50 protein-coding genes and 1 other RNA gene (1 of these 51 only partly in view) are annotated in these 49,829 nt (G+C 43.9%); 42 read left to right on the top strand and 9 right to left on the bottom strand.

Annotated features, from left to right (window positions below):
- Positions 1–113 precede the first annotated feature (113 nt).
- The gene (locus V8G47_RS13685) at positions 114–983 is read right to left on the bottom strand and encodes a YitT family protein (protein WP_336200603.1); all 870 of its coding nucleotides are present in this window, start codon (positions 981–983) and stop codon (positions 114–116) included.
- Positions 984–1,083: 100 nt separating this feature from the next.
- Between V8G47_RS13685 and V8G47_RS13680 the strand changes: the two genes are divergently transcribed.
- The 19 genes from V8G47_RS13680 to V8G47_RS13590 all read left to right on the top strand — a co-directional run bounded on the left by V8G47_RS13680 (position 1,084) and on the right by V8G47_RS13590 (position 18,707).
- On the top strand, positions 1,084–1,497 hold the full coding sequence (locus V8G47_RS13680) for a nucleotide pyrophosphohydrolase (RefSeq protein ID WP_336200602.1): 414 nt from the start codon (positions 1,084–1,086) through the stop codon (positions 1,495–1,497).
- Positions 1,484–2,254 carry a 4-hydroxy-tetrahydrodipicolinate reductase gene (gene dapB, locus V8G47_RS13675; RefSeq protein ID WP_336200601.1) on the top strand — a complete coding sequence of 257 codons (771 nt, stop codon included), beginning with the start codon at positions 1,484–1,486 and terminating at the stop codon, positions 2,252–2,254. The genes V8G47_RS13680 and dapB overlap by 14 nt, the downstream gene beginning before the upstream one ends.
- Positions 2,255–2,266: 12 nt before the next feature.
- Positions 2,267–2,674: a methylglyoxal synthase gene (mgsA, locus tag V8G47_RS13670; protein WP_336200600.1), complete on the top strand. Its 408-nt coding sequence runs from the start codon at positions 2,267–2,269 to the stop codon at positions 2,672–2,674.
- Between the two features lies 1 nt (position 2,675).
- Positions 2,676–3,377, top strand: coding sequence for a bacillithiol biosynthesis deacetylase BshB1 (bshB1, locus tag V8G47_RS13665; protein ID WP_336200599.1), 702 nt, complete (start codon positions 2,676–2,678; stop codon positions 3,375–3,377).
- A 4-nt stretch (positions 3,378–3,381) separates the two neighbouring features.
- Complete coding sequence (bshA, locus tag V8G47_RS13660) at positions 3,382–4,506, top strand: N-acetyl-alpha-D-glucosaminyl L-malate synthase BshA (protein WP_336200598.1); 1,125 nt, start codon at positions 3,382–3,384, stop codon at positions 4,504–4,506.
- A 47-nt stretch (positions 4,507–4,553) separates the two neighbouring features.
- Positions 4,554–5,747: a CCA tRNA nucleotidyltransferase gene (locus V8G47_RS13655; RefSeq protein ID WP_336200597.1), complete on the top strand. Its 1,194-nt coding sequence runs from the start codon at positions 4,554–4,556 to the stop codon at positions 5,745–5,747.
- Positions 5,732–6,715, top strand: a complete 984-nt coding sequence (locus V8G47_RS13650) for a biotin--[acetyl-CoA-carboxylase] ligase (protein WP_336200596.1) — start codon at positions 5,732–5,734, stop codon at positions 6,713–6,715. Before V8G47_RS13655 ends, V8G47_RS13650 begins: the two co-directional genes overlap by 16 nt.
- A 275-nt stretch (positions 6,716–6,990) precedes the next feature.
- On the top strand, positions 6,991–7,830 hold the full coding sequence (gene panB / locus V8G47_RS13645; protein WP_336200595.1) for a 3-methyl-2-oxobutanoate hydroxymethyltransferase: 840 nt from the start codon (positions 6,991–6,993) through the stop codon (positions 7,828–7,830).
- The gene (gene panC / locus V8G47_RS13640) at positions 7,827–8,696 is read left to right on the top strand and encodes a pantoate--beta-alanine ligase (RefSeq protein WP_336200594.1); all 870 of its coding nucleotides are present in this window, start codon (positions 7,827–7,829) and stop codon (positions 8,694–8,696) included. The genes panB and panC overlap by 4 nt, the downstream gene beginning before the upstream one ends.
- Positions 8,689–9,072, top strand: coding sequence for an aspartate 1-decarboxylase (gene panD / locus V8G47_RS13635; protein WP_224519640.1), 384 nt, complete (start codon positions 8,689–8,691; stop codon positions 9,070–9,072). The genes panC and panD overlap by 8 nt, the downstream gene beginning before the upstream one ends.
- A gap of 108 nt (positions 9,073–9,180) precedes the next feature.
- Positions 9,181–11,970 carry an ATP-dependent DNA helicase DinG gene (dinG, locus tag V8G47_RS13630; RefSeq protein WP_336200593.1) on the top strand — a complete coding sequence of 930 codons (2,790 nt, stop codon included), beginning with the start codon at positions 9,181–9,183 and terminating at the stop codon, positions 11,968–11,970.
- A 79-nt stretch (positions 11,971–12,049) separates the two neighbouring features.
- Entirely contained in the window at positions 12,050–12,886 is an 837-nt protein-coding gene (locus V8G47_RS13625; protein ID WP_336200592.1) for a hypothetical protein, read from the top strand.
- Between the two features lie 133 nt (positions 12,887–13,019).
- Positions 13,020–13,190: a YpmA family protein gene (locus V8G47_RS13620; RefSeq protein ID WP_079533122.1), complete on the top strand. Its 171-nt coding sequence runs from the start codon at positions 13,020–13,022 to the stop codon at positions 13,188–13,190.
- Positions 13,191–13,202: 12 nt separating this feature from the next.
- Positions 13,203–13,679 carry a cell wall elongation regulator TseB-like domain-containing protein gene (locus V8G47_RS13615; RefSeq protein WP_336200591.1) on the top strand — a complete coding sequence of 159 codons (477 nt, stop codon included), beginning with the start codon at positions 13,203–13,205 and terminating at the stop codon, positions 13,677–13,679.
- 18 nt (positions 13,680–13,697) lie between these two features.
- A complete protein-coding gene (locus V8G47_RS13610; RefSeq protein ID WP_336200590.1) occupies positions 13,698–14,888 on the top strand; it encodes a pyridoxal phosphate-dependent aminotransferase in 1,191 nt (396 codons plus the stop codon).
- A 142-nt stretch (positions 14,889–15,030) separates the two neighbouring features.
- Positions 15,031–16,323 (top strand): asparagine--tRNA ligase, encoded by a 1,293-nt coding sequence (gene asnS, locus V8G47_RS13605; protein WP_336200589.1) that lies wholly within the window; start codon positions 15,031–15,033, stop codon positions 16,321–16,323.
- Between the two features lie 415 nt (positions 16,324–16,738).
- Complete coding sequence (locus V8G47_RS13600) at positions 16,739–17,449, top strand: DnaD domain-containing protein (RefSeq protein ID WP_336200588.1); 711 nt, start codon at positions 16,739–16,741, stop codon at positions 17,447–17,449.
- An 89-nt stretch (positions 17,450–17,538) separates the two neighbouring features.
- Positions 17,539–18,195, top strand: a complete 657-nt coding sequence (nth, locus tag V8G47_RS13595; protein WP_336200587.1) for an endonuclease III — start codon at positions 17,539–17,541, stop codon at positions 18,193–18,195.
- Positions 18,192–18,707: a YpoC family protein gene (locus V8G47_RS13590; RefSeq protein WP_336200586.1), complete on the top strand. Its 516-nt coding sequence runs from the start codon at positions 18,192–18,194 to the stop codon at positions 18,705–18,707. Before nth ends, V8G47_RS13590 begins: the two co-directional genes overlap by 4 nt.
- Before the next feature lie 33 nt (positions 18,708–18,740).
- Here the strand turns inward: V8G47_RS13590 and V8G47_RS13585 are convergent, their stop codons facing one another.
- Together V8G47_RS13585 and recU are read right to left on the bottom strand one after the other, a co-directional pair.
- Complete coding sequence (locus V8G47_RS13585) at positions 18,741–21,473, bottom strand: transglycosylase domain-containing protein (RefSeq protein ID WP_336200585.1); 2,733 nt, start codon at positions 21,471–21,473, stop codon at positions 18,741–18,743.
- Between the two features lie 104 nt (positions 21,474–21,577).
- Complete coding sequence (gene recU, locus V8G47_RS13580) at positions 21,578–22,186, bottom strand: Holliday junction resolvase RecU (protein ID WP_336200584.1); 609 nt, start codon at positions 22,184–22,186, stop codon at positions 21,578–21,580.
- 115 nt (positions 22,187–22,301) lie between these two features.
- Here recU and V8G47_RS13575 point away from each other — a divergent pair, with 115 nt between their 5' ends.
- The 3 genes from V8G47_RS13575 (at position 22,302) to V8G47_RS13565 (ending at position 24,730) form a co-directional block, all read left to right on the top strand.
- A complete protein-coding gene (locus V8G47_RS13575; protein WP_336200583.1) occupies positions 22,302–23,339 on the top strand; it encodes a DUF2515 family protein in 1,038 nt (345 codons plus the stop codon).
- 730 nt (positions 23,340–24,069) lie between these two features.
- Positions 24,070–24,303 (top strand): hypothetical protein, encoded by a 234-nt coding sequence (locus tag V8G47_RS13570; protein ID WP_336200582.1) that lies wholly within the window; start codon positions 24,070–24,072, stop codon positions 24,301–24,303.
- Positions 24,304–24,373: 70 nt separating this feature from the next.
- Positions 24,374–24,730: a YppE family protein gene (locus V8G47_RS13565; protein WP_336200581.1), complete on the top strand. Its 357-nt coding sequence runs from the start codon at positions 24,374–24,376 to the stop codon at positions 24,728–24,730.
- Positions 24,731–24,757: 27 nt separating this feature from the next.
- On the opposite strand, the gene yppF is transcribed toward V8G47_RS13565, so the two are convergent.
- A complete protein-coding gene (yppF, locus tag V8G47_RS13560) occupies positions 24,758–24,940 on the bottom strand; it encodes a YppF family protein (protein ID WP_336200580.1) in 183 nt (60 codons plus the stop codon).
- 211 nt (positions 24,941–25,151) lie between these two features.
- On the opposite strand from yppF, the gene V8G47_RS13555 reads away from it, so the two are divergent.
- On the top strand, positions 25,152–25,649 hold the full coding sequence (locus V8G47_RS13555) for a YppG family protein (protein WP_336200579.1): 498 nt from the start codon (positions 25,152–25,154) through the stop codon (positions 25,647–25,649).
- 38 nt (positions 25,650–25,687) lie between these two features.
- Here V8G47_RS13555 and V8G47_RS13550 read toward each other — a convergent pair whose 3' ends face one another.
- Positions 25,688–26,137, bottom strand: a complete 450-nt coding sequence (locus V8G47_RS13550) for an Hsp20/alpha crystallin family protein (protein WP_336200578.1) — start codon at positions 26,135–26,137, stop codon at positions 25,688–25,690.
- A 211-nt stretch (positions 26,138–26,348) separates the two neighbouring features.
- Between V8G47_RS13550 and V8G47_RS13545 the strand changes: the two genes are divergently transcribed.
- From V8G47_RS13545 to V8G47_RS13495, 11 genes are all read left to right on the top strand, one after another.
- A complete protein-coding gene (locus tag V8G47_RS13545) occupies positions 26,349–28,613 on the top strand; it encodes a DEAD/DEAH box helicase (protein ID WP_336200577.1) in 2,265 nt (754 codons plus the stop codon).
- A 22-nt stretch (positions 28,614–28,635) separates the two neighbouring features.
- Positions 28,636–29,928, top strand: a complete 1,293-nt coding sequence (locus V8G47_RS13540) for a ribonuclease H-like domain-containing protein (RefSeq protein WP_336200576.1) — start codon at positions 28,636–28,638, stop codon at positions 29,926–29,928.
- Positions 29,929–30,237: 309 nt separating this feature from the next.
- The gene (locus V8G47_RS13535) at positions 30,238–30,549 is read left to right on the top strand and encodes a CotD family spore coat protein (RefSeq protein WP_079534565.1); all 312 of its coding nucleotides are present in this window, start codon (positions 30,238–30,240) and stop codon (positions 30,547–30,549) included.
- A 249-nt stretch (positions 30,550–30,798) separates the two neighbouring features.
- Positions 30,799–31,356, top strand: coding sequence for a DUF1273 domain-containing protein (locus tag V8G47_RS13530; protein WP_336200575.1), 558 nt, complete (start codon positions 30,799–30,801; stop codon positions 31,354–31,356).
- Positions 31,357–31,473: 117 nt separating this feature from the next.
- Positions 31,474–31,785 carry a cell division regulator GpsB gene (gene gpsB / locus V8G47_RS13525; RefSeq protein ID WP_034758475.1) on the top strand — a complete coding sequence of 104 codons (312 nt, stop codon included), beginning with the start codon at positions 31,474–31,476 and terminating at the stop codon, positions 31,783–31,785.
- A 60-nt stretch (positions 31,786–31,845) separates the two neighbouring features.
- Positions 31,846–32,230: RNase P RNA component class B (gene rnpB / locus V8G47_RS13520), an RNA gene on the top strand.
- A 152-nt stretch (positions 32,231–32,382) separates the two neighbouring features.
- The gene (locus V8G47_RS13515) at positions 32,383–33,519 is read left to right on the top strand and encodes a THUMP domain-containing class I SAM-dependent RNA methyltransferase (RefSeq protein ID WP_336200574.1); all 1,137 of its coding nucleotides are present in this window, start codon (positions 32,383–32,385) and stop codon (positions 33,517–33,519) included.
- A 97-nt stretch (positions 33,520–33,616) separates the two neighbouring features.
- Positions 33,617–33,790 (top strand): hypothetical protein, encoded by a 174-nt coding sequence (locus tag V8G47_RS13510; RefSeq protein ID WP_336200573.1) that lies wholly within the window; start codon positions 33,617–33,619, stop codon positions 33,788–33,790.
- Positions 33,791–33,983: 193 nt separating this feature from the next.
- Positions 33,984–35,909, top strand: a complete 1,926-nt coding sequence (locus V8G47_RS13505) for an ATP-dependent DNA helicase (protein ID WP_336200572.1) — start codon at positions 33,984–33,986, stop codon at positions 35,907–35,909.
- Between the two features lie 112 nt (positions 35,910–36,021).
- Positions 36,022–37,536: a carboxypeptidase M32 gene (locus tag V8G47_RS13500; RefSeq protein WP_336200571.1), complete on the top strand. Its 1,515-nt coding sequence runs from the start codon at positions 36,022–36,024 to the stop codon at positions 37,534–37,536.
- 18 nt (positions 37,537–37,554) lie between these two features.
- A complete protein-coding gene (locus tag V8G47_RS13495) occupies positions 37,555–38,022 on the top strand; it encodes a GyrI-like domain-containing protein (protein ID WP_336200570.1) in 468 nt (155 codons plus the stop codon).
- A gap of 170 nt (positions 38,023–38,192) precedes the next feature.
- On the opposite strand, the gene V8G47_RS13490 is transcribed toward V8G47_RS13495, so the two are convergent.
- Together V8G47_RS13490 and V8G47_RS13485 are read right to left on the bottom strand one after the other, a co-directional pair.
- Positions 38,193–39,839 (bottom strand): b(o/a)3-type cytochrome-c oxidase subunit 1, encoded by a 1,647-nt coding sequence (locus tag V8G47_RS13490; RefSeq protein ID WP_336200569.1) that lies wholly within the window; start codon positions 39,837–39,839, stop codon positions 38,193–38,195.
- Positions 39,840–40,316, bottom strand: a complete 477-nt coding sequence (locus V8G47_RS13485) for a cytochrome c oxidase subunit II (RefSeq protein WP_159362151.1) — start codon at positions 40,314–40,316, stop codon at positions 39,840–39,842.
- Positions 40,317–40,688: 372 nt separating this feature from the next.
- Here V8G47_RS13485 and V8G47_RS13480 point away from each other — a divergent pair, with 372 nt between their 5' ends.
- Both V8G47_RS13480 and V8G47_RS13475 read left to right on the top strand, forming a co-directional pair.
- Positions 40,689–40,823, top strand: coding sequence for a hypothetical protein (locus V8G47_RS13480; RefSeq protein WP_336200568.1), 135 nt, complete (start codon positions 40,689–40,691; stop codon positions 40,821–40,823).
- A gap of 64 nt (positions 40,824–40,887) precedes the next feature.
- Positions 40,888–41,658, top strand: a complete 771-nt coding sequence (locus V8G47_RS13475) for an SDR family NAD(P)-dependent oxidoreductase (protein ID WP_336200607.1) — start codon at positions 40,888–40,890, stop codon at positions 41,656–41,658.
- A gap of 52 nt (positions 41,659–41,710) precedes the next feature.
- Here V8G47_RS13475 and V8G47_RS13470 read toward each other — a convergent pair whose 3' ends face one another.
- The gene (locus V8G47_RS13470; protein ID WP_336200567.1) at positions 41,711–42,160 is read right to left on the bottom strand and encodes a chemotaxis protein CheX; all 450 of its coding nucleotides are present in this window, start codon (positions 42,158–42,160) and stop codon (positions 41,711–41,713) included.
- 195 nt (positions 42,161–42,355) lie between these two features.
- Here V8G47_RS13470 and V8G47_RS13465 point away from each other — a divergent pair, with 195 nt between their 5' ends.
- Together V8G47_RS13465 and V8G47_RS13460 are read left to right on the top strand one after the other, a co-directional pair.
- On the top strand, positions 42,356–43,426 hold the full coding sequence (locus V8G47_RS13465) for a type III polyketide synthase (protein ID WP_336200566.1): 1,071 nt from the start codon (positions 42,356–42,358) through the stop codon (positions 43,424–43,426).
- Between the two features lie 32 nt (positions 43,427–43,458).
- Complete coding sequence (locus V8G47_RS13460; protein ID WP_336200565.1) at positions 43,459–43,992, top strand: isoprenylcysteine carboxyl methyltransferase family protein; 534 nt, start codon at positions 43,459–43,461, stop codon at positions 43,990–43,992.
- A 163-nt stretch (positions 43,993–44,155) separates the two neighbouring features.
- Here the strand turns inward: V8G47_RS13460 and V8G47_RS13455 are convergent, their stop codons facing one another.
- Complete coding sequence (locus tag V8G47_RS13455; RefSeq protein WP_336200564.1) at positions 44,156–44,341, bottom strand: hypothetical protein; 186 nt, start codon at positions 44,339–44,341, stop codon at positions 44,156–44,158.
- Positions 44,342–44,448: 107 nt separating this feature from the next.
- Here V8G47_RS13455 and V8G47_RS13450 point away from each other — a divergent pair, with 107 nt between their 5' ends.
- From V8G47_RS13450 to V8G47_RS13435, 4 genes are all read left to right on the top strand, one after another.
- Positions 44,449–48,060 (top strand): dynamin family protein, encoded by a 3,612-nt coding sequence (locus V8G47_RS13450; protein WP_336200563.1) that lies wholly within the window; start codon positions 44,449–44,451, stop codon positions 48,058–48,060.
- A 23-nt stretch (positions 48,061–48,083) separates the two neighbouring features.
- Complete coding sequence (locus V8G47_RS13445; protein WP_336200562.1) at positions 48,084–48,263, top strand: hypothetical protein; 180 nt, start codon at positions 48,084–48,086, stop codon at positions 48,261–48,263.
- On the top strand, positions 48,260–49,090 hold the full coding sequence (locus tag V8G47_RS13440) for a sulfurtransferase (protein ID WP_336200561.1): 831 nt from the start codon (positions 48,260–48,262) through the stop codon (positions 49,088–49,090). The genes V8G47_RS13445 and V8G47_RS13440 overlap by 4 nt, the downstream gene beginning before the upstream one ends.
- Positions 49,091–49,167: 77 nt before the next feature.
- Positions 49,168–49,829, top strand: the 5' portion of a protein-coding gene (locus V8G47_RS13435) for a 5'-3' exonuclease (RefSeq protein ID WP_336200606.1). It continues 271 nt past the right edge of the window; 662 of the gene's 933 nt are visible here — the first part of the coding sequence; it begins with the start codon at positions 49,168–49,170; its stop codon lies off the right edge, out of view.

Here is a 49,829-nt window from a genome sequence, read left to right as displayed (position 1 = left end):
TTTTCGAGCTAAAATACTATTAACACATAAGTATAAAAGATTGGGTTCACATATTGGATAAGGGTGAAGCAACATTCACTTCACCCCAACATTTGACGTTGAACCTTTTTTCTCTAGTCCAGTATAGGGTTTTTATCTGCATCGAGTGTGAATCCTTCGCCGAGAACGTCATGGACCACAGTGACGGATACGAAGGCGTGAGGATCAACGCTTGTGATGATGTTTTTCAGTCTCACGATTTCATTTTTCCCGACTACGCAGTACAGAACTTCCCGCTCTTGTTTCGTAAATGAGCCGTGGCCGCGTAATACGGTCACTCCCCGGTCCATTTTCTCATTAATGACATTGGCGATTTCTTCATGGCTTTCTGAAATGATCATGGCGCCCCTGGCAGAATAAGCCCCTTCCTGCATGAAATCGATGACCCTTGCAGCAACAAATACAGCGACCAGCGTGTACATCGCTTCCCGGTATTCCAAATAGGTAATGAGAGAGATGCCGATGACAACGGCATCAAACATGAACATCGTCTTTCCCATGCTCCAGCCTATGTACTTATGGGCTAGCCGGGCGATGATATCCACCCCACCTGTCGTACCTCCGTATCTGAAAATGATCCCCAGTCCAATTCCAATGAAAATACCCGCAAATAAAGCCGCGAGAAAAAGATCTCCTTCCAGGTTAATGGTCATTTGGTACCGTTGGAAGATCCATAGAAATACGGATAGAGCTACAGTTCCAATCACAGTATAATAGAAAGCTTTCTTCCCGAGGAGCTTCCATCCCAGGAAGAATAGGGGTATATTTAAGGCAAGGTTGGAGTACGACGGATCAATATCAAATAAGAAATAAAGGATGAGCGTTATTCCCGTGAATCCACCTTCAGCCAGTTTATTTTGGATATTAAAATGTACGAGTCCAAAAGCAAATATAGCCGAACCTAATAAGATAAACAATATATTTTTAATACGTAATCCCAACATCTGTGTTTCCCTCCTTTTATAGTATTATCCGGTTGACAGAGACATTATATAAGAAGAAAAACAAACTGGCAACGAAGACTTTGGAAATCAAACGTAATATTTGTCAAACGGGAAGGATTTAGCTAACATGATAGGAGATAATGAAGGAGTGATGCTTCTTATGGATAAAGATAAAACGATGAATCAATTACAAAAAGAAGTGGACCAATACATAAGTCAATTCAAAGAGGGTTATTTCAGTCCATTGGCGATGGTAGCTCGACTTACCGAGGAGCTTGGTGAATTAGCGAGAGAAGTGAATCATTACCATGGCGAAAAACCAAAGAAACATACAGAAAAAGAAAACACCATTGAGGAAGAGCTGGGGGATCTGTTGTTTGTTGTCATCTGTTTGGCCAACTCCCTGGATATAAGCCTTGAAGAAGCCCATAATACGGTGATGCATAAGTTTAATACAAGAGATAAGGATCGGTGGACCAGAATCGAAAGTGGGGATGAAGATGGAGCAAATTAATATTACGATTGCAGGACCCAGAGGAAGAATGGGGAAGGAAGCTGTTCAATTGGTGAAGGACACCGAGCATTTTACTCTTATCAGCGTAATCGATCATAAAAAGGAAGCGGATCTGGATGTACCGGTGTATACAGATATTGAGGCATGCTTTCAAGATGCAACGCCACATGTGTTGATTGATTTGACGACGCCTGAAGTCGGGTATCATCATACGAAAACGGCCCTGGAATATGGTGTCAGACCGGTTGTCGGTACAACGGGTTTTTCTCCGGACGAACTGGAAGAATTGAGGGAACTGGCAGAATCCAAGTCACTTGGATGCATCATTGCTCCCAATTTCGCGATTGGAGCCGTGCTTATGATGAAATTCTCTCAAATGGCTGCAAAATATTTCGATGATGTGGAAATCATTGAATTGCATCATGATCGGAAATTGGATGCACCATCGGGTACGGCTGTGAAAACAGCGGAAATGATAAGGGAAGTAAGGCAATCGAAAGAGCAGGGGCACCCTGATGAAAAGGAAACACATAGCGGTGCCAGGGGAGCGAATGTGGATGGGATGCATATTCACAGTGTCCGCCTGCCGGGACTTATTGCACATCAACAGGTAATGTTGGGAGCAGAGGGACAAACATTGACGATACGCCACGATTCATATAACAGAGGAAGTTTCATGTCTGGTGTGAAGGTTTCTGTGGACACGGTCATGAAACTGGACACATTAGTGTATGGACTTGAAAATATTTTAGACTAAAGGGTGAGTGTTATGAATATTGCGCTGATTGCTCATGATAAGAAAAAAGACGATCTTATTCGTTTCGTGCTCGCATACAAGTCAATCATAGAGAAACACACTCTCTTTGCCACTGGGACAACGGGAAAAAGGATCGGGGAAGAAACGGGTTTATCCGTCCATCGATTCCGCTCAGGTCCATTGGGTGGGGACCAGGAAATAGGTTCATACATTGCCAATAATAAAATGGACCTTATCCTCTTCTTCCGGGATCCCCTGACGGCACAGCCCCATGAACCTGACGTGTCTGCTTTGATCAGGCTCTGTGATGTATACTCAGTTCCCCTCGCGACCAATATGGGGACGGCTGAAGTGCTGGTAAGAGGTCTTGACAGAGGGGATATCGCGTGGCGAAGTGTAGTGAAGGAAAAGGAGGAGTAATGTGGACCGACAAATAGACATCCTCGCGTTCGGAGCACATGCCGACGATGTGGAGATCGGTATGGGAGGGACACTGGCGAAATATGCAGCTGAGGGAAAGAATATTATCATCTGCGATATAACAGAGGCAGAGCTGTCCTCCAATGGGACGGTTTCTTTGCGAAAAGAGGAAGCGCTCCGGGCAGCGGACATATTAGGTGCATATAAGAGAGTGACCCTTGATATACCCGATCGGGGAATATACATAACGGACGAAAACATCGAGAAAGTCGTCAACTTGATCAGAACGTATAAACCGAAAGCAATATTTGCTCCCTTTGACCAAGATCGCCATCCTGATCATGGAAATGCTTCCCGACTGGTGAAAGAGGCGTTTTTCTCTGCTGGGATCCGGAAGTTTCATTCCGAAACTCCGTCCCATAAAGCGGCTCACCTTTATTTCTATATGATCAACGGGTTTCATAAACCTCAATTTGTAGTGGATATCGAGCCGTATCTGCAAGCAAAGATTGCGAGTCTTCAAGCATATGGAAGCCAATTCTCAAAAGGATCCGACGGGGTGTCGACTCCTTTAACAGACGGTTACATCGAAGCGGTAGAAGCAAGGGAAAGAATGATGGGGAAAGATGCCGGACTCCGCTATGCAGAAGGATTCTTTTCCTATAACACCCTTATCTTGCATCATGATTTGTTAGGAGATTAATTGTATGAAGAAGTTGAAGATAGGAATCACCTGCTATCCGACAGTTGGAGGATCAGGGGTAGTGGCAACGGAGCTCGGGAAATTATTGGCTGAAAAAGGCCATGAAATCCATTTTATTACCTCAAGCATTCCGTTCAGATTGAACAAAATGTATCACAATATTTATTTTCATCAAGTGGAAGTGAGTCAATATTCAGTGTTTCAATATCCTCCTTATGATATTGCCCTGGCAAATAAGATGGCAGAAATCACGGAACGGGAAAACCTGGATATCCTTCATGTTCATTATGCGATCCCCCACGCTGTCTGTGCCATCTTGGGGAAACAAATGTCCGGGAAGGACGTGAAGATCGTCACCACATTACACGGAACGGATATTACGGTTCTTGGGTACGATCCATCTCTGACAGGAGCCATTCGTTTCGGTATTGAAAAGTCGGATGTCGTGACGGCGGTGTCCACCGCTTTAGTCAAACAGACCCATGATTTGATCCAGCCTGATAAAGAGATCCAGACGGTTTATAACTTCATTGATGAGAGGGTTTACAGGAAAGTCGATTCCCGTCATCTGAGAAGCCAATATGGAATCAAGGATGATGAAAGGGTCGTCATCCACGTATCAAACTTCCGAGGAGTGAAAAGGGTCACCGATGTAGTCGCTTCCTTCAACCTCATCCAGAAGGAAATCCCATCCAAGCTTCTCCTTGTAGGGGACGGACCTGAAATGACCCTCATATGCAAGCAGGTAACGGAGCTTGGATTAGAAGATCGGGTCTTATTCCTTGGGAAGCAGGATAATCTGGAAGAACTTTATTCGATCAGTGATATCAAACTATTACTTTCAGAAAAAGAGAGCTTCGGCTTAGTCGCACTCGAGGCGATGGCTTGTGGCGTTCCGAGCATCGGTACGAATGTAGGCGGAATCCCTGAAGTGATCGAGGATGGATACAACGGCTTTATTTGTGAAATCGGAAACGTCAGACAAATTGCCGACAGGGCGCTGCAATTGCTGAAGGACGATGGACTCCACAGTGAATTATCGAAGAATGCCCTTCATACGGCACGGTCGACCTTTCACTCGAGCAAAATAGTCGAACAGTATGAACAAATCTACAAGAATCTTTTGTGAACAGTCAGGTACCCACGAAGACGATTCAAGTAAAGCAGGTGTTAAGAATGTTGCCAACCATATTCCAACAGGCTGTTCCCGTGCTGAAAAAGCTTGAAAAGGCAGGGTTCGAAGCCTATTTCGTTGGAGGATCTGTCCGGGATTACCTCCTTCGCAGAACGATCAATGACGTAGACATCGCCACTTCTGCCTATCCGGAAGAGGTGAAAATGATTTTCCGTAAAACGATTGATATCGGTATTGAGCATGGAACGGTCCTCGTATTGGAAGAGGGCAGAGAATATGAAATCACCACGTTCAGGACCGAGTCTTCCTATACTGATTATAGAAGGCCCGATAAGGTAGAATTCATCCGTTCACTCGACGGGGACCTGAAGCGTCGGGATTTCACCATGAACAGCATGGCCATGGACGGGGATGGCACGATCATTGATCCTTATCATGGCAGGGAAGATATACAGAATAGGTTGATACGGACCGTGGGCTCACCAGAGATGAGGTTTACCGAGGATGCCTTGCGGATGATGAGGGCAGTCCGATTTGTCAGTCAGCTCGGCTTCAATCTCGAATCATCAACCTTAACCAGCTTAAGGGACCACTCGACACTGCTCGAGCATATAGCAGTTGAACGAAAAACAATGGAATTCGAGAAAATACTGGCCGGCCGATGGAAGCAAGAAGGGCTGAATCTCCTTGTGGATACCGATTTGTATAAGGAGCTTCCTTTTTTAAATGGATATGGCACACAGCTCAAAGCGTTCGCAGACCTCCCCGGTTTGAACTCATTAAATAAAGATCAGGCATGGCTGGTCTTATTGACTTATATAGGTGTGGAAGACGCGCAGGCCTTTCTAAAAGGGTGGAGACTTCCTACCAAAATGATCAGGATCCGTTCCAAGGAGCTTGATATTTTAAAGGAACGTCAATCAGGATGGACAAAGACATTACTATATCGTGCCGGGCTCGATGCAGCTGTCAATGTTGAAAAGGTATACGGATGCCTGGAGCCGTCATCAGACTTTTCGGTGGAAAGAGTGGTGGAGCAATATCGCAAGCTTGCAATCTCGTCCAGGCAAGAACTCGAGGTAACAGGTACGGACTTAATGACATGGGCCGATCAAAAGGGTGGTCCATGGGTGAAAGAACGATTATTGGAAATTGAATCAGCGATCATTAATGAGACGATACCCAATGATAAAGAAGAAATAAGGAGGTGGCTGGAATCATGCAATCGTCTATAAGGAAAAAAGTCCTGCAGGCATTATTCGAATCGGACCAGGAATTCTTATCCGGACAAGCCCTGGCTGATATTGCGGGTTGTTCACGCACTGCGATCTGGAAGCATATCGAAGAGCTTCGCAAAGAAGGTTTTGTATTGGAAGCTGTGAGGAAAAAGGGATATCGGATCATCGAGACGCCTGATAGTGTCACAGAAAGTAAAATACGTTTAGGCTTACAAACCCGGACGTTAGGAACCGTGATCCATTATGAAGAGTCTGTTCCAAGCACCCAGCGGATCGCTCACACCCTTGCAAGTGATGGAGCGGAAGAAGGGACATTGGTCATCGCAGACGAACAGACGGCCGGACGGGGCAGATTGATGAGGGAATGGCACTCCTCGAAAGGGACTGGGATTTGGATGAGCTTAATCTTAAAGCCGCACCTTCCGCCTCAAAAGGCTCCCCAATTCACACTCATTGCTGCCGTGGCCGTGGTACAGGCAATCGAGGAAGTTACCGGTCTCCATCCCCAGATCAAATGGCCAAACGATATACTTATCGATGGGAAAAAGGTGACGGGTATCCTGACGGAACTACAGGCTGAATCGGATAAAATCAATTCCATCATTATCGGGATCGGGATGAATGTCAACCAGACGAAAGATCATTTCCCCGACGAGATTCAAAAGATTGCAACCTCGCTATCCATCGAGGAAGGAAGTACCTTATCAAGATCTGTCATTGTTCAGAGGTTGCTGGAACGGATAGAGGCGTTGTATTCCCTTTATATGAAAGAAGGATTCACACCAATCAAGCTTTTATGGGAAAGCTACGCCATCAGTATCGGGAAGAAGATCCGGGCAAGAACCATTAATGGTACCATTGAAGGAAGAGCCCTCGGGATCACGGACGAAGGTGTGCTGAAGATCGAAGACTCAAGTGGGACGATCCATCAGATCTACTCCGCCGATATTGAAGTGAATGTTTGAACTTGCAGCGGGATGGAAATCTGTGTAGCCATCCCGTTTTTTTATGGTATAATCCTATTGGGCAGTATCCTCGGAACTGCACCTTTAAAGAACGTACATTTAATATCCAATACTATTTCTGCCTTGATCCATTGTGGACTGGGACAGAGGGTCGAAACAATGATATCAAACACTTATGATCCTTCTGTCATTTTTTACAGGAGGTTTTTTTATATTCATAATGAAAGTGCTTTCATTTCGTTTCGTCACCTCTGACTGAAAAGAAGGAGGATCACATGAAACAAACAACAGATTTTCTTAAGATGAAGAATGAAAAAGAAAAGATTGCCATGGTTACAGCGTATGATTATCCAAGTGCGAAAGTAGCCGAGGAAGCGGGAATCGATGTCATTCTGGTGGGAGACAGCCTTGGGATGGTCGTTTTAGGATATGACTCTACGGTACCTGTAACAGTATTCGATATGATTCATCATACGAAAGCCGTAAAAAGAGGGGCATCGAATACGTTTATCGTGACGGATATGCCGTTTATGTCATACCACCTATCTAGGGAAGAAACCCTTAAAACAGCTGCGGACATCCTTCAACAGGGAGGAGCCCATGCCGTCAAGGTCGAAGGAGGCGCCCACGTCATCGATCGAATAAGGGACCTTACAAGTGCGGGAATTCCCGTGGTGGCCCATTTAGGATTGACTCCTCAATCTGTTGGGGTCCTTGGAGGTTATAAAGTTCAGGGGAAGACGGCAGACACAGCAAAGAAGTTGATTGAAGATAGTATGAAATGTGAAGAAGCCGGTGCCTTTGCACTGGTCCTGGAATGCGTACCGAAACAGATCGCAAGGGAGATATCAGAAGCCTTGACGATTCCGACAATCGGCATCGGGGCCGGGGTTGATACCGACGGTCAGGTATTGGTATTCCATGACCTTGTGACGTATGGTGTGAACCGCGTACCTAAGTTTGTTAAACAATTTGGGAATGCGTCCGAGGTCATGCATGACAGCCTTAAAAACTATATTGATGAAGTAAAGGGCAGTAGCTTTCCCACAGATCAACATTCCTTCACTATGCGGGATGAAGAACTGCATTCTCTCTATGGCGGGTTGAAAAAATGAATGTCATAAGCAAAATAAGTGATTTGAGATTAAGTATAGATAATTTGAAAAATGCGGGGAAAACGATTGGATTTGTCCCTACAATGGGATTTCTTCATGAGGGGCATCTGACCTTGGCGAAGGAAGCAAGGGCCAACAATGAAGTCGTAGTGATGAGTATTTTTGTGAACCCCCTGCAATTCGGGCCGAATGAAGATTTTGACCGCTATCCCCGTGATGTGGAGAGGGATACGGAGTTAGCTAGGATGTCAGGGGTGGATATCCTTTTTATTCCTGATGTGGCTGACATGTACCGGGGGAAGCAGTCAATCACTATGAACGTGAAAGAGCGTGTGGATGTACTGTGCGGCCGGAAGCGGGAAGGTCATTTTGATGGAGTTGTCACCGTCCTGACTAAATTGTTTCATCTTGTGCAGCCTGAGAGGGCCTACTTTGGCGAGAAGGATGCGCAACAAGTTGCTGTGGTGGAAGGCTTGGTGAGGGATTATTTCTTTCCGGTTGAAATCATACGGGTCCCTACTGTCAGGGAAGAGGATGGACTGGCCAAGAGTTCAAGGAATGTCTATCTGTCACAGGAGGAAAGACAAGTTGCCCCTTTCCTTTATGGAAGTTTGAAAGAAGCGCGTAAAAGGATTGAAGACGGAGAGAGGATTCCTTCTGTCATTACGGGGAGGATCTCTAAAATCATACAAGAAAACACTTCTGGTACCATTGATTATGTAGAAGTGTATTCATATCCTGAGCTTGAGGAACTGAAACGGCTGGAAGGCGACATCATCTTAGCTGTAGCCGTTCAATTTCAACAGGCCAGATTAATAGATAATATAATCATCAGTGTACAACCGGAGGAGGATTCATATGTTTAGAACGATGATGAGTGGAAAAATTCATAGAGCGACTGTAACCGAAGCAAACCTTGAGTACGTCGGAAGCATTACCATCGATCAGGATATTCTCGATGCTGTGGGAATGATGGCAAATGAAAAGGTTCAGATCGTCAACAACAATAACGGGGCCCGCCTGGAGACCTATATCATACCGGGGGAAAGAGGAAGCGGCGTCATCTGTCTGAACGGTGCAGCTGCAAGGCTCGTGCAAAAAGGGGATATCGTCATCATCATATCGTATAAACTGGTTGCTGAGGAAATGGTTCATGACCATATTCCGAAAGTGGCGATCATGGGAGAAAATAACCGGGTGATCGATATGATCGGAACAGAACCGGAAGCGACAATACTATAAAAGATGGGCAAGTCTTCTAATTTGGGAATAGGAGACTTGCTTTTTTGTTTATGGTACACTTATTTAGAAAATCATAAGAGTAGGATCTATATAAAGGCAGTGAATAACATGTACCCATTTAAACTGGTTGTCATCGACTTGGAAACAACAGGAAATTCTCCTAAAAAGGGAGAAAAAATCATTCAACTATCAGCGGTAATAATAGAAGGCGGTAAAATCATCGATCAATTTACATCCTTCGTATCTCCGGGGAAACCGATTCCTGCATTTATAGAGGAGTTAACCGGGATCAATGATGACATGGTGAAGGACGCGCCTTCCTTTCATGAAATTGCCCCGAAAATCCTGGAATTATTGGATCATGGTATCTTTGTTGCCCACAACGTCCAATTTGATCTTTCCTTCCTTCAGGCAGAGTTGGAAGAAGCAGGGTATAACCCATTTAAGGGACCTGCCTTTGATACAGTGGAGCTCGCAAAGGTGGCTTTGCCATCTGCGGACAGCTTTAAACTGACGGAGCTATCCAATTCATTGAATTTGAGCCATGTCAGGCCCCATCAGGCGGACAGCGATGCTTATGTGACAGCTGAAATCCTTCTTTATTTTATCGAAGAACTTTCAAAGCTTCCCCTGGTCACCCTTGAAAAACTTCATAAACTCTCGAATCACTTAAAGAGTGATCTTGACTTGTTGTTTGACAGCATCGTGACAAATAAACAAAAACATGTAGAGAATCTCTCAGAAGAACTGGAGGTATACCGGGGCCTTGCCCTTCGTAAGAGGAATCAACCGGTGACAACCGATGAAGAGATCGATTTTGACATATCCGATATAGAAGGGCAACTGGCGCAGCATGTTCCTTTCTATGAAAAAAGAGAGCAGCAAATGGTAATGATGAAAGAAATAGGACATGCCTTTGATGAATCACAGCATGTGGTCATTGAAGCTGGTACCGGTGTTGGAAAATCACTGGGTTACTTATGGCCAGCGGTTCTGTTTGCCAAACGTACTCACGAAAAAGTGGTCATCAGTACATATACCATTCAATTGCAAGAGCAGCTGCTTCATAAAGAAATTAAATTACTGGAGAAAATCAGTCCTACCTCTTTCAGGACCGTTCTCTTGAAGGGGAAGAACCATTACATAAATCTGTTTAAATTCGAGCAGTCCCTAAGGGAAGATGAGTCCCAGTACGATGTGGTCCTGACAAAGATGCAGATTCTTGTATGGCTGACACGGACCGAGACCGGGGATATGGATGAATTGAACCTCACTTCCGGGGGGCAGTTGTTTTGGAATCGATTAAAACACGACGGCTGGCACCTCACCCATACAAAAGATCCCTGGATTGGAAAAGATTTCTATCTTGCTGCAAGAAAGAATGCCCAGGAAGCAGATATCATCATCACCAACCATTCGATGCTTTTAACCGATATGGTGAGGGAGAGCAGCATGCTTCCTCCCTATGATTATTTAGTAATCGATGAGGCCCACCATTTGGAAAAATCAGCACGACAGCATTTAGGGGTAATCATGGATTATCTCTCCATTAAGTTCAACACTTCACAACTGGGGATGTTGGATCATAAACAACTGTTCTACCGGTTGGATCAGCTTCTTTCCAGTCACTCTGTCGATTTGAAGACCCATACCTTTGTATTGGATAAAATCATCGGGCAGTTCTATCTGGATCTGGAAGAAGCGTTTTCCGTCTTGACAAGCGTATTCTATAAAAAGGCTAAAAAGAGAACCGGGATACAGAAGATCCAGCTGCGCATTACCGATGAAATGAAAAACAGCCGTTATTGGCAACCTGTCATCATGTCGATGGAACGTGTGATTTTAGGAATGAAGCATATTGAAAGGGAGTTTCAGCAGGTGCTGGATACCATTAAGGAGAAGAAAATCAAACTCCTTGATAAAGAGAAGGCACTAATTGAAGAATTCTATAGCTTTTTGGTGGATTTGACAGAATTGAGAACGAACTTTCAAACCGTGTTTCTAAAAGATATGAACAACCATGTTCTCTGGCTTGATGGAGATACAAGGTCGCTGCCGAATAGCCTGACCATCCAGGCTCAGCCTATCACGGTCGACGTGAATCTCCAGAGTGAGATTTTCTCCAAGAAGAAAAGTGTGGTGTTGACATCTGCCTCGTTGACCGTCAGCGGATCATTTCAATACTTCTTGAATGAAATCGGACTTGCAGACAATGTGAAAAAGTTGCAGCTAACTTCCCCCTTCGACTATCATGAGGTCTCAAGGCTTTTCGTTCCGACGGATGTACCTGAAATTCAACAGGTTCAAAGCGAGGAATATATTGAGGCCATCAGCTCCCATTTAATAGGGGTAGCCCAGGCGACAAAAGGACGGATGCTCATATTATTCACGTCCTACGATATGCTGAGGAAAACATACGAGCTCATGAAAGAAAGTGGCTTATTGGAAGAATATGTGTTGATGGCACAGGGTATCACATCAGGTAGCCGTACCCGGTTGACCAAGAACTTCCAACGGTTCGATAAGGCGATATTATTCGGGACGAGCAGTTTCTGGGAAGGGGTGGACATTCCGGGAGAGGACCTGTCCTGCCTTGCCATGGTGAGACTGCCGTTTTCACCGCCGGATGAACCGGTCAATCAGGCGAAATCGGATATCCTGAAAGCCCAGGGGAAGAACCCGTTTTCTTCCCATTCGTTACCTGAAGCCATCATCCGCTTCAAGCAAGGGGTAGGAAGGCTGATCAGAAGAAGCAGTGATCGGGGGATCGTGATCGTTTATGACCGGAGAATCAAGACAACCAGGTACGGTAAAGCTTTCTTGCAGTCGATCCCTTCAATGGAAGTCAAAGAAGGCGATCTATTTGATCTTGTTTCCTGGATAGAGGATTGGCTCTGAAATTTCCGTTTGAACTTCAGTGATAAAATCTCTCCTTTGACACAATCTAAAGGGTAGATGTGAAACTGGAGGATTGTAAATGAGAGTGATTCTACTGGCCATGCTGCCTTTTCTCCTGGTGACGTCAAATGCTTATGGAATGAAGGTCCCCAAGGTGGATTTACATGTTTCCCAAGAGGAGTATGCGATTAGTTTCCTCCCTGTCGAAAAAGGGGAGGTCGCTGTCCTTCACCTGGCATCTGGCAATCATTATTTGATCAATACAGGATCATTTAAGGACCGCAGGCAACTTTATTATTATTTCAATCAAATGCATATAGGCAGCATCAAGGGTTTGATCATTACGGAGAAGAATGAAGTCGATGGAAGAATGCTTGTTGAACTGGTTAAAAAGTTCGGTATTGAAGAAATCGTGGTAGGGAAATCCCTCAAAACACTTATGCCGAAAAGAGTTTCCCGATTCCTTCATACCATACAAGAGGACCAGACCTGGACATTCTCAGATGAATTAACCATGAGGGCTCTACACGATGGAAATGAAAAGAGAGAAGGGTTGGACTTTTCCTTCACCTTTTTTCAGCATCGATTTCTCTGGCTGAGTTCTCAATCTTCACATGCTGAAGGGGTACTGCTCAGTAAACCCCTGAAAAACGTCAACATCGTTAAACTGCCTGTCCATGCCAAATCAGAAGGCATGTCTCACAGGCTTCTTAATCATGTTGACCCACAGACCGCCATTCTTTACCGTTCTAAAGAAAGACTCTTGAATGGTGAAATGCTTGAAGCCATCAACGAAGCATGGATCGATCTTTACTTAACCGGTCAACATGGGCTGATAGCTGTAAAATTCAACAGGAGAAACTACGAGGTCCTCACGTTTGATCAGGAAGATGGAGTGTTCAAGGAGGGGGGCTGACAGTTCAGCCTTCCATGTGTGAATTCATTATCGTTTTTAAGATAACCCCCTACCAAGGTGGGCCCTTATGTTGTTATAATGTGTGTAGAGTTTTTTTACTCAAATTAGGGTAATAGTTAAAAGGAGGAGCAACATGGAAAGCCGAATCGAAGTTCTTTCCACCGTTCGTATCGAATATACGGATAACTTATATAAAGTGGTTGATACATTGAATAGAACGTTAAAAAAAGATGATTATATGTTTGGTTTAGCATTAGATCCGGAAGATCAGAATCAAGCAGTATTAACAATTTATCGTACATAAAGAGTGATTGAAATGAAAAAATGGATAACCATCATCGTACTATTGTTCCTCGTCATTGGAATATCAGCCTCAGTCCTGGTATACCAGATTTCCCGGAATCCTCTCGATCATCAGAGGGACCTGGCCCTGAAGCGGGTGAGAGATGAAACCGCCATCGTGAAAGTGGAGGATACGAGTTTTTATAATGGCTCGAAGTCCTATGTAGTTGTAACCGGCCAAAATGAACAGAGGGAAAAGCTGGTCGCATGGGTCCCTGATAAGAAGGGGAAAATTATTGAGAAAAAATGGGCCAATGGGATTACAAAAGATCAGGCAATCAATAAACTGAATGATGAAAAGAAACCAAAAGAATTATTATCGGTCCGTTTGGGGTATGAATCCGTCGGTCCGGTATGGGAAATGACCTACTTAGATCAACAAGACAATTTAAATTATTATTATCTGCTGTTTTCTACCGGGGAATGGTGGAGAAAAATTGAAAATTTATGATCAGGGGGAACAGGACAAATGAAATTCACGTTAGCTGATAGAGTCAGTGCATTAACACCATCCACGACGTTAGCGATCACGGCTAAAGCGAAGGAAATGAAGTCACAGGGAATCGATGTCATCGGTTTGGGTGCAGGAGAACCCGACTTCAATACTCCGGAACATATCATCAAGGCGGCCTATGAGTCCATGACGGAAGGTCATACGAAATATACTCCGTCCGGTGGAATGGCCAAACTGAAAGAAGCGATTATCCATAAGTTTGAAACCGATCAGCACCTGACCTACAAACCATCCGAGCTCATTGTGACAAGTGGTGCAAAGCATGCTCTATATACATTATTTCAAGTCTTATTAAATGAAGGGGATGAAGTCATCATCCCTACACCATACTGGGTAAGCTATCCTGAACAAGTGAAGCTGGCCGGTGGGACTCCTGTCATTGTTGAAGGAAAAGAAGAGAATGAGTACAAAATCACTCCCCAACAGCTGGAAGAGTCAGTCACTTCGAAAACGAAGGCAGTCATTCTCAACACACCAAGCAACCCTACAGGTATGCTGTATTCTCGTGAAGAGCTTCAGGCCATCGGGGAAGTTTGCTTGCAAAAGGACATCATGATCGTGTCAGATGAAATTTATGAGAAGCTGGTTTATGGTGGGAACACCCATACTTCCATAGCAGAATTGTCTCCGGAATTGAAAGAACAGACCATTGTGATCAATGGGGTCTCTAAATCACATTCCATGACGGGATGGAGAATCGGGTATGCGGCCGGGAACGAATCGGTCATCAAAGCGATGACCAATCTTGCCAGCCACTCAACTTCCAACCCCACTACGACCTCACAGTACGGGACCGTTGCAGCTTACATGGGGGATCAGAAGCCTGTAGAGGATATGAGAGAGGCATTCGAAGAGCGCCTAAACATTGTGTTTGATAAATTGAATCGCATCCCAGGGTTCCATTGTTTGAAGCCTCAGGGTGCTTTCTATCTATTCCCGAATGTGTTGGAAGCCGTAAAGAAAACAGGCTATAACACTGTTGATGAATTCACGAAGGCCTTGCTTGAAGAGGCGAAGGTAGCCGTCATCCCTGGTTCAGGTTTCGGCTCAGACAACAATATACGCCTTTCATATGCCACAAGCCTCGATGCACTCGAAGAAGCAATCGAGCGCATTCAGAAATTTGTTGTTGATAAAAGCAGATAATACAGGGAATCGCAGACCGTATGCCGGTCTGCTTTTTCCATAAAATCATCTCGTTTATCTCTATCTATTGCGAGGGGATAATGGGAAATGTATAATAAATAACGATACATATGCGTCTTAGTTTTTTTGGAGGGAAAAAATCGTGAAAACTACTATATCTCAAGTAAGTAAGTTCGTTGGAGAAGAAGTAACCATCGGAGCATGGCTTGCCAACAAACGTTCAAGTGGAAAAATTGCTTTTCTTCAGCTTCGTGACGGTACTGGATTCATTCAAGGTGTTGTCGTTAAAAGTGAAGTGGAAGAAGAAATCTTTCAAAAAGCAAAATCATTGACTCAAGAAACGTCTCTATATGTAACAGGAACGGTTTCAGAAGATTCTCGTTCACCGTTTGGATACGAGCTGCAGGTGAAGAGCGTGGAAGTGATCCACGAAGCCGTGGATTATCCAATCACACCGAAGGAGCATGGAACTGAATTCCTTATGGACCATCGTCACCTTTGGCTGCGTTCCCGTAAACAGCATGCCGTGATGAAAGTGCGGAACGAAATCATCCGTGCTACATACGAATTCTTCAATCAAGAAGGGTTCGTCAAGGTGGATCCACCGATCCTCACTGGAAGTGCACCGGAAGGAACGACTGAATTATTTGCCACTAAATATTTCGAAGAAGACGCATACCTTTCCCAAAGCGGTCAGCTTTATATGGAAGCTGCAGCCATGGCATTAGGAAAAGTATTCTCATTCGGCCCTACATTCAGGGCGGAGAAGTCTAAGACACGCCGTCATCTCATCGAATTCTGGATGATCGAGCCTGAAATGGCATTCTATGATTTTAAGGATAACCTTGAAGTACAGGAGCAGTATGTTTCTTATATCGTTCAATCCGTACTCGATAACTGCAAACTTGAATTGGACCGCCTTGGAAGAGATCTGTCTAAACTTGAGCAGATCAAAGCTCCTTTCCCGCGCATCACGTATGACGATGCCCTGAAATTATTGCATGAAAAAGGCTTTGATGATATCGAGTGGGGAGATGACTTTGGTGCTCCTCACGAGACAGCCATTGCTGAAAGTTATGATAAGCCTGTGTTCATCACACATTATCCGACTTCACTAAAACCTTTCTATATGCAGCCGGATCCGGATCGTGATGATGTGGTATTATGTGCTGACCTGATTGCTCCAGAAGGGTATGGGGAAATTATCGGTGGTTCAGAACGTATCCATGATGCAGAGCTGATGAAAGCGCGAATCGAAGAACATGAACTCGCTACAGACGCATACAAGTGGTACCTGGAATTAAGGGAATATGGATCTGTTCCTCACTCCGGCTTCGGTCTCGGACTTGAAAGAACAGTCGCCTGGATCAGCGGAGTAGAACACGTGAGGGAAACCATCCCATTCCCGCGTCTACTCAACCGTCTGTATCCTTAATTACACTGAACTTAGAGCTGGCTGGATTGCTTAAAAGCATTCCAGCCGGTTCTTTTCTTTTGTTACTGTCGTTTAGCATCTTAATTTAGAGCCTAAGGGCTTTGGCTAATGTGAGAACCCCTGCTCCATTTGATTTCAAATTCTTCTAACATCCTGGTTTTCGAATTTGAAATTCTGTGCAAATAGATCTTTTTTAGGTATGTTTATAATTTGACAGTCAGTATGTAGAAGCACAGAGTGGATTGAAGCGGAAGGCACTTGACTCCTGCGGGAAATTGAGGAACGGTCGATGTTTTACACTAAACTTGGAAATAAATGAATCATGAGATCTTTTGTTTTTCCAACTTTCTTCTAATCCATAACCATGTCCACATATATTGAATCATGATATACTAATGAGTGAGGTGTACTGAATATGGATTATAAACAATTAATGGTGTCCTGGATCGAAGAGGGGACACTGAACATCCCGCAATTATTATTATCAAATTACCATACACTCGGTTTAAATGAATCAGAGTTTGTACTGCTTTTGCATATTTACGGCCACTTGGAAAAGGGAAACTATTTTCCGACACCGGAAGAGCTTTCCAGGCCGATGAGCATTTCCAGTGAATTTTGTTCATCCCTATTACGAAAGCTCATTCAACAACGATTTTTATCGATTGAAGAAGGTTCATCAGCAGAAGGAATCCTATTTGAGAAGTATTCACTCAGTCCTCTATGGGAAAAGATGGCTGAATTCGTCATCCAGGATTCAAAAATGAAACAAATGCAGCAATCCATGGAAGAAGAAGCGGATATCTATACGACATTCGAACAAGAATTCGGCCGACCCCTTTCTCCATTAGAATGTGAGACTCTGGCCATGTGGCTGGATCAGGATGATCACAATGCCATTATCATTAAAGCGGCATTGAGGGAAGCGGTCATTTCCGGAAAGCTGAACTTCAGATACATCGATCGGATCCTTTTTGAATGGAAGAAAAATGGTGTGAAGACGATAGAAGATGCACGGAGTCAGAGCCAGCGCTTCAGGTCCCACCAAAAACCGGCTGCTTCGAATGAATCGGCTTCTTCTCCAAAGCGAAAATCAGTACCATTCTATAATTGGCTTGAGCAATAAAACAATGAAAGGGGACTGACTCACACATTTTTGGGGTTGGTCTCTTTTTTTGATACAATTCATTCCTTGGGTTGGAGGTAGCAGGATACATGTTAAATAAAAAACAAATTCACATTTGTCTCGATGAAATGAGAAAGATGTTCCCCGATGCACATTGTGAACTCCGTCATGACAATCCCTTTGAACTCGTCATAGCAGTCCTTCTATCGGCACAGTGTACGGATGTCCTTGTGAATAAAGTGACAAAAGGGTTATTTGAAAAATATAAAAAACCCGAGGACTATCTGGAAGTCTCATTGGAGGAACTCCAACAGGATATACGCTCTATCGGTCTGTATCGAAATAAAGCTAAAAATATCCGCAAATTATGTGAAATCCTCCTTACTGAGTACGGGGGAGAAGTTCCGAATAGACATGAAGAATTAGTGAAGCTTCCCGGCGTGGGCAGGAAGACGGCAAACGTCGTGGTTTCCGTTGCCTTTGGCGAACCGGCCTTAGCAGTTGACACCCATGTTGAACGTGTTAGTAAAAGATTGGGGATCTGCAGGTGGAAAGACAGCGTATTGGAAGTGGAAAAAACGTTAATGAAAAAGATCCCGCGAGAAGAGTGGTCCGAAACCCATCACCGGTTGATTTTTTTCGGAAGATATCACTGTAAGGCGCAATCCCCTCAATGCGAGGTTTGTCCCCTGGTAGACCTGTGCAGGGAAGGTCAGAAAAGACTGAAGAAAAAGGGCCGCATATGAGTGATACCTTCTTCCCAATCCCGCAAGAATTGAGAGATCCCTTTTTCTTTTCCGAGGATAGAGTAAAGATCGATGAGACTCACTTTCAACCTTGTGACCCATATTTCGCGTATGAACTCCTTTATTACAATGGGAGGGGTGCAGATTCCCTTCCCTGGCAGGTTCAAGGGTCATGGGTAAAAGACATCCTCATGGAGTGGAAAAAAGAAGAGGAGCACCTTAAAGCGCTATTCAAATGCCGCTCAAAAGGCATATTGGAGTCAATGAGAAAAAGTATCGCCAGGTTTTATGTGCTTTTGTATTGGAGCAATAAGCATCCGGTTAGCTTGGAGAATTGGCAGTCATCAATCGAACACTTTTCCATAAAGCCTGTTAATGTCATTGAACGTTTAACCTTCATCAGAAATAATCCTGCACTCTATCATTCGTTTATTCAGCTGTCCCAACTTTTTGAAGAACAACATAAGCAATATGCCAAGCATCAGGCTTTGAATCAATGGGCAAATAAATAAGGCAACGAGAGAAAATCTCTCGTTGCCTTATTTTTATTCTTGATTTCTTCTAGGTTCTGATTGAGTAGCAGGTGAACCAGTGCCATCACCGGTTCCGGTGCCGGCCCCGGTATCATCTCCGGTTCCAGTTCCGCCAGTGCCGTCATCGGTCGTTCCGCCATCACCGGTTCCAGTGTCACCGCCACCGCCTGTTCCTTCGTCTCCGGTCCCGTCTCCTTCAGGTGGGGGAGTGGTGCCATCCTCGTTACCTGGAGTACCGCCATCATTGCCGGAGTTATCATCATTTCCATTTCCTTGGCCGTTGCCATTTCCATTACCTTGGTCATTTCCGTTTCCTTGACCATTGCCATTGTTACCTTCGTTATCTTCTTCCGGTTTTCCTTCATCCTTTTTATCCGCTTTAACTTCTACGTTTACGGATGCAGGGTTACTTCGTTGATCACCTGAAATGGCTACAACTTCAAAGGTGAATGTACCTTCGGATTGTATGTTTTCGACATTTAATCCTTTTTTGTCTGTAGTCGTCAAGACTTGTTTCGCTTCACCATTAATGGATACGGAAACCTCAAACTGCACGTCTTTCTTTTTTCCGTAATCCCATGCAAGGGTGATGGTTTTATCCTTCTTATTAAATTTACCTTTCAATTTGGAAGGAGCATCGATTTTATCAAATTCCTTGGAAACCTTGGAAGGTTCCGTTCCCTTCACGAATAGCTCTGTGATGATTCTGTCATCAGGCGTATATTCGCTTGGCAGTCTCGCAGGATCGCTCCCCATTTCCACTTTCGATTCCACCACGCTGTCAGGCTTTTTGAAGTCAGCTGTATCAACGCCATCATGAACATAGCTCATCAAGTCACTTACGATATATTGAGCGACATGGCGATCGGTAGGGGACAGTGGAATGGATTGAGTCTTGTATCCGGTCCAAACGGCTGCCGTGTAATTTGTCGTGTATCCTACAAACCATGAATCAGGTGCTCCTGATTTATCGATACCATATTTATCCCGCTCTTCTTGAGAATAGTTGGTCGTACCGGATTTACCTGCCATCGGTAATCCTGGCACTTTAGCGAATTTACCGGTACCTTGCGGGTGATCGATGACGCTTTTCAGCATATCGGAAATCATATATGCCGTGTATTCCTTCATCGCAGGTTCTGGTTTGTTTTCATTCTTAATTTCTGTTTCGCCATCGCGCAGGACGATTTTCGTTACGGTGTGAGGCTTATTATAGACACCTTCATTACCGAATGCAGCATACGCGCCTGCCATTTGTACGGAGTTTACACCAGGTGAAACCCCTCCAATGGAGGCAGATTCATAATAATGGTCGAACTTCAGTCCCAGTCCATTGACGAAATCGGCCGCCTTCTCAGCTCCAACCGCCTGGAAGGCTTTTAAAGCTGTGATATTCCTGGAATCCCACAGTCCTTCACGGATGGTGATCGGTCCTTTGAATTGACCGTCGTAGTTGTTGATTTCCGTCCCGTTTGAATATTCATAAGGCTCATCTTTTAAAATATGGTAGGTTGACCATTTAAGATGTTCGATTGCAGGAGCGTAGTCAAGCAATGGCTTGATGGTCGATCCCGGCTGACGCTTGGAGTCGATTGCGTAGTTAAAACCACGCTTGACCTCGGGATCTTGTTCTCTTCCACCACCAATGGCCCTGATTTCACCGGTTTTAGTATCCATGAGAGTCACACCGGCCTGCATCGGCTCTTCGGCATTTTCCGGATAGCTGAAACTCGTATTTTCACCTGCCAGGATTTCTTCCAATCGTTTTTGTGCATCCGGGTCTACGGTTGTATAGACCTTTAAGCCATCGGAGAATAAGTTGTAATCTCCCATCTTCTGAACTTCATCTATCACCGCATCAACAAATGCAGGATACTTATTTCCGTTTTTCTTTTCCACATCTTCAGCCGATACCAGTCCTTTTGTAATCGGGATGGCTTGTGCGGCTTTCTTTTGTTTTTCTGTAATTTTACCGTGCTGAGCCATTAATGACAGTACGATATTTCGTCTTTTCTCCGCACTTTCAGGGTGCTTAAGAGGGTTATAATTGTTCGGGCTTTGAGGAAGTCCCGCAATCATAGCTGCTTCGTGCAGTTTGATATCCTTGATGTCTTTACCGTAATAATGATCGGCAGCTGTCGCCATACCATTAATGCCATCGGACATATATACCTTATTGAAGTACATTTCAAAGATTTCTTCTTTTGTATATTCCTGTTCAAGTTTCAGAGCAAGCCATGCTTCCTGAGCTTTTCTCTTCAAGGTTTTCTCAGGGCTTAAAAAAGAGCCCTTGATGACCTGCTGAGTGATCGTAGAAGCACCTTCTGAACCGAATCCTCCGGTCACATTGGCAATGACTGCACCGCCTAAACGGATCAAATCGATACCGTTATGTTTGTAGAATCGGTTATCCTCCGTAGCAATGACGGCATCCTGCATGACCTGAGGGATGTCGTCGAAGTTTGCGTACTCCCGTTTTTCTTTTCCTACAGTCGTGATCAGGTCTCCGTTCATATCATAAATTTCAGATGCGATCGGATCCTTCAGCAATTTTTCGTCAAGCTTTGGTGCGCTTGATGCGTAATAGGCAAATAACCCTGCACCCGCGAGCATCCCGATGATCCCGATAATAAATAATGATATAATGACGCGCTTAACCATAGAGCCTTTTTTCTTGCCCTTAGGGGATTTAGACTTCTGTTGGGCCAGGCGTTTTTCTTCCCTTGACTTATATTGACCAGCCATATTGTTTCCTCACTTTCAGGTCTTCTCTGTTTTTAGTATTGTCTAAGATTAAAAATATACTACTCATAATGAGATAAAATATAGATTAACTCATTTTTCATAAACTAAAAATATAACTGATGGACTATTTTTAAATAATCGACCCTCGGATGGAGTCCCAATGGAATGGAGAACCCTTTCTCTTCCATTTCCTCCCGCTTGATGGATTTTCTCCCGCCACCTGCCGTGCGGTCCCAGTATACACGCAGTGCCTCGTAGGGGAGCAGGAATACCTCTTCTGAGAGGGAGAACCTTATTAGTACAAAAGTGATGCCTTCCTGCTTATGAACCGACTCCATGTGAAGAATCTGGTGTTCATGAAAATTTTGAAGGGGGAAAGACGTCTTATTTTTCGTTTCCTTCGCTTCAAAGTCAATGTATCTTCCTTTGAAGACACCATTATAGTCTGTCGTTGACGGCTGTTTAAAGTACGCTTCCTTTATGACAGCGGCACTCCTTGAAGGATAGTGAACATCCACAATTTGAACCGGGGTGGGTTTTTTGTGAATCACCGCTTTTTGAAACGTTAAATAATATTGATTGGTTTCATTGATATCTTCTTCCAGTGTCATCCCTCTATTGCTGTACGATACTTGTTTCGGTTTGGCCTTTGGTTTTTTTGAGGGTAATGTTGCTTCCACATATTTCTTTCCATTGGGATAATGGAATTTCATGGTAATTCACCTCGCAGACTAATCTATATCATAACAGAAACCACTCCATTTTGTGTGAATAATTGTTTACAAATCTCCTCATTCTAGGACTAGATGGGGAGGTGGGATAGGAAAGATGAAAAAATTCAGCAATACTTATCGCTTTTTACCCTACTTACCTGAACCTAAACGTACCAAAGAATGGATTGACGATGTAAATTGTCTGGTGGATGAATACAATCAGGATAATATATCGCGCACAAAAGCTTATCAAGCATTTTTTCTCCTTCATCCCGAGATCAAATGGTCGTTCCTGGCCTCTATGGTATCAAGGAATGCAGGGTGGAATATGACCGATTTGAAGGGGGAGATTTTTCCCGCCCTCTTGAGTCATAAGACATGTGATCTTCTGTTCATGACATATGAAAGAGCGAATTGGAGCATCTTTCAGGATGCTTTTCCTCAACTCCTTCTCTATCATTATTCGACGTTATATAAGAAGAAAATGTTTCATTTCTTTCAAGAATTTCACATTTCGCATTTCATGGAAGAGGAATGGGACCGGTTCTGGGAGGAGAGGGATGAAAGGCGATTGGTGCAGTCACTCATCATAAATGAACAGCACCTCATCCAGGATCCTGTCATCGAGCATGGGCTCTACAAGAGAAAGGTGTTTGGCACGTCGCTCTTCTTTATAGAAGATCACCTGCATTTCAGTTCCGTACTTTTTCCGACTTTAGATGGAGATCTTTATGGGGCGAGTGTACATGGTTTCAGAAAAGTTGAAAATAGAATCAAGTTGGGTAACATCTTGTTTGAACTATTATTTCATCCTGAATACCATCGTTTTTTTCTTGGGTTTGCTTTAAAAGTTGAGCATACAGGTTCCAGGAGGGATTACGAGAAATATTGCCTTGGAGTACCTGATACGAATACACCTCTTCTTAAAAAGGCATACGGAAAGATAACCCATAATTGGGCTCATCACAAAGACTGGTCCGTTGACAAAATCATTGAGGGGAACTGGTACAGAAAGCAGGACCTCCCGGTAGACGTCATCATGACAAAATGGTTTTTCCATAAGCAGAGGCAACTGCAGAAAATGGCAGTCGCCAAGAAGTTTTTCAAGGGGATATGGCCCAGTCGGAAGAAAAAGAAGATGCGGACATTTTGAAACTGTCCGCATCTTCTTTTGAAAATTGAACTGATTAGAGTATTCCAGCTCCAGCGGCTAGACCCTCGAGGTCATAAGTCAAACCATCCAAAAAGGCAAAGGGCGCCTTTCCGGATGGTTCGTCTTATGCTTGTCGGGTCTGACCAAGCCGCCTCCGCTTTCTTATTTAGTCCAGCTCCGGGGCTTAGAGGCTCGAGGTCATAAGTCAAGAACACCAAAAAGGCAAAGAACGCCTTTCCGGTGTTCTCGCCTTATGCTTGTCGCCTCTGGGCAAAGCCCCTCCGCTTTCTTATTTAGTCTAGCTCCAGCGGCTAGACCCTCGAGGTCATAAGTCAAACCATCCAAAAAGGCAAAGGGCGCCTTTCCGGATGGTTCGCCTTATGCTTGTCGGGTCTGATCAAGCCGCCTCCGCTTTCTTATGTCGATGGTCTGTTTTCGCCTTCTAGTTTAGGGTTGCCTTTTGATGCTTTGGTTTCGTCTTGTTGTGGTTTGGTTTGTTTGTTTTTTGGATTTTTCATTGAGTAACACCTCCACTCATAGTATTTTGAGTTTTGGTTCCTTTTATTCAGGAGGTGTCGAAACATCCTTTCAGGAATGTCCTATTTGCACTTTCTTTGGCGAAACGCTTCTAGTTTTGTCAGGGGGGGAGGGAAAGGGAAAAGGACGGAGAATTACTGTATTAATCCAAAAAAAAGGTGGGAGGATTCACATGCTTCCAAAACAAGATATTATGTTAAAGTTAGCTGAAATCGAAGAAAGCCTCAATCAGTTGGAACAGAGCCTGCATGACCGAATCTCAGTAGAAGAGCAAGAAGGGCTTGGCACCCTATCCGAGCAGATACAGAAAATGGACAGTCAATTAAGTTCAATGGAGAGAAAAACCGGTTCTAAAACGGTTCTTATGAAGAATAGAGAAAAGTCCTATGTCTTACAAAAACTTGAATTATCCTTTAAGACGTCTTAAACTGATGTTATAAGAAAGTAGCATGGTGCTACTTTTATTTTTTGTCTAGATTTTGCATGGAGGGCTTTTTTTGAAAGAATTGATAAAAGTTACGGAAGAGCTTCTCGTGCTGTCCGAGAAGATGATAAGTGAATATAAAATCAGGCGCGAATCAGGTGAAAAAGGGGACTTTTATACTGAAGTGAAGCCGTTTGCGGATGAAGTGAAAGAAAAGAATGATCGATGGAAAGACCTGTCACTGAATTGGATCAAAGAAACTAAGCCTAAGCACATCCATTTACCTCAGATTCTCAATACTTTCGATAATATAGAGATGTTATCGGTCCATTGTTTCTTTCCTGAGTCCAGTTACAACCGGTTCATCAGTCACTTCCAATCTGTTTCGTACGTTCTCGGTACTGAACTCGATGAACTGAAAGGAAAATAAGAGGCTGCCGTTTTGGCAGCCTCTTTCTTATGGAGTGGGAATCGCATTTTCTTCTATTGTATTGATCTGCTTCGCTAATCCTTTGTAGTGATGAAAGGAGATTTCATTCGAAATATAAAGTTTTTTGGCCAGTGTAAGAAGTTCTTGTTGGTCGGTTGCTTGATACATTTTACTGCTTTCATATCTTTTCAGCAATTCGTTAAGGTCCATCGTGATTCCTCCCAATACACATATTTCATATGAATAATCAAAGCTCTTTATCTACCTTCATCCTATCACAGAAAACCCTTTCTTTAAGTTGTAAGAATAGTGTAACTTCCGACATTATTCTCATGGTTGTCGAAAAATCTTTATGGGTTCTTTCACCATTTTTCCATTCATACATAAAATATAGTAACCACTAAAAGTAGGGGGGCTAAGTATGAATTCTTCACCTTATTCGAGACAGATGCGATTTCAGCCGTACCCATATCACCATTTACAGCCTCAGAAAATGGGTCCGTTGGTGAACTATCCGACGCAGGGGATGAGACCGCCGACTTATGGACCTTATCAACCCAATTATTTACCACAACCGGATGGACCTTATACAGGACCCTCGAGTCAGATGAACCAATATCAGCAGATGAATCAGCCTCAGCAAATGAATCCATATTTTGAAAATCCTCTTCAGCACAAAGAGTATAATCCATATCAAATGAAAGCGATGGAACAGCAGTCGTACGCGAATCCATACCCGAAAGCATCTTTTATGGCGAAACCTTCTTCAGGCGGGGTAAGCGGCATCATGAACTCCTTTAAGTCGCAGGACGGATCCTTGGATTTCAACAAAATGATGAATACGACTGGACAGATGATGGGTGCCATCAATCAAGTTTCATCTCTTGTAAAAGGCTTAGGCGGGATATTTAAATTCTAGAGAGAAAAGGAGCTGCATTCACGCAGCTCCTTTATCTTTTATTCAATTTGTATCCGCTTTCCTGATTCCTTGTTCACTTTTACTGATAATAAACCATCTTTATAGGAAGCTTTCACATTCTTTTCGTTAACGGTTCTTGGAAATGATAAGGTCCTACTGCTTTTTCTCATTGATTGCTTCCTTCTGATTGTCTCGTGCTTTTCATTTTCTTCAGAATATATTTCTTTATGGGTCACAGAAATCGTGATGTATTGAGGAAACACATCGAGTTGTATTTGCTCTCTGTTTACCCCGGGAAGTTCCGCAGTGACGAGATAATGATCGTCGGTTTCACTCAATTCAACGGGGAATGAGCCAAATGGGTTGGCAGAAGATGTGAAGAATTCATCGATACTTTGTAACATGCCTTTCATCGGTCTTTCATGGAAGAATTCATTCATGGAATGCATCAGGTCACCAAAACCGCCTTTGTTTGAATCCTTGGACATGGGTATGCTCCTTTCACGGGAAACGTATTCATACTAGCCTATGCCACACCTGCTAAAATGTGCATTTGTCCTATACAACCATTAAGAAAAAAGATAGAGTGTCTTTTCGCTCGTCTCATTCCCTTTTGGAAAAGGTTGAATATGGAAAGGTGGTTTTTTTACTTTAGTTTCGAACATAGATTCGGTAAAATGAGTAGGAGAGGTGATAGAGATGTTTAAGAGGAACAACCTTCAGCAGTTGATCGAATATTTTAAAAAAGATCCTGATTTCAATAAACAGATTGTTCATTGGCATACCATTGATGAAAAGCCTGCTCAATTGGTAGACTTGCCATCTGAAATAGATGAAAGAATTAAAAAAGCGTTGAACATGAGAGGGGTGGAACGGCTTTATACCCATCAAAGTTCCGCTTTCCAGCTTGCCATGGAAGGGAAAAGTTTCACAGCCGTCACACCGACCGCTTCTGGTAAGACGCTTTGCTACAATCTTCCTGTCCTTCAAACCATTCTGGATCAGCCGGATTCCCGGGCATTGTATATCTTCCCTACGAAGGCACTAGCCCAGGACCAGAAGAGTGAGCTGAACGAAATCATCGCAGAGGCCGAGGTTTCCATCAACAGCTATACATACGACGGGGACACAGCTGCAAATATCCGGCAAAAGGTGAGGAAGGCCGGACATATCGTCATTACAAATCCTGATATGCTGCATTCGGCGATCCTTCCTCACCATACGAAATGGGTGTCCCTCTTTGAGAACCTGAAATACGTCATTATCGATGAACTTCATATATATAGAGGGGTGTTTGGATCCCATGTCAGCAATGTGATCAGAAGACTGAAACGCATTTGTGAATTCTACGGAGCTTCACCTGTATTCATCTGTACATCGGCAACGATCGCCAATCCAAAAGAACTGGCGGAGCAATTGACAGGAACGGAAATGAATTTAATCGACAATAACGGGGCGCCAAGTGCAAAGAAACATTTCGTTTTCTACAATCCCCCCATCGTCAATAAACCCCTCAATATCCGTCGCAGTGCAACCCTCGAGGTGAGGAGAATCGCTGGCGAGCTATTGAAAAATAAAGTGCAAACCATCATATTCGCGAGAAGTAGAGTACGGGTGGAGATCATTCTGACCTATTTACAAGAGTTGGTGAAAAGTCAATTAGGTGCGAAATCGATCAGGGGCTATCGGGGAGGGTATCTTCCCACCCAGCGAAGAGAAATTGAAAGAGGCTTGAGGCAGGGTGACATATATGGGGTTGTCAGTACAAATGCCCTTGAACTGGGTGTCGATATCGGCCAATTGCAAGTATGTATCATGACGGGATATCCCGGCACGATCGCAAGTGCCTGGCAGCAGGCAGGAAGAGCGGGGAGAAGACATGGTGAGTCCCTGGTCATCATGGTGGCGAGCTCGAGTCCGCTGGATCAATTCATTATCGAACATCCGGATTATTTCTTTGAGCAGACTCCTGAAACCGCGCGGATCAATCCTGATAATTTAATCATTCTCATCGATCATATCAAGTGTGCTGCTTATGAGTTGCCCTTCAGGGAAGGGGAGCAATTTGGCAGTCATGAAATGGAAGATATACTGGAATTTCTCGTAGAAGAGCGGGTCGTTCATAAAAATGGTGACAAGTGGTATTGGATGAACGATGTTTTCCCTGCGCATAACATCAGTCTTCGTTCGGCGTCACAGGAAAATGTCATCATCATCGATCAAACCGATATTTCAGCCGTGAAGGTCATTGGGGAAATGGACCGTTTCTCAGCCATGACTTTACTTCATGATGAAGCGATCTATTTACATCAGGGTGTACAGTTTCAAGTGGAGAAGCTGGACTGGGAAGAAAAGAAGGCATTCGTAAGGGAAGTGGACGTGGATTATTTTACCGACGCCAATCTGGCCGTCCAATTAAGGGTACTCGAAACAGATAAAATGAGAGAATCAGACATGTTCGATGTTGCATTCGGGGATGTGACCGTTCAAGCGATGGCCACGATTTTCAAGAAAATTAAATTTGATACCCATGAAAATATCGGATCAGGTCCGATTCATCTACCTGAAGAGGAGCTCCATACAAGTTCCAGCTGGATTTCATTAAAAGACGCTGACTCTTTCAGCCAGGAAAGGCTTGAAGAGGGGCTTATCGGGGCTTCCCAAAGCCTGAAATCGATCATCCCGTTATTTGTCATGTGCGACCCGAGCGATATTTTCGTGGTGCCACAAATCAAGGCTGCCCATAATGAGCTGCCCACCATCTTTATTTACGACCGGTATCCGGGTGGCATCGGGCTCAGTGAAAAGGTATATGAACAGATAGAGAAGATTCTTGATGAGGCGACTTCCATGATTGAACGATGCCCATGTCAAAGCGGCTGTCCGTCCTGTATCGGGATGGAACATTCTATGGATTCGGCCAAACTCGATTCATTGAAACTTCTTCGTCAATTCCTTCAATGAAGAATGGAAGGAGGGAACCGATATGTCATTGAAAAATAAATTAACAAGAATGAAAAAGCATATTATCCGGGAAGAAGACGGGGAGCCTGCAGCACGACCTGCAGACCATTCAGCAGATCTGCCCTTTTGGGATCTATGGAAAGAAAATGGAACGACTGCGTATTACATTGATGATGATTTCTGCCTGGTAAGGGAAAAGCGTTATCCCATCCATCACCAACATGGGGATTACACGTTCAAGGATTTTATAAAAGCCGTAGATGCATGGCAGGGGTTTCAAGGGGACCATCCACTGTCTTCCAAAGGGCTTAGTCATGAAGATATGTTTTTTTTCGATACGGAAACGACAGGACTCGGCGGAGGGGTGGGAAATACCATCTTCCTGTTGGGACATGGAAGGGTAACGGATAAAGAAGTGATCGTGACGCAGCACTTCCTTCCGCAGCCGGGAAGCGAAATCCCTTTATACCACAGTTTCTTGAGCAATGTGGATTATAATACCCTGGTGACGTACAATGGAAAAGCCTTTGATTGGCCCCAGGTCAAGACAAGGCATACCCTTATTAAGGATCATGTTCCGAAACTGCCTGGATTTGGGCATTTCGACCTTTACCACGGTTCCAGAAGACTCTTTAAGCATAAATTGGACTCCGTCAAGCTCATGAACGTAGAACGGAATATCCTTGGGTTTAACAGGGTGGATGATGTGCCCGGATACCTTGCACCGATGATTTATTTCGATTATATCGAGCGTAGAGATCCTGAAGGGATCTTGAAGGTGATGACCCACAACGAGCTGGATATCTTATCCCTCATCACGCTTTATACCCACCTGACGTTCCAGCTCTTGAACGTCCATGACAAGGCGACAGGGCATGAACGGTTCGAAGTCGGCAGATGGCTCGAATATACGGGTAACAGGAAAATAGCCAAGGAACGCTACGAGGAAATCATTAAAGAGGACGGAGGCCCGAACTTCAAGGCAGTACACCAGCTTGCCCTTCAATATAAAAAAGAAAAACAGGAAGAAAAGGCGATTGAGTTGTGGGAGGGCATCCATGAGAACGCACCTGTTCCCATAAGGAAAGCTGTCCTGTTGGAATTGGCCAAATTGTATGAGCACAAAACAAAGGACCTACAGCGGGCTCTGGAAATGTGCAACCGCCTTCTGGCCCTGACGGAAAATACGGGGGAAACAAAAAGTAAGCTGCTCACAATAGTAGGGAATCTGAATCACCGCAAGGCTAGGATCGAGGATAAAATAGACAAAAATATAGGTTTTGTTACCCGGAGGCGCGAAGAGAAAAATATATAGTGTAAAAGTGGTTCCATCTTCTTATTTTTATATTGAGAATTTTCTAAAGTAGATGTAAAATAATTAATTGTGTTGAAAATTTTTTATGAAAAAAGGAATGATGAAAGTGAACCGTGCCATCTTAATTTTGTTCTTTGTCGTCATTGGTTTAACAGCCTTTGTTTTTACCAATTATTCACAAAGTTTATATAGCTTGATGTAAGTATTCGGAAATAACTCCTAAAAATAGGTATTTGCATTAGTACATGTACCCTCTTCGTTTCATAGGCTATAAGTGTAATCACTAAGAGATGAAAGGAGAGCGTTACGATGTATTGTAGACCAAGACCTAATCAAGTGCTTCCTGCAGTTATGCACCCGACGAAATGTTGTGTGAATCACAACATGACTACCTATGAGGTGCCTCATATTCACCCGACGCACACAACCAATGTGAATAATGTCATGTATCAACATAAACATTATTTCCCTCACACTCAATCTCAAGTAGACAGTGTGTCTCACCAGCAGTTTAATTGTGGTGGGGGACCAGGAGGCCCAGGAGGCCCAGTAGGACCAGGAGGCCCGGGATTCGGACCTCGTCCAAGACCACCATTCGGACCATACGGTATGGGAAGATAAAATCATCATGATATCAGAGGGATGACTCTAAAGACTGGATTCAGTGAAACAGTGCCCTGCACTGTTTTGCTTTCCTAAGGAGGATGCAGTCTTTATGTAGGCATCTCTTCTTTTTATGCCGAGAGATTTTGTCATGGATATTTCCCCGTCTCAGAAATCCGTGAAATATGATACAATAGAGTGAGAAGGTTTGGGTACGCTAGTAAAGAGAATCGAAGGTGCCCAAAGTTTATTAAAGGGGTTTTCCATGTGGGGAATGTTGCATGCGTTACTGGATATAAATCCTTTGAATTAGGAATTTTCAAGCAGGATGACAAAGCGGTTTATTACATAAAGCAAGCATTGAAGAAAGAACTGGTATCACTTCTGGATGAAGGATTGGAATGGGTCCTCATCAGCGGACAGCTTGGCGTAGAGCTCTGGGGAGCAGAAGTTGTATTTGAGCTTCAGGAAGACTACGCTGATCTTAAACTTGCCGTGCTGACCCCTTTTATTTCTCAGGAGGAAAACTGGAACGAACAGAATAAGGAATACTATGAACTGATTCTTTCTCAAGCCGATTTTGTTGAAACCATCTCGAAGGATCCTTATAAGAATCCTCAGCAGTTTCGCAACAAGAATCAATTATTTTTACACAAAAGCCATTCGTGTGTGATTCTATACGATGAGGAAAAAGAAGGCTCGCCTAAATATTTCTATGAAGAAGCGAAAAAAAAGAAACAGTCCGACCCATCTTTTGATCTCAGGGCAATCAGCTTCCATGATTTACAGTGGATTGTTGAAGAGGAACAGTGGAAGACAGACTGAAGAATCATGACTTAACGAGGCCTTTTTAGAGGAATGAAATCACTGAAGTATGAAATACGATTGACAAATTGATGGTTATTTGAAAAAATGATAGTGATAAATATAGAGGTGAATAGAATGATCTCAGATAAAGTGAAGTTAACGGCAAAGGATATTCTCGAAAAAGAGTTCAAAAGTGGAATGCGAGGGTATAAGCCGGAAGATGTGGATAAATTTTTAGATTTGATTATTAAAGACTATGAAACCTTTCACCAGGAGATAGAAGACTTACAGCAGGAAAACCTGCGACTTAAAAAGCAGGCAGAGGGTGCTCTGAAACAACAGCGTTCAGCTGCTCCGCCTCAACAGACAGGAACCACGAATTTCGATATTTTAAAGCGTTTATCTAACTTAGAGAAACACGTTTTTGGTAACAAATTATACGACTGATATTTCCAGTTGAATTATTGGGATAATTACCGTATAATTAGGTATTGCTGATCCTTAATGGTGTTTGGGTAATCGCTGCAACGATTCGTTGTAGAGGAAAGTCCATGCTCGCACGGTGCTGAGATGCACGTAGTGTTCGTGCCTAGCCAATTCATAAGCTAGGGCAGTCCAACCCGGGCTGACGGCAGGGAAAACACCTACGTCCTTTACGGATATGGTGTGACTACTTTGAAAGTGCCACAGTGACGAAGTCCTGTTAGAAATGGCAGGAGTGGAACGAGGTAAACCCCACGAGCGAGAAACCCAAATTTGGTAGGGGAATCCTCTCAAAGGAATTGAACGAAGAGAGGGACAAAGGAATTTCCTTTGTAGATAGATGATTACCACCCGAGTACGAGACGAACAGTCGCCTGCAGTACAACGGAACAAAACATGGCTTACAGAACACTGTTACGGGATAAGAGCAATATGGATTAAATAATGCAAGTGACTGATACATGCAGGTAATACACTGCTCTTTTGTATCAGTCCTTTTTATTTTACAGGAAACAGGACCATACTAGTAATAGTGGCATATTTATGAACGGGGTGACAAAGATGAGTACATATACGTTAATCGCAACCGCGGCGATGGGCTTAGAATCCATTGTTGCCAAAGAAGTGAAGGAATTGGGGTATGAATGTCAGGTCGAAAATGGAAAGGTCATCTTCAAGGGAGATGAAACGGCCATTGCACGGGCCAATATGTGGTTGAGAACCGCTGATAGAATCAAAATCCTTGTCGGTGAGTTCAAGGCTTATTCCTTTGACGAACTATTTGAGAATACAAAGAAGCTTCCTTGGGAGGACTTTCTCCCTGTAGATGCAGAGTTCCCGGTGCAGGGGAAGTCGGTTAAATCAAAACTTTACAGTGTTCCGGATTGTCAGGCCATCGTGAAAAAAGCGATAGTGGAACGGCTGCGAACTGCCTACAAGCGAACGTCATGGCTGGACGAAACCGGTCCTCTATTCAAGATTGAAGTGGCCATCCACAAAGACGTGGCAAGCATCACCCTGGATACGAGTGGTCAAGGTCTCCATAAACGAGGATATAGAATCGGACAAGGTGAAGCGCCTTTAAAGGAAACGCTGGCAGCTGCCCTGATACAATTAACGACCTGGAATCCCGATCGTCCCTTTGTGGATCCATTCTGCGGTTCAGGGACCGTTGCCATCGAAGCTGCGCTGATCGGACAAAATATCGCTCCTGGCTTCAATCGTGAATTTCTGTCAGAGGAGTGGCCGTTGATGCCTGGCGATGTGTGGGAGAAAACGCGTCTGGAAGCCGAGGATTTGGCGAACTATGATCAGCCCCTTGAAATACTCGGTACGGACATCGATCATCGAATGATTGAAATTTCCAAAGAGAATTCTTTAGAAGCAGGACTTGGAGACCTGGTGAAGTTCAAGCAAATGCAAGTGCGGGATTTCACTTCGGAATTAGAATACGGCATCATCGTTGGAAATCCTCCGTACGGTGAACGTCTAGGTGAACGGAAAGAAGTAGAGAAGATGTATCAAGAAATGGGAAAGGCCTTTGAAAAACTTGATACCTGGTCCGTATACATGCTGACGTCCCATGAAAACTTTGAACAATGCTACGGAAAACAAGCCACAAAAAAACGGAAATTGTTCAATGGATTCATAAGGACAGACTATTATCAATTCTTCGGGCCGCGCCCCCCAAGAAAGTGATCTGATTCGTTTTATTGGAAAAAGATGATGAAGTTCAGAATAACCCTTTCACTTCCTGCGTATAATAGTTCTATCATTTTTAGAGGAGTGACAGAGGATGGACCATTCTTTCATCGATTTCCACAAAATCTATCAAGCCTTACAAAGCTCTATTTCTTCCATTTCAGGTGAAGAATCGGGGGCCGTACAACTGGACCTCCATGAAGCATCCAAAAACCTGGATCAGGCATTTCAATATGAGTTATTGAAAAAAAAGAGAATATACGACTGAGTGCACTCTCTCCGAAGCTAGAGACATCCATACAACTGGTAGACTCACCCTTTGTATGGAGAGTCTCTTTTCTTTTGGTTTGGAATGTACTTCCTTATAATAGAAAGTCCCTGAGGTGAAAATTTCCGTTACACCTTTTCAATAAGAAAGAATTCTAGTAAATTAGAAATATTGTGTCACGCAGGAGGTTCATATGAGAAGAAAATTACCATTCGAGTTAACCAAGGAGCAATCCTTCTATGAAGCATTATCCGATTGGGTCGGGGATGTTTTTTATGATATATTGCCAGAGAAAGGATTTGACCTGCGGGATGAACAGGTTTTCATGGCCTTTCAACTAAATCAGGCGTACAAGAATAAGCAGGTCATGTTTGCAGAAGCAGGTGTTGGAACGGGGAAAACCCTTGTGTATCTGTTATATGCCCTTTCCTATGCAAGGTATACGGGAAAGCCTGCCATCATCGCTTGTGCGGATGAAACCCTCATCGAGCAGATTGTCAAAAAAGAAGGGGATATAGAGAAGCTTGAGAATGCCCTGGATCTGGATATAGATGTCCGTCTTGCCAAATCGAGGGAGCAATATCTTTGTATCAAGAAATTAGAAGAAAATGCTTCTCAAAATGATGTCTATCAGGATATGTGGGAAGAATTACCTGGCTTCGTCCATGACAATTCCTCTATGAGGAGCTTCAGTCATTACGGAGATCGTAAAGAATATGCCGGCTTGTCAGATGAAGAGTGGAATTCTGTAGGCTGGGATTCCCTTCAGGACTGCATGTCCTGTGCCTATCGTCATCGCTGCGGACTTACGCTTCATCGTGAGCATTACCGGAATGCGGCTGACTTGATCATCTGTTCCCATGATTTTTATATGGAACATATCTGGACGAAAGACAGCAGAAAGCGGGAAGGTCAGCTGCCGCTCCTTCCGGAAGCAAGCTCAGTCGTCTTTGACGAAGGGCATCTGTTGGAATTTGCTTCACAGAAAGCGATGACCTACCGGATGAGGATGGAGACGCTTGAAGGACTGTTAGAAAAGCTGTCTTCATCTGATATGAGAGAGGAGACTCTTTATATCATTGAAGACATCATGCTCGACAATGAAAAGTGGTTCGAGCTTCTTGAGAAAGAATCCAAAGGAGAATCTGGGTCCGACAGGCAGTACATCATGCGCTCAGAGGCGATTTTGCAACAGGCCAGGTCTCTTACGGAAAAAATCGAGAACCTGCTGAATGAGCTTGTTTTTGAAAGCGAAATGTATGTGATGGATGATTACCTGTTAAAAGTAGTGGAAGAATATCTGGAGCAGATTCAGTATTCATTGAAACTGTTTTTAGATGATGAAAAAGGAATCTACTGGCTGGAAACATCAGAGGAAGAACACACCTTTGTGGTGATGCCGAGATTAGTCGAGGAAATTCTAAAGGAACACGTTTTCAGTCAAAACATCCCATTTATCTTTTCTTCAGCAACCCTTTCCTATAATGGGGACTTTTCATATGTGTCACGATCGCTGGGGATTGAGACATATGAAAAATTTTCAGTGGAATCCCCTTATGAATATGAGGAGATGATGAAAGCACATATTCCCTCATTGGATTCCGGTGTCAATTCAAAAAATCAATATGTTTGGGATAAATTACAGAGTAATCAAGGGAAATCATTGATTCTTTTTACATCCATGGAGGAGATGAACGCCTTTAGATCCTATCAGATTCAGCAGGCGGATCAAAACTGGAGTGTCATCTATGAAGGTGACCGTGAGATCAGTGATACGGTGGAACAGTTCCAGCAGGAAACGTCTACGGTCCTATGTTCCTATCACCTATGGGAAGGATTGGACGTGCCGGGGGATTCCCTTTCACAAGTTATCATTTACTCACTTCCATTCCCGCCGAGAGACCCAGTCTTTGATGCGAAACGGAAGCATGCCACCCATTCCGTAGAAGAAGTGGATCTCCCTTACATGATCCTTCGTCTAAGACAGGGAATCGGACGTTTGATTCGGACAAGTGAAGACAAGGGGAGCATCCACGTTCTGTTGAATGATGATGAAACCCCGTATAGAGAATTGGCAGAGTCCGTCCTGCCCGTTGGAATCGAAGTGTTGAACGCATAAAAAAGTGAACCGAAACCGCCTGAATGGGCGGTTTTTTAAAAATCTTTCCGGACCCAAGTTGCCAGAAAAATGTGATAAAATAGATTGAATGTTAAAAAAGGGGGCTTTTTGAATGAAAGAATCAGTACGGGAGACAAAAGATCAATTTCATGAATATGCAAAAAAAATGTCGGCCTACAACGAAGCGCTTGGTTTGATGTTCTGGGATTTGCGTACAGGCGCTCCAAAAAACGGAACGGAACAACGGTCAGAAGTGATTGGGATGCTTTCATCAGAGCTGTTCGAGATGTCCACTTCCAATGAAATGGCCGCTTACTTAGCGAAACTATCTCCACAGATGGACCAACTGGATCCTATGACACAAAAACTAATAGAAGAGTGTCAAAAAGAGTACGATCGAAATAAAAAGATTCCCGCCTCTGAATACAGGGAATACGTGGTATTACAGTCGAAAGCGGAAGGTAAATGGGAAGAAGCAAAAGAAAAAGCGGATTTTGATATGTTCAAGCCTTATTTAGAAAAGCTTGTGGCTTTCACAAAACGCTTCATTAATTATTGGGGATATGAGGATAATAAATATAATACATTATTGGATATGTATGAGCCGGGCGTGACGGTAGAGGTATTGGATAAGGTATTTGGGGATCTTCGTGATCAAATCGTCCCACTTGTACATAAAATTTCAAAATCGAAAAATAAGCCAAAAACCGATTTCCTTTTTGAACACTTTCCCAAGGAACGTCAAAAGGATTTCAGTTTGAAAATTCTTGAACAAATGGGGTATGATTTCAATTCAGGAAGATTGGATGAAACGGTCCATCCGTTCGCGATTGGTTTGAACCCTGGTGATGTAAGGGTAACAACTAAATATGACGAAAAGGATTGGAGAACAGCCGTCTTTGGAACGATCCACGAGGGTGGACATGCCCTGTATGAACAGAACATTTCAAAGGATTTGATGGGCACACCCCTATGCACGGGCACATCCATGGGTATCCATGAGTCTCAATCCCTGTTTTATGAAAATTTTGTGGGCAGGGACCATTCTTTCTGGAAGCAAAATTATGCGTTATTGAAGGATTATTCGACGGGACAGTTTGATTCTGTTGAATTAAATGATTTCTACAGAGCAATCAATGAATCGAAGCCTTCGTTGATCCGGATCGAAGCAGATGAATTAACATATGCCCTGCATATCATCATCCGTTATGAAATTGAAAAAGGATTGTTCAATGATGAGATTGAAGTGAAGGATCTTCCTGAAATCTGGAATCAGAAATATGAAGAGTACTTAGGTATCCGTCCTTCCCATAATGGAGAAGGTGTCCTCCAGGATGTCCATTGGGCCGGTGGAAGCTTTGGTTACTTTCCGTCATACGCGCTCGGGTATATGTATGCTGCACAGTTAAAGCGTGCGATGGTAGAAGATATTCCCCAGTATGAAGAGCTCCTGGAAAAAGGGGATCTTGCTCCCGTTAGAGAATGGTTGACCGAGCATGTTCATCAATGGGGCAAGATGAAAAAACCGCTTGAAATCATCAGGGAAGTGACTGGAGAAGGGCTCAATGCCCAATACTTGGCCGATTATTTAACGGAGAAGTATTCAAAGGTATATTCCTTAAATTAACTATTGGAGGCAAGAATCATGGATATTAATGTAGCATCACTAGAGGATAAATTGCTTGTTGGAATAGTCTGGACAGGTCCATATGGAAGAGGGTCCGAGATCCCGAGACTATTCACGAAGTTTCAGCAGATGATCCCATCCATTCACCATATAAATGGAGATGAATGCATATACGCACCATTCCATGATAGGGCGACTGATTTTACGTATTATTGTACCGTTGAAGTTGATCGTGTGGAGAAGCTGCCACCGGGCTTGGTGGAATTGTCACTTCCTGCAGGTGAATATGCACATGCCCTTTATGAAGGGCTGTCGACGGAAGTGGAACAAGCCTATTTCGCCATCTTTAATTGGATTAAAGAGAATGGGTATGAAAAAGACTACTCCAGACTGAGTGTCGAGAAGTACCTATCTCAGGACCGTGAAATCAACGAAACGGAAGATAACAGGAAATTAGAGTTGTTTGTCCCAATTAAACAGAAATAGAAAGGAGGCTGCTTCATTTGAAGCAGCCTCTTCTTTTTGGCTGATTGTCTAGCTCCGGCGGCTAGGCCCTCGAGGTCATAAGTCAAACCACCCAAAAAGGCAAAGAGCGCCTTTCCGGTTGGTTCGTCTTATGCTTGTCGGGCCTGCCCAAGCCGCCTCCGCTTTTCTTTTTACCACATTTTATATCCTTTGGATGCGGGTGGGGCGTTTTGGATCATGTCGATGAATGGGACGGTGTAGGCGACGAGGATGAGAGCGGCCAGGATGGTTAACCAGATCCGCCAGTTCTCGAGTGCCATCGGTGTCCTTTCGGCTGTATCAGCCGTTTCACCGACAGGAAATTCCTCCTCTCCCTTGGGAGCGAAGAAAGCCAGATTGATAAAGATGTATAGAACGAGAATGATACCCATGAAAAGAATCGTGCCTCCGATCGCCTGTGCGATTTGGTAGGGGATCCAATCCAGTGCCTGCGGTGCATCCCCATAAGTGGAGTATGAAGATCTTCTTGGTGCACCCAGTAATCCAACCGCATGCATGGCGCCAGACATGATGCTCATTCCGACCGCCCATACAATAGCCTGCACGATGGCCAATTTGTTCATTGCTTTCGTTAAGACACGTCCCGTCAGATGAGGGACAAGCCAATAAGCAATCCCAAAGAAGGTCAAGACGACAGATGTGGCCAGTGTTAAATGAAAGTGACCGGTGACCCAAATCGTATTATGAACCACCTGATTCATTTGATTGGATGCATTGATCAATCCGCCTGCTCCTGCAGGGATGAAAGCAACCATTCCGATGAACGGCACTGTAAAGCGGGCGTCACCCCATGGCAGCTTCTTGAACCATCCGAATAATCCCGTAGCCCCTTTGCTTCTCCCGTACATTTCAAATGTAGCGAACAAAGAAAATGCTGTCATCAGGGAAGGGATGACTACCATGAACGTCAGGGTCACCTGCAGGAACTTCCAATAGGCATCAATGCCAGGCTCCACTAGTTGATGGTGAAATCCGACCGGTATCGAGAATAGAAGGAAAAGGATAAAGGATAGTCGTGCCAATGAATCTGAAAAAATTTTCCCTCCGATGATTTTCGGAATGATTACATACCATGCCATATAAGCAGGCAGCAGCCAGAAATAGACGAGTGGGTGACCGAAATACCAGAACAAGGTACGGCTGACAAGAACGTCGACCCTGTCCACCAGACCAAGGGACCATGGCAGGAGTTGAAATAATACAGTCCCTGCAACCCCGATGGTGGCCACGATCCATAAGACGGTGTTGATGATGCTCATGAAAGTTAGCAAAGGGCTCGGTTGTCCAGGATGTTCTTTTCTCCAGCTCATATATTTCATGATCATCCCTGCTCCGCCGAGCCAGCTGCCCACCACCACGAAGGTCAATCCTAAATAAAAGATCCAATGGGCCTTGAGGGGAGCATAAAATGTATAAAGGACCGTAGCTTCATTTAATAGGATCATGACTGCTGCCATGATCGTTCCAAGAAGCATGACCCAGAATCCCAGCCACCCCATAAAGCGGGATTTTCCAGAGTAGGTCCCTGACGTTCGGGAAATCGCCGCATGCTGGAATCCGAGAATAAAGAATGTCGTCAGTACCAATCCGAGTAATACCCCGTGAACAGTCAATACTTGATAATAACCGATACCTGCAGGCAAAGTGAATCTGCCTGAGCGGACCAAAACCTGTAACAGGCCAGCGAGCCCACCTAATGCCAGAGCAGCAAATCCCACGTAAATATGGGCCATGGCCAATGTAGCATCCTTTTTATCAATTCTTACAAATGGTTTCATCTAGTCCACCACCCTTAGCATAGATTTCATCGTGTGATGACCGACACCACAATATTCATTACATACAATGAGGAACTCTCCAGCCTTGTCGAGCGTTGTAGTGTATTCACTGACAAATCCAGGTTCAAGCATCATATTGATATTGGTTCCTGCCACTTCAAACCCATGGACAACATCCTTGGTTGTAGCCGTGATTTTCAGTGTCGATCCTTTAGGGATCTCAATTTCCCCAGGGGTATAAAGAAAAGCGGAGGCCACAAATACCAATTCATAATCCCAAGCCTTTCCTTCCACTTTTTTAAGTCCGGGTTCGTTAAACGGAGCTATTTTGTCCACCTGCTCCGGATTGACGTATGCCTTTGCACTTGGAGGCTGATGCCCCTGGTGAAAAGCACTGATTCCCAATATGATTAAAAATAAGATAAGAGACCCTGTTCCAAGCGTTAACCACCATTTCTCATAGCGATGCATATGCATATAAATCACTCCTTAAATTAAAAACGATTAAGAAATAACAGGAATACCCCAAGCCATGTTAGGACTAGAAAACCTCCTAAAAATAAAACCGAAGTAAATGTACCTTTTAATGAGGTGGGTTCCTTGATTTTGACTTCCGTTTTTTGATGTAATTCCGGTTTTCCCATTCCACTCATTCCTTCCATTAACTATTTGCTGATTTGATATATCAATCATAAGCGGGTACACCTATTTGAATCTGTGATAAATGTCACACCTATAGGGGTGATTTGTGAAATAAATGTGAAATGATTGAAAAATAGGCAATCGGGCGTGTTCATTCTCGTGAACTGATGCATAAAGTGTAAGAATGAAGAGGAAGGTGACGATCAAATGGAAAAGTATTATTGTAAACAGTGCTGTCAAATCTTTTCTGACAAGATGATGTGTCCTCAATGCCAGGTGCCGGTCGAAGCGAAGATACACATCGAGGTCCATCATCAGCAAGGGAAAAAAGATCACCGTTAAGACTTTAAAAACATGCTGTGCTAAAATAAAGAAGATTCAAATAACAGAGAAGGCGGTGGGGAATTTGTTTGTTCCTTCATTTTCATTAAAAGGTAAATTGGCCGTTGTCACAGGTGCAGGCAGGGGAATTGGACGGGCTCTCAGTATTGGATTAGCGGAATCTGGATCCGATGTAGTCCTGTTGTCAAGAACCAGGGATGATTTAGAAGAAACGGCAGGTGTAATCGAGAAGCTTGGAAGGAAGGCTCATATCCTCCCGACAGATGTGACATCACGTGACGACATAAACAGGGTGATCACCTACATAGAAAACCATGGCTTGTCCATCGATATCCTGATCAATAATGCAGGGATGAATATACGTTCGGCAGCGCTTTCGGTAACGGATGATGAATGGCAGAAAATCATGGATACGAACTTGAAATCAGCCTTTATGATGAGCCAGGAAGTGGGAAGGCATATGAAAGAGAGGGGACGGGGGAAAATCATAAACATTGCCTCCGTCGCCGGCCACGTTGCCCTCAGGACCGGGGTCGTATATGCTTCCACGAAAGCAGCCATGATTCAAATGACGAAAGTATTGGCCATGGAATGGGGGAAATACAATATCAATGTTAACAGTATCGGTCCATGGTATTTCAAGACACCTTTAACGAAGGAACTTTTACAAAACGAAGAGTATGTAAATGATATATTGTCGGTGACTCCTTTGAAAAGAATCGGTGAGCTCGAGGAATTGGTAGGCCCGGCGGTATTTCTTTCATCGGATGCCTCAAACTATATTACCGGACAAACCCTCTTTGTAGACGGAGGAATGACGATCAACGGCTTTTGAATCCAGGATAAAAGGCTAACCTTTCGCTGAAGGTTAGCCTTTTATCTATTTGCTATTCCATCATCAGTATCACTAAAAAGTCACCCGCATTTTCAATGGAAATCGGTAGTTTCAAAGCTTTGTCAAAGCCATACATTTTCGATTGCCCCACAATCACGGTCGGTGGTGTAATGTCGAGTGAATGACCCGCTTGTGCCAGGAGAGTAGCAAGATTCCCTGCAATCATATTACCAAGCTCGCCTGCGAATGACTCAAGCATTTCACCTTCCAGGGGCATTCCAAACATGGATGCTCCCAAACCTTGAAAGCTCTCTTCTTCTCCATCTATGATCATTCTTCCTCTTACGTCACCCGTGAACCCGATGAGTACACCGATTTTATGCTGACTGAACGGCTCTGTCAGCATTGAGGGTTTTAAAACAGTAACACTCAAAGGGATGACTCCTTTAATCGCTTCTACTGAACTATTAAGTATATCGGTGACACTTTTAGTTAAAATCATGTCGTATCCTCCAGTATTTTGTCACTATAATCATATCATATGAACTAGGAGTAAAGGATGATATTTTCGCGTTCCATTCATACTAAAGGACTATTTTTGAGAGGATTTATAAATAAACTAAAACAACACTCCATACATGATTTATGCCCTTGTGGAAAAGCTATCCTTATATGGAAGTGTAAGGAGTGGTCATGCATGCCGAAAATACTCTCAGTGGACACTGAGATCCCGTCAGTTAAAATCACGCAAAATGAAGCCGCAGAATTTGCAAAGCAACTGTTTTCTTCGAGTTTTAAAGATATAGGACGTCTCATAAATGTGTTTCAAAACGGTGAAATAGAAAGCCGTTACTTCGTGAAGGATCTGGAGTGGTTTTCCAAGGAGCATACCTTTCAGGAAAAAAACGATGAATTCATCCACCATGCCGTAGAATTGGGAAGTAGAGTGATCCATAAGAGCCTTTCCCGTCATAGGCTCTCAATGGGAGATGTCGATGCCATCATCACAATATCAACATCGGGTCTATCAACCCCGAGTCTGGAAGCCCGGATCATGAACCGGCTCCCATTCTCTCCCCATATCAAACGAATTCCGATTTGGGGTTTGGGATGTGCAGGGGGGGCGGCAGGATTATCAAGGGCGTATGAGTACTGCTTGGCCTTTCCAAAGGCAAATGTTCTTGTTCTTTCAATCGAACTGTGTTCTTTGACTTTTCAACACGGAGATCGATCAAAGAGCAATTTGATCGGGACATCCCTTTTCGCTGATGGTGTGGCATGTGCCCTTGTCTGCGGAGATGACAGCCCGGCATTAGAAGGCGTCGATCATCCTTTGCCAAGGATCTTTGCCACTCAGTCGACGCTGCTCCAGGACTCATTGGATGTCATGGGATGGGAAGTAAAGGAAAATGGATTATATGTTGTATTTTCCAAGGACATTCCGACATTGGTGGAAAATTGGCTGCGTCCGAATGTAGAGGGATTCATTGAAGCGAACGGGGTCGGGATCCGGGACATTAAGCATTTTGTGGCCCACCCCGGTGGAAAGAAAGTGATTGAGGCTTACAGGGATGCTTTGGGAATGGATGAAAGTATGACAACTGAATCGATGAGGGTATTGAAGAAATATGGGAACATGTCCTCTGTCACGATTCTTTATGTCCTCAAGGAGTTTATGGAGAAGGGCTGTGAACGGGGGGAGATCGGTCTTGGCACTGCTTTGGGACCGGGGTTCAGTTCGGAGCTTTTGTTGATGAGGTGGGAATGATGCTATATTTTGTATTGTTTTTCTCTGTGTTGATGATTCAAAGACTGGTGGAACTTTATATTGCAAGATCGAATGAAAAGTGGATGAAGGAGCGTGGCGCCAAAGAATACGGGCAGGCGCATTATAAGCTGATGGTCGGCATCCATATTGCGTTTTTCATTTCCCTGCTCATTGAGGGAGGGGTCTTTCACTCGGGGGTCAATCACTTTTGGCCGTTATTGCTTGGTGGTTTTATCCTGACTCAGCTCGGGAGGATCTGGTCGATCGCTTCGCTCGGGAAGTATTGGAACACTAAGATCATCGTCCTCCCCCAGGCAGAAGTCATAGCCAAAGGTCCCTATAAACACTTGAAGCATCCGAACTATTTGATTGTAACCCTTGAGTTTCTGATTGTTCCATTGTTATTTCAAGCCTATTGGACACTTTTCATCTTTGCATTATTAAATCAATTCATACTTTCTATCCGAATCCCACTCGAGGAACACGCCCTGAAGGAGGAGACGGAGTATGAGAAGGTCCATCTCAATACGAGGGGATGGATGCCCCTATTCAAAAAAGAAAAATGATTTTCTTATTGAAAATGATTATCAACTTTGATAAGATTCTAATTGAAGATGAAAATTATTCTCAAGTACAAGTATCTTTACAAAAGGGTGGGGACAAGAATGGTATGGTTTTTGATATTGTTTACTGTAGTAGCGTATGGCTTCACGATGAAGTATGTTTTATCTAATGTAATGAAGAATCCGGCACAACGGAAGAACATATCTTCATACCAGTCGAACTCGAAATCTTTTGTTCACTCAAACTTAATCGCAACCGAAACAACACGATAAACAGGGCCTTCTTCTTCGGAAGAGGCTTTTTTATTTTGTCTTTTCCCTTCATCCAATCCATCGCATATAATGTTATCATTCTCAGATCACCCTTTCCGGTATGATTTCATAGAGAATTTGATTCAAATACGATAAAATAAAAACGTTATCATTCTTCTTAAGTGCAGAAAGGAATTAGATTAGACTATGAGTCAGATTGAACATAAGAGTACCCATTTACATAATACGTTAAAACAACTTACGGCTTACTACGACATCTTTCTCCAGAACGGGGATGGGGAGAGGGCTTCCAAAGTGGAACGGCTTGCCGAAAAGTTGAACAATCATGAATTGATCCTTGCTTTTTGCGGCCACTTTTCCGCTGGCAAGTCCACGATGATCAACCGGTTGATGGGTGAAGACATCCTGCCATCCAGTCCGATTCCAACCAGTGCGAATCTGGTGAAGGTGCATCACGCCCAAACGGACTTTGCGAAGATTCATTATCATCAATCCCAGCCTCTCTATTTTAAGGCACCGTATGATTTTGAAACCATTAAGGATTTTTGTAAAAACGGGGAAGACGTATACTCTGTAGAAATTGGACGGAAGAGAAGTGACGTGCCTGAAGGGGTTTCCGTTTTGGATACCCCGGGAGTTGACAGTACGGACGATGCCCACAGGCTGTCTACGGAATCGGCGATCCACCTTGCCGACGCAGTATTCTATGTAATGGATTATAACCATGTCCAATCACAGGTGAATTTTGAGTTCACCAAAGAAATGGTGCGCCATGGTGTCAAATTGTATCTTATTGTGAACCAGATCGATAAGCATCAGGAGGAAGAATTGTCTTTCACCGAGTTCCAGGAAAGCGTCAAGAATTCATTCGGCTCTTGGGGTGTAGTACCCGATGGCACATTTTTTACAAGTTTAAAAAATCCTGACCATCCTTACAATGATCTTGTAAAATTGGAAGCATTGATTGATGGCCAGGTCAAAAAGAAGGATGAACTGATCGAAGATTCGGCAGTCTCGGCTATTTCACAATTGCGATCTGAACATGAGAAATGGTATGAGGAAGGGCTTGAAAAACTTGAGGATAAAGCCCTGGATATCCTAACGGACAAAGAATGGGAAAAGAAAGATTCCATCCTTCTAAAAGAAAGAAAGCTCGTCGATACACTGGCAAAAAATAATGTCACCTCCATAAAAGATCAATTCGAAGTAGAGCGAAGGGAAATACTCAAGAATGCCTATTTAATGCCTTTTGAAACAAGAGAATTAGCAAAGGACTTCCTGGAAAGCAGACAACAGGACTTCAAAGTCGGCTTCCTGTTCTCTAAGCAAAAGACAGAAGAAGAAAAAGCACTGAGACTTCAAAGTTTCAAAGAGGATATCAACTCCCGGATCGAATCTCAACTCGAATGGCACTTAAAGACACTTGGTAAAAATATCGTGAAAGAATATATTCCTTCATCGGATCAACGATTGGAATGGGACCGATTGAACCTTGAAGTGGACGATCACTTCCTTGTGGATTTAATTAAACAGGGGGCAGGAGTCTCGAGTGATTATGTTCTCCAATACTGTGATGATCTTTCTGAGGAGTTGAAAAGGAGAGCAAGAAATGAAACGAACGGGTTGATCGAAGGACTGATAACCGAAATTGAAAACTCATCGCCGGAAGAGCATGATGGCATGGAAGAAGAACTGGAAGAGCTTCAGAAAAAAACAGGCATCATTTATCAATGGAATTCACTCAATGAAGAGAAGGACGCTCAAATCAGAAGATTGAATAAAGCTGAAGTTGATCCAAAACGTGCGGAGACGATTATTTCAGAATGGACCGTGAAATGGAAAGAGAGAGAAGAAACCTATACACTTGCTTCCGACATGGTTCTGGATCGTAAAGATGACACGGCACATCAACGCGACGTAAATCAATCCCCGGACACCAGGGAGCAGCTCTCGTCAAAAGAAGAAGCGATTCAACGGTTAGAAACGATGGCAAATGTGTTCAGGAAGTACAAGGGGTTTACCAAGATGGCACATCTATTGGACGGCAAGAGAGAGCGCCTTTCGAATCAATCCTTTACCATCGCATTATTCGGTGCATTCAGTGCCGGGAAGTCATCGTTTGCCAATGCCCTGTTAGGAAGAAAAGTACTCCCTGTGAGCCCGAATCCCACCACCGCCTCCATCAACAGGATCAATCCGGTATCGGAAGAGTGTGAGCATGAAACGGCCCATGTACACATCAAAACAGGTGAACAGCTAATGACAGACATTAATCATTCCCTGTCGTTCTTTAATCGGAATGCATCTTCCCTGGACGAAGCCGCGGAAATGATACCTGATTTATCGACTGAAGGAAGCGGTAAAGAAAATGTACATCTTTCTTTCCTTCAAGCCTTTCTAACAGGGTATCCTTCATTTAAGGACACCCTCGGCAGTAGGAGGAAGGTCGATCTTGAAGAATATAAAGGATATGTAGCCGATGAGACGAAAGCTTGCTTTGTGGAGTCCATCGATCTCTATTTCGATTGTGATATAACAAGACAGGGGATCACCCTCGTCGATACACCCGGTGCCGATTCCATCAATGCCCGCCATACCGGTGTTGCTTTTGAATATATCAAGAATGCCGATGCGATTCTTTTTGTGACCTATTATAATCATGCTTTTGCCAAGGCAGACAGGGAATTCCTTATACAATTGGGCCGAGTGAAAGACACCTTCGAATTAGATAAAATGTTTTTTGTCGTCAATGCCATCGACCTCGCAAGTGATGAAAAAGAAAAAAATGAAGTCATTGAGTATGTGGAAGACCAATTGATTCAATATGGAATTCGATTCCCAAGGATTTTCGGTGTATCATCTCTTCAGGCACTTAAAGAATCCGCATCACATCAATCGGGGATGGAAGTATTCAAGAAGGAATTTCAAACCTTCATCCAGAATGAATTAGTGAGCATGAGTATCGAGTCGGCACTTGGTGAGTCGGAGAGAGGGCTGAAGCGTTTTCAACAATATCTCCACTCAGCTTCAAGTGAAAAGACGTATAAACAATCAAGGAAGAGGGAGCTTCTGGAGCGGAAGTCCGAGGTTGTATCCCTTATTGACGGGGTATCCCGAGAGCCCCTTACAGTGGAGATGTTGCAGGAATCCAAGGAGCTCGTGCACTATGTAAAACAAAGAGTGTTTTTCAGGGTGCCGGACTTCTATAAGGAAGCATTTCATTCCGGGTTATTTCTTCAATATCCATCCCAATCCCAAGCCATCCGTGAAGGGTTAAAGGAATTTTTATCAAGTATCGGGTTTGATCTGGCTCAGGAGATGAGGGCAACCTCCCTGCGGATTCAGCAGTTCATTCAGAAGCAGCTCCGAGATCAATGGGTTGCCCTGGAAGAAAAAATCCAGCGGGTGGAACATGATCTGGTCCTGTCACCAATGGATAATAAAAACGAAACGAGCATCGAATTTGAGAGCGCTTTTAACCAAACGGAACTGCGACCATTCGAAGAAGCTTTCTCCACATTCAAGAATCCAAAGCAATTCTTTGAAAAAGGCGGAAAGAAAGTGGTGCAGGAAAAATTGGAAGCATTGCTTCAAGAACCTGCAGACAGTTACCTGGCACAGGAACGGTCAAGGTTGGAAAGCTGGGGGCAAACCTATCTGGAAGAGGAATTCAAGTTGCTCAAAGAAGAGCTGCTAAGTCAGGTGACCGATCAGATTACCTCCTATCTTGAAGCCCTCGAGACCGTTCAGGACCTGGATCAGCTGAAACGGGATCTAATACGTCTCGAGCAGGCGTAACGATAAGAAGGAGGACATCCATAGTGAATCCTTATCATTGCTGTGCCACCTGTATTCACATTCAAGGAGTGAAGAAAGAGCAGAAGACCTCCTATTATTGTTCAAGACTAGGCTATGAGACCAAAACCACCTATCAGTTTTCTTGTTGGGAGCCGAAGGAAGAAGTGCTGAAATTGATGAAGAAGAGGGGGACGAAATCATGAGTGTGCTGGTTGATGCAGAGTGGCTTAATGAACATGTGGACGATGGGGATGTAAGGATCATCGATTGTCGTTTTTCGTTAGGGAATCCAGCAGAAGGCCGGGAAAGATACAATGAAAGTCATATTCCCGGTGCCGTCTTTTTTGACCTTGAAAAGGATTTATCCGGTTATGCGAAGAAGCAAGGGGGACGACACCCCCTCCCGAATATGAAGAATTTCCTGCGAAAAGTGGAGGATGCGGGGATCGACAATCAAACAACCATCGTGATTTATGATGAGAAGGAAGGGGCTTTTGCGGGCAGATGCTGGTGGTTATTCCATTATATCGGTCATGAAAATGTCTTTATCCTGAATGGTGGATTTGCCGCGTGGAAGAAGGGTTCTGGAAAGACGGAATCCTCCGTTCCACATTATCCCGCAACAAATTATCATCCAAACGTTAATGACGGCATTTTGGCCACTTTGGATGAGATCCGAGGGATTGCAGATGGAGATAGGATTATCCCGTTGATTGATTCCAGGAGCAGGGAACGGTTCACTGGTCGGGAAGAACCGATCGACCGTATTCCGGGTCATATTCCAGGCGCGATAAACTTTCCATGGACGGAAGGGATGAATGATGGGTATTTCCTTGGACCCGATGAGCAGAAGGGACGTTTCTCAATGCTTAAAAAAGATGAGCCCATCATTGTCTATTGTGGATCTGGTGTAACAGCAACCCCAAACTTCATTGCTCTCAAGGAAGCCGGATTTACCGATGTGAAGCTATATGTAGGAAGCTATAGCGATTGGGTTTCGTACGAAGAACACAGGGTGGAGAAAGAATAATGCGGAGTAGCTAATTGGAAGAGGTTCATCACTTTTCCAATTAGCTATTTATGCTGATATGTTATACTTTAAAAGGTATGTACGAAACGACGGGGTTAGGAGTGGATGACTTGGAAAATAAGAACGAGCATTTATTATTAATAGATGGAATGGCATTATTATTTCGATCTTTCTTCGCTACGGCCGTAACGGGCCAATTCATGATGAACTCAAAAGGCCTCCCGACAAATGGGGTCCAGGGGTTCATGAAGCACCTGCTGATGGCAGCGGATCATGTGAAGCCTACACACATCATTGTATGCTGGGATATGGGGAGCCAGACTTTCCGTAATGAAGTGTTCAATGACTATAAATCGAATCGGAATGCACCTCCTGTCGAACTGATCCCTCAGTTCGACCTTGCAAAAGAAGTGGCCGAAGGATTCAATCTTTCCAATGTAGGCGTAGTGGGCTATGAAGCAGATGATTGTATAGGGACCCTGGCAAAGCTCCATCGATCCGAGCGCAAAGTGTCCGTTCTAAGTGGAGACCAGGATCTCCTGCAGCTTCTTGATGACAACATTGACATCATGCTGCTGAAAAAAGGCTTTGGGAATTATCAGACATATACGAAAGACCTCTTTGTGGAAGAAAGGGGCATCACCCCGGAACAGTTCATCGATGTGAAAGCACTCATGGGAGATACAAGTGACGGATATCCAGGTGTAAAAGGGATCGGGGAGAAAACAGCCATGAAACT

Origin of the sequence: Rossellomorea sp. LJF3 (genome assembly GCF_037046045.1) — a bacterium.
Classification (GTDB): domain Bacteria; phylum Bacillota; class Bacilli; order Bacillales; family Bacillaceae_B; genus Rossellomorea.
This window is presented reverse-complemented; position numbering and strand designations above follow the sequence as displayed.

What these genes read in the sequence shown, in the direction of transcription:
- V8G47_RS13575 (WP_336200583.1), top strand. Translation starts at nt 22,302, where the DNA reads ATGAAAAAATTCAGCAATACTTATCGCTTTTTACCCTACTTACCTGAA.
- V8G47_RS13540 (WP_336200576.1), top strand. Translation starts at nt 28,636, where the DNA reads ATGTCATTGAAAAATAAATTAACAAGAATGAAAAAGCATATTATCCGG.
- panD (WP_224519640.1), top strand. Translation starts at nt 8,689, where the DNA reads ATGTTTAGAACGATGATGAGTGGAAAAATTCATAGAGCGACTGTAACC.
- V8G47_RS13450 (WP_336200563.1), top strand. Translation starts at nt 44,449, where the DNA reads ATGAGTCAGATTGAACATAAGAGTACCCATTTACATAATACGTTAAAA.
- V8G47_RS13685 (WP_336200603.1), bottom strand. Translation starts at nt 983, where the DNA reads ATGTTGGGATTACGTATTAAAAATATATTGTTTATCTTATTAGGTTCG.
- V8G47_RS13455 (WP_336200564.1), bottom strand. Translation starts at nt 44,341, where the DNA reads ATGATAACATTATATGCGATGGATTGGATGAAGGGAAAAGACAAAATA.
- bshA (WP_336200598.1), top strand. Translation starts at nt 3,382, where the DNA reads ATGAAGAAGTTGAAGATAGGAATCACCTGCTATCCGACAGTTGGAGGA.
- V8G47_RS13535 (WP_079534565.1), top strand. Translation starts at nt 30,238, where the DNA reads ATGTATTGTAGACCAAGACCTAATCAAGTGCTTCCTGCAGTTATGCAC.
- V8G47_RS13440 (WP_336200561.1), top strand. Translation starts at nt 48,260, where the DNA reads ATGAGTGTGCTGGTTGATGCAGAGTGGCTTAATGAACATGTGGACGAT.
- V8G47_RS13610 (WP_336200590.1), top strand. Translation starts at nt 13,698, where the DNA reads ATGAAATTCACGTTAGCTGATAGAGTCAGTGCATTAACACCATCCACG.
- V8G47_RS13655 (WP_336200597.1), top strand. Translation starts at nt 4,554, where the DNA reads ATGTTGCCAACCATATTCCAACAGGCTGTTCCCGTGCTGAAAAAGCTT.
- panC (WP_336200594.1), top strand. Translation starts at nt 7,827, where the DNA reads ATGAATGTCATAAGCAAAATAAGTGATTTGAGATTAAGTATAGATAAT.
- V8G47_RS13545 (WP_336200577.1), top strand. Translation starts at nt 26,349, where the DNA reads ATGTTTAAGAGGAACAACCTTCAGCAGTTGATCGAATATTTTAAAAAA.
- V8G47_RS13650 (WP_336200596.1), top strand. Translation starts at nt 5,732, where the DNA reads ATGCAATCGTCTATAAGGAAAAAAGTCCTGCAGGCATTATTCGAATCG.
- V8G47_RS13480 (WP_336200568.1), top strand. Translation starts at nt 40,689, where the DNA reads ATGGAAAAGTATTATTGTAAACAGTGCTGTCAAATCTTTTCTGACAAG.
- V8G47_RS13570 (WP_336200582.1), top strand. Translation starts at nt 24,070, where the DNA reads ATGTTAAAGTTAGCTGAAATCGAAGAAAGCCTCAATCAGTTGGAACAG.
- V8G47_RS13620 (WP_079533122.1), top strand. Translation starts at nt 13,020, where the DNA reads ATGGAAAGCCGAATCGAAGTTCTTTCCACCGTTCGTATCGAATATACG.
- V8G47_RS13465 (WP_336200566.1), top strand. Translation starts at nt 42,356, where the DNA reads ATGCCGAAAATACTCTCAGTGGACACTGAGATCCCGTCAGTTAAAATC.
- V8G47_RS13505 (WP_336200572.1), top strand. Translation starts at nt 33,984, where the DNA reads ATGAGAAGAAAATTACCATTCGAGTTAACCAAGGAGCAATCCTTCTAT.
- V8G47_RS13490 (WP_336200569.1), bottom strand. Translation starts at nt 39,839, where the DNA reads ATGAAACCATTTGTAAGAATTGATAAAAAGGATGCTACATTGGCCATG.
- V8G47_RS13470 (WP_336200567.1), bottom strand. Translation starts at nt 42,160, where the DNA reads ATGATTTTAACTAAAAGTGTCACCGATATACTTAATAGTTCAGTAGAA.
- V8G47_RS13590 (WP_336200586.1), top strand. Translation starts at nt 18,192, where the DNA reads ATGAGTGATACCTTCTTCCCAATCCCGCAAGAATTGAGAGATCCCTTT.
- V8G47_RS13495 (WP_336200570.1), top strand. Translation starts at nt 37,555, where the DNA reads ATGGATATTAATGTAGCATCACTAGAGGATAAATTGCTTGTTGGAATA.
- recU (WP_336200584.1), bottom strand. Translation starts at nt 22,186, where the DNA reads ATGAAATTCCATTATCCCAATGGAAAGAAATATGTGGAAGCAACATTA.
- V8G47_RS13555 (WP_336200579.1), top strand. Translation starts at nt 25,152, where the DNA reads ATGAATTCTTCACCTTATTCGAGACAGATGCGATTTCAGCCGTACCCA.
- gpsB (WP_034758475.1), top strand. Translation starts at nt 31,474, where the DNA reads ATGATCTCAGATAAAGTGAAGTTAACGGCAAAGGATATTCTCGAAAAA.
- V8G47_RS13615 (WP_336200591.1), top strand. Translation starts at nt 13,203, where the DNA reads ATGAAAAAATGGATAACCATCATCGTACTATTGTTCCTCGTCATTGGA.
- nth (WP_336200587.1), top strand. Translation starts at nt 17,539, where the DNA reads ATGTTAAATAAAAAACAAATTCACATTTGTCTCGATGAAATGAGAAAG.
- panB (WP_336200595.1), top strand. Translation starts at nt 6,991, where the DNA reads ATGAAACAAACAACAGATTTTCTTAAGATGAAGAATGAAAAAGAAAAG.
- V8G47_RS13600 (WP_336200588.1), top strand. Translation starts at nt 16,739, where the DNA reads ATGGATTATAAACAATTAATGGTGTCCTGGATCGAAGAGGGGACACTG.
- V8G47_RS13585 (WP_336200585.1), bottom strand. Translation starts at nt 21,473, where the DNA reads ATGGCTGGTCAATATAAGTCAAGGGAAGAAAAACGCCTGGCCCAACAG.
- V8G47_RS13510 (WP_336200573.1), top strand. Translation starts at nt 33,617, where the DNA reads ATGGACCATTCTTTCATCGATTTCCACAAAATCTATCAAGCCTTACAA.
- mgsA (WP_336200600.1), top strand. Translation starts at nt 2,267, where the DNA reads ATGAATATTGCGCTGATTGCTCATGATAAGAAAAAAGACGATCTTATT.
- dinG (WP_336200593.1), top strand. Translation starts at nt 9,181, where the DNA reads ATGTACCCATTTAAACTGGTTGTCATCGACTTGGAAACAACAGGAAAT.
- yppF (WP_336200580.1), bottom strand. Translation starts at nt 24,940, where the DNA reads ATGGACCTTAACGAATTGCTGAAAAGATATGAAAGCAGTAAAATGTAT.
- V8G47_RS13550 (WP_336200578.1), bottom strand. Translation starts at nt 26,137, where the DNA reads ATGTCCAAGGATTCAAACAAAGGCGGTTTTGGTGACCTGATGCATTCC.
- V8G47_RS13625 (WP_336200592.1), top strand. Translation starts at nt 12,050, where the DNA reads ATGAGAGTGATTCTACTGGCCATGCTGCCTTTTCTCCTGGTGACGTCA.
- V8G47_RS13460 (WP_336200565.1), top strand. Translation starts at nt 43,459, where the DNA reads ATGATTCAAAGACTGGTGGAACTTTATATTGCAAGATCGAATGAAAAG.
- V8G47_RS13485 (WP_159362151.1), bottom strand. Translation starts at nt 40,316, where the DNA reads ATGCATATGCATCGCTATGAGAAATGGTGGTTAACGCTTGGAACAGGG.
- dapB (WP_336200601.1), top strand. Translation starts at nt 1,484, where the DNA reads ATGGAGCAAATTAATATTACGATTGCAGGACCCAGAGGAAGAATGGGG.
- V8G47_RS13515 (WP_336200574.1), top strand. Translation starts at nt 32,383, where the DNA reads ATGAGTACATATACGTTAATCGCAACCGCGGCGATGGGCTTAGAATCC.
- V8G47_RS13500 (WP_336200571.1), top strand. Translation starts at nt 36,022, where the DNA reads ATGAAAGAATCAGTACGGGAGACAAAAGATCAATTTCATGAATATGCA.